This window comes from Celeribacter sp. (genome assembly GCF_048270365.1).
Taxonomy (GTDB): Bacteria; Pseudomonadota; Alphaproteobacteria; order Rhodobacterales; family Rhodobacteraceae; genus Celeribacter.
Genome location: NZ_JBLWTA010000005.1, coordinates 113,264 through 169,624, shown reverse-complemented (window position 1 = coordinate 169,624; position 56,361 = coordinate 113,264). Strand labels below are relative to the sequence as shown.

Sequence of the window (56,361 nt, the reverse complement as noted above, 5' to 3'; positions counted from 1 at the left end):
AAGAGAACGATCAAGTCGCCATGCGCGATATTCACGATCCGCATCACGCCAAACACCAGGCTCAGGCCCAGCGCGTAGAGCGCGAAAAGGCCGCCCAAAAGCGTGCCCTGCACAAGAGTATTTACCAGTTCCACGTCTATCTCCCAAAATAAGCTTGCGCGACACGCGTCTCATTCGCCTCATCGGAGGCGCCGGACAAAGACACATGACCTTCGAGCAGGCAGTAGTACCGGTCGGAAATTTCCAACGCTTTGCGCATGGCCTGTTCGACCACGAGGATCGCCAAACCTTCGGACGCAAGTTTGATCAACTGTTCGTAGAGGCGCCCGATGATGGTCGGGGCGAGGCCGAGGCTGATCTCGTCGCACAAAAGCACACGCGGGTTGGTCATCAACGCGCGCGCGATCGCGATCATCTGTTGCTGGCCACCCGAGAGCATCGTCCCGGAAATGTGGCGTTTGGGCACGAGGTCCGGGAAGAGTTCATAGATTCGCTCAAGCGTCCACGGGTCTTTGCCGTGGAGCTGTCCCAGTTGCCCGCCCAAAAGGATATTCTCTTCGACGCTCAGCGACGGAAAAATACGCCGCCCCTCCGGCACGAGACCAATCCCGGCATGAACGATGTCGGGGGGCGTCAGCCCCAAAAGCTCGCGCCCGTCCAGGGTGATGCTGCCTGTCGCCTCACCTTCGGTGCCACAAATGCCCCGGATCAGCGAACTTTTGCCCGCCCCGTTCGCCCCGATGACGGCGACGATTTCACCGGCATCGATGTCGATGTCCATGCCGTGCAAGGCGGCGAACTGACCGTAGTTCAGATGAAGATCCCGAATGCTCAACAACGCGCTCATACCTCTGCCTCCGCTCCGAAATAGAGGCGGCGCACTTCGGCGTTCTCCAAAACCTCATCAATCTGTCCCCGCACGACAATCTGCTTGTCGGCGAGCACTGCGACTTCGTCGACAAACCGCGTGAGCGCATGCACGACATGTTCGATCCAGATCACGGCCGTGTCGCGCCGCACGACCTTTTGCAAGATGTCGAGAAGGGTGTCGCATTCCGCCTCGGTCAACCCGCCCGCGATCTCATCAAGCAACAAAAGCTTGGGCTTCATCGCCGCCGCTTTTGCGAGTTCCAGACGTTTGAGGTCCAACAAGGCCAAAGACTTGGCCAACTTGTCCCGGTGATTCCCGAGCCCGGTCATCTCCAGAATGTCATGCGCGCGATCACGCGCCTCATGCAGGCCCAAGCCAGCGCCAGATGTGCATCCGACAATCACGTTTTCGGCGACCGTCATGTCGCCAAAGGGTTGCGGGATTTGAAAGGTGCGCCCGATGCCACGCCGACAGGCGTTCCAAGGCTTCATTTGACCCAGATTGTGACCTTCGTAGAGCATTTCACCGCCGGTTGGACGATGCAGGCCGGAGATCAGGTTGAACATCGTGCTCTTGCCCGCACCATTTGGGCCGAGAATGCCCAAACGGGCCCCCGGTTCGAGCGTGAGGCTGACATCATTGAAGACCTCGATGCCGCCAAAGGCTTTCGAGACCCCTCGAAGTTCGAGAAGTGGTTTCAAGATTTTCTCCATCGCGTTGGAAAGAGGCCCCTCAACCCGCCCTGCGGATTGAGGGAGAGACTCAATACGTCAAAGGCTGCACTTCGCCTTGAACGGGAACCTCTGGCGCAAACTCATTGTCGCAAATGACCAGATTCAGCGGGAACTTGTCCCCCTTGACCCATTGTCCCCCCGCCGTAGGTGTCATGCAGGTGTTCGGAAGCGGCCCCGTCTGGAAGTTGATCGGCCCCACGACGGACACCATATCGGTCTCGTTAAAGGCAGCCTGGATCGAGGCCGGATCGTCAAGGTCCTGCACCCGCTTGAGACCGTCGAAAATCACCTCGAACAGCGAGTGGCGATAGGCGAGCGGCATCGACCATTGGCGCCCGGAGGCCGCCTCATACTCATCCGCCAACTCCTGAGAACTCTGCCCTGTCATGGTCGAAGCATAGGGATAGCTCGGCGCCCACCACACCTCGGTGATCAGCCCTTCGGCACGCGCCCCAAAGGGTTCGATCGCGGCCGGGAATTGAACAGTCTTCCCGGCATAGACCAATTTCGGCTGGAATTTCTGCTGAGCGGCTTCGTTCCAGAAGGTCGTGAATTCGGGCGGCGGAATGACACCGTAGATCAGATCGACGCCGTCGGCTTTGAACTGCGAGACCGCTGCGGCATAGGAACTCAGCGGCATATCAAACCGGCCCGGGTCCGAGAGACCGTATCCGAGGCTGTCGAACAGCGGCGGATAGCTCTGCGCGAAGGCATTGCCGTCGCCGTCGTTGGGCCAGAGCGCGCCGACCATCTTGTCGGACGCAATCTGACCGAACATGTTGAGGTTCGTGCCCGCCGATTGCGTGCCGGAAAAGAAGAAATGGTTCGTCCATTCAAAGCCGGCGTCGGGATCACCGCCACGCGCCTGGAAATAGGGTTCAAGCGGCGTGTCGTTGGTCACACAGGGCACACCATTCAACTCGCACATATCCGAAACCGGCACGGTGGTTTCGGGGGTCGCGGCGGCGATCATCAGATCGACGCCCTCATCGAGGATCAGTTGGGCCGCGACTTCGGACGCCCTGTTCGGGTTCGACTGGCTGTCCCGCAAAAGAATTTCAAAAGGGATCTGGCGTCCGTCGATGGTCAGTTGCCCGCCTGTTGCCTTTTGCACCTGTTCGAGCACGAAATCGACGTGCTCAGAGAAAAAGGCCAAGGGCCCGGTCTGCGGCATGACCATGCCGATTTTGATGGTCCGCTCCGCTGCAAAGGCTGGGCTGTAAAGACCCACCGCTGCCGCAGAGGCCGCCCCTGCTTTCAGAAATCCTCTGCGATTTAGCTGAGCTATGTTGTGCGTTTTTTTATTCATAGTTTTCTCCTCTCTTGGTTTCCCGGTCTCCTCCGGCCGGGTATTGCGTCTTCAATCAAGCAACCGAGTAGCCTCCATCCACGGGGATACTGACGCCAGTGATGTATTTTGATGCGTCGGAGGCCAGAAAGACCGCCACCCCGGCAAGATCTTCGGGCTCTCCCCAACGGGCGGCTGGTGTGCGTGCCAACACCCGTTCGTTCAGACCCTCCATCTCACGACGCCCTTGCGCGCCGAGGCCCGTGTTGATCCACCCGGGCAAGATCGCATTGACTTGAATGTCTTGTTCGGCCCAGGCCACGGCGAGGCTCTTGGTCAGTTGCACCACGCCCCCTTTGCTGGCGGCATAGGCGGGGACTTCGCCCGCACCGAAAATGGAATACATGGAGCCGATATTGATGATCTTTCCACCGCCCTCGCGCAGGCTGTCATAGGCCAGTTTTGAGAGATGGAAGACGCTGCGAAGGTTCACGGCGACGTTGAGATCCCATTGTTCCATGGTCATCTCTTCGGGCCGACAGTGAATGCCGATGCCCGCGTTGTTCACCAGAATGTCCAGCCGCCCAAAGCGCTCAAGCGTCTTGGCCATCAGGGCCTCGGCCTGCTCGGTTGATGTCACATCGACAGCAAGCCCCATCGTTTCCGATGACGTTTCGGTCGCCAATCTCTGCGCCACGGCCTCTGCCTCGGTGCCGTTCAGGTCCGCGATGACCACATTTGCACCTGCGCGGGCCAGCGCAGTCGCGATCCCCAAACCGATGCCCGACGCACCGCCGGTGACCACCGCAACGCGTCCCGTCACGTCAAAAAGTGTGCTTTGCATAGTTCCTCCTGTTCGGTTTCAGCCGTTCGGCTGCACCAAAATCTTGATTTCTTCCGGTCGCCCCAAAAGCGCCTCGAAGCCGTCCTCCACGGCTCTGTCCAACGGCACCTTTCGGGTGACGATCTGCGCAGGCGCGAACCGGCCCGTCGCGATGTGTTCCATGAGGTCCGGGTAGCAGTCACGATACCCGAGCGTCGTCAACAGGCTCACTTCCCGATTGACCATGTCGAAGAGGTTCATCTGGGCCGTTTCAACGAAGAGGCCAGCGAGAATAACTTTGCCGCCTTTCCGCGTCGCCGTGAGTGCGGCATCCAGAGCCGATTGCACGCCCACCGCCTCGAACACCACGTCGAAGTGGTTGGGCGTAAGAGCGTCGTCGCGCGGTGAGAACGCCCTGTCCGCCCCCAATGCCAATGCCTTGGCACAACGGGCCTCGGACATGTCGGTTGCCACGATCTCGGACGCGCCGAACAGCTTTAGAAGCTGGACCAAAAGCAGACCAATCGGCCCTGCCCCAACCACAGCACAGCGTGCACCGTAAACTTCCCCTGCACGGTTGATCGCGTGGCGCGCGACCGCAGCCGGCTCTAAAAGTGCAGCGTCCTCGAAGGACACCCCGTCCGGCAATCTGTGCAACATATAGCCGGGAACGACGGCTTCTTGGGCCATGCCGCCATGCCCCATCAGCCCCGCAAAGCCCCAATCGTCGCACAGATGATAATCCCCGCGCACGCAGGCTGTGCAGACACCGCACCGATATTCCGGCTCGACCGCAACGCGATCACCGAGCGCGACAGACGGCACATCAGACCCGACCTCAATGACAGTTCCGCAAAACTCATGTCCGATCACAAGCGGCGCTTTCACGCCGGAGAGACGGTGCGGTGTGACCGTCGGGATGGCCTGCGGCCCCTGCGCATATTCATGCAGGTCGCTTCCGCAAATCCCGCAATAGGCCACGGACAAACGCACCTCATCCCGTGCAAGCGGAGGACGCTCACGCGCCTCCACCCGCAAATCCCGCCGCCCATGCCATTGAAGGGCGAGATGGCTCACCGGATGAGGCCATCGATGTAATCTGCGCCGATCCCGATTTTCTCGTAATGATCACGGCACATTTTCAGGTAGTCGTGGACATCCATATAGCCGTCAACTTCGCCGTCTTCGTCGAGCCAAAGCAACGGCCCCTTCACGATGAAAAACGCGCGCATCGGATCCGGGTGGTCATAGGCCACAAGCGTGTGCCCCTCGCCCGGAGACTCGTAGATGAAATCCCCTGCGGTCGCGGTCCAATCGTGTTCGAGATAGCCCCACTTGCCGCTGAGCGTATAGGCGAACACTTCGTGCGGGTGATAGTGACGGTTCACAAGCCCCGCCTCTTTCGCCATCAGGATATCGCACCATTTGTTTTGGCTCGGCGAAATCCAGAGCGGCCGGGAAAACACCGTGTCGGTGAAGGGCACGAAATATTTTTCGTCCGCGTCAGCCACATCGCTCATGTAGACATCGCGACCGGCGTCCGGTTTGAACACCTCTGCGATGGGTTTGATATCTTTCCAAAACTCGTTCACTGCAGCTTCAGGCATTTTTCCTCCAATTTAGCTTTTATTCTGCGGCGACCACGGAAATCCCGAGGCCCCCGATGAACTTGTGAAATGGCATCTGGCGGTATTCAGGCCCCAGCCCGAGCACCCCCTGCACATGTTCGATGCCGCGCAACGCTTTTTGGCTGTGCGTGCGCATCAGCAATTCCGCCGCCATTCCGTCCCCCGACAGCATCGCGGCCAAGACGCTCTGATGCTCCGCCAACCCGGATTGCACGGTCTGAATGGCAAAGTCGCGATCCGACGCGAAGACCACGCGGTTGATCTGGACGGGCATATAGGCCAGCGTCTCAATCGACCGAAAAAGGCTTTCATTTTTGGAGGCGGACACGATTGTTTCGTGAAAAACCCGGTTCGCGGCCGAATGGTTATTTAGGAAATCATCCGACAGTTCGACATGCCGCGCGAGCTGGCCATAGTCCTTCAGGCTTTGCTCAAGCGTGTCACGCACATCGCCGTCCACCCCCTCGCGCGCCACCATACCGGCGGCGGCCCCCTCGAGGACCGAGCGCACAACATTTGCGCCCCACACGTCTTCGACGGTGATACCGCGCACGGTGTACCCCCGATTGCTTTGACCAATGACCAGATTTTGAGACGCCAATTGCAACAGAGCGGCCCTGACCGGCGTCCGCGACACACCCAGTGCCTCGCAGACCTTCAGTTCAGTTAGCCTCTCCCCGGCGTCGAAGGCGCCATTCAGGATCATGCTGCGCAATTTGCTATAGACGGTTTTCTCTTGGCTCATATGTATACAATGATTTGATTCTTAGCGCCGATCAATGCTGTTTTTGAACATGTTCACCATTTTTTTAGTGAAAACAGGCTAGGCTTTGTATTGACCCAGGACATTTTGTATACATTCAGAGGTGGAAAAAGTGGCATTTTGGGAAGAATCCAAACACGCCCCTTAGCCCCCCCACGGCAGAACCGGGTGACGAAGGGGGCAAAGCGCGCCCTCAAGGGGCCGCAGTTCGATATAATTTCGGAGAGAATTGCCGAAAAGTCGGGGCTAGTCCCGACTGAACCGCGACGGCGGCGAAGGGCACGCCTTCACGCCCAAACCGACGAACAACCCGATTTCTTTCACAACCATCATGGTGGGCGGCGTTGCTGGCCTACGCCATCCTTTATTCCGGCATGAAGTCCAGACCGATATCCAGCACCGGCGCGCTGTGGGTGATCCAGCCCAGAGAGATCAAATCCACGCCAGAGGCCGCCACGGAGGCCGCCGTTTCCGGCGTGATGCCGCCCGAAGCTTCGGTGATCGCGCGCCCATCCACCATGGCCACGGCCTCGCGCAACATCTCGGGGGACATGTTGTCCAGCAACACGGCGTCCGCGCCGATCTCGAGCACTTGAGCCAACTGCTCCAGCGTGTCCACCTCGATCTCAATCTTCACAAGATGCCCCGCCACAGCCCGCACGCCTTCAAGCGCCGGGCGAATGCCACCGGCCAGCGCGATATGGTTGTCCTTGATCAGAACCGCGTCGGCGAGAGAGTAGCGGTGGTTCATCCCCCCGCCCGCGCGCACCGCATATTTCTCCAACGCCCGCAATCCGGGCGTGGTCTTGCGCGTACAGGTGATCGCCGCCGTCGTGCCCGCGACCGCGCGCACCAGCCCCGCCGTGACAGAGGCAATGCCGGACAGATGCCCCATGAAATTGAGCGCCGTGCGCTCGGCAGTCAGCAAACTCCGCGACGGGCCCTCAAACGTGGCGATATGGGTGCCGGGCGACACGGGCGCGCCATCTTCGACAAGGCGGGTGAATTTGATCTTCGGATCGACGAGATGACAGGCAATCTCAGCACAATCGAGGCCAGCAATGACCCCTTCCGTGCGGGACACGGCGGTGACGACCGAGCGATGCCCGGCGGGGATTGCCCCCATCGACGTGATGTCCCCGGCAAGGCCGAGATCCTCTTCAAGTGCGCGGCGCACGACGGGTTCAATCATCAGGTGAGGCAGAGGAGAAAGGGTCACGTCATATACTCCGAAACGAGGTGGGGCTTGGCCGGACCCAGATCAGCGGTCGCAGCCAGAATGTCATCAAGGGTCATCCGATGCCGGATGGCATGGCTCAGAAGGTTTGGTAAATCACGTCGCGCATGTCCGCCCCGCGTTTCCAGACGCAGCGCGGCAAAGCATGCGATCGAGAGCGCGACAAGGGCGGGATCAGACGCCGGGCCGTCGCCCAAGACCAGCGGGCGCAAACGGCGGATGGCTTCGTCAATCCCCGCCTTGTCACGGATCAGCCCGAGATGGTTTGAGACAATCGGACGAACAGCGCCCACGTCGGTGCGGGGCAAGGGCTGGGCCAGAGCTGTGCGCAGAGCCCCTTTGGTCGCGGAAGCCGGAGTTTCGCCTAAAGCCTTCGCCGCACGGCGCGCCATGACCACCGCCTCCAAGAGAGAGTTGCTGGCGAGCCGGTTCGCGCCGTGCAGCCCCGTTGCGGCGCATTCTCCAACCGCCCAGAGGCCCATAAGACTGCTGCGACCAAAGGCGTCCGCAGCCACCCCGCCCATGTGATAATGCGCCGCCGGGCGGACCGGGATCGGGTCTCGCGCGGGATCAATCCCCGCCTCACGGCACAGGCGGTCGATGGTGGGAAAGACCGTGGCAAAGCGCGCGCCCAACACGCGGGACGCATCGAGATACACGCGCTGCCCTTGCGCGATCTGAGCATGGATCGCACGGGCCACCACGTCACGCGGAGCAAGCTCGGCCCCTTCGGTGTCCAGCATAAACCGCGCGCCAGCCCCATTGAGCAGCCACGCCCCCTCGCCCCGAACCGCTTCGCTGACGAGGGCCAGCGGCATGCGCGGGACATCGAGCGCTGTGGGATGGAACTGCACAAACTCCATATCGGTCAGAAGCGCGCCAGCGCGGGCGGCCATCATGACGCCCTGCCCGACATTGCCGGAGGGGTTTGTCGTGGCATCGAAGAGACCGCCAAGACCGCCGGTCGCCAGCACCACCTGCGTCGTGGGCAGAATGCCCGCCTCTGTCTCCGTCTGAAGCAAAAGCCCGGAGACACGTCCCTCATCCGTGAGCACACGGCGCGCCTCCACCCCGGTCAACAGCGTGATCGAAGGCGTCCGGCGCACGGCTTCGGCCAAGGCCAATGTGATCGCGGCGCCCGATCCGTCGCCACCTGCATGAAGGATGCGGCGCCGCCCATGGGCCGCCTCGAGACCGAGGGAAAAGGTTCCATCGGGCTTGCGGTCGAACCGCACGCCGTAGTGTTCGAGGGTCGCGATTGCATCGCCCGCGTCCGAGAGAAGCCCTCGCGCCACGTCCTGATCGCAAAGCCCCGCCCCGGCCGCGAGCGTATCGGCAAGATGCAGGTCGGGATCGTCATCGGGCCCAAGGCTTGCGGCAATGCCACCCTGCGCCCAGAGACTTGAGCTTTCGCGACCAAGTTCGGCGCGGGTGACCAGCACCACGGGCCGAGGCGCCAATTCGAGCGCGGTGATCAGACCGGCAATGCCGCTCCCGACAATGGCGATCTGACCCGCCAGAGGATCAAGCGGCTGCATCACACTGCGAGCATACGTTCGACGGCGCGGCGCGCATCATCGGCGATGGCCGGGTCGATGGTCACCTCATGCAGCCCGGTCTCAAGCGTCTCGCGGATGTTGCGCAGGCTGATCCGTTTCATATGCGGACAGAGGTTACAGGGCCGCACGAACTCCACATCCGGGTGGTTCACCGCCACATTGTCGCTCATCGAACACTCGGTCAAAAGCAGCACGCGCGCGGGCTTCTCCTCCCCGACATAATTCGACATCACCGCCGTCGAGCCGGAGAAATCCGCCTCTGCGACGACCTCGGGCGGGCATTCGGGATGCGCCAGAATGGTCACGCCGGGATAGGCCTCGCGCATGCTGCGCACATCTTGCGGGGTGAACAGTTCGTGGACTTCGCAGTGGCCCTTCCACGCGATCAGTTCGACATCCGTGTCTCGCGCGACGTTTTGGGCCAAGTATTCGTCCGGCAGCATCAGAACCTTCGGCACACCGAGGGATTCGACGACCTGCTTTGCGTTGCCGGAGGTGCAGCAAATATCGGAGGCAGCTTTGACGGCGGCGGAGGTGTTCACATAGGTGACGACCGGCACATCCGGATGCGCGGCCCGCAAAAGCGCGATGTCTTCCGGCGTGATCGAATCCGCCAAAGAACATCCGGCGCGCATGTCCGGGATCAGCACGGTCTTTTCCGGGTTCAAGAGCTTGGCCGTTTCCGCCATGAAATGCACGCCTGCCAGCACGATGACATCCGCCTCGACATCCACGGCTTTACGAGCAAGCGCCAGACTGTCGCCCACAATGTCCGCCACCCCGTGAAAGATTTCGGGGGTCTGATAATTATGCGCGAGGATGACCGCGTTTTTCTGTTTTTTAAGCTCGAGAATGGCCGCGATGTCATCCTCAAACAGCATCCAATCCGGGTGCGGAATGATTTTGGAAACGCGGTCGTAAAGCTCCGGCAAGCGCATGGTTGTCATAGGATCCTCCTTGTACTCGATTTGAGTACATCCGAGGCATGACTTATTCTCCATCTGAGTTTATGTCAAGGCCATGACAGTCAGTGTCTTGAATTCAGTGTCGTGAATAAGGGAGGCGTGCGCCCGAAAGCGAGCTCGCTTCGACGACGGCGGGCCGGTAACGGAACAGCTTGGCAGGCCGCCCACCCGTCTCGCTCGACATCTCACCGGTTTCCTCGATCAGGTTCTGCTGATCTATCTGCCGACGGAAGTTCGATTTATGCAGCCTCACCCCCGCCAAGGCCTCGGTCATCCGCTGAAGATCCAAGAGCGTGAAGCTATCGGGCATCAACTCGAAGACCACGGGGTAATATTTGATCTTGGCCCTGAGCCGCGTGATCCCGGTGGCCAGAATGCGCCGATGATCGCTCGCCATTTGACGACCGAACCCCACCTCTTTCTCAAGCGCGGCCTCATAGATCAACTCATAGCGTTGCAACACCAGATCTTCGTTCCAGAGCTGACCATTGAGCCCGAAAAGAAAGTCGACCCTTTGCCTGCGAACCTCATGATCGCCCGCCCAGTCCAAAAACCGCTCAGAAAGAGCCACGAGCAGATCGGGGCGGCCCTCCCGGTGATCTTCCCACGGGAAATACTCATACCAGCTGTGCCACTCCGGGCGCCCGGCGCCGAGGGCCACCTGTTCGCGGACAAGCCCCAGATATCCAATCGAAATATGTCGCGTTTGCGCCGCACCGGCCCCGGCATCAAGCGCACGGTCACGATCCGCAAAGGTGTAGAGTTGTTCCAGATATCCGACGGGGTGCCCGGTCTGGCTTTCCACCCAGGCGCGCAGACCACTTTGCAGCGTGCGATGGCTCGTCTCGAACGGCCCTGACGGCAAGGCCTCCCCAGCATCAATCGTCATGACACGCGGTTCATTGTCCGTCACAGCGACGAGAACGGCGATCAGTTCGGCGTATGCGAGGCTCTCGGACACGAATATTTTCCTACGGCAATGAATGTCTTGTGTCTTTGCGGGACTGTCGGACTTTCATTTACCGCGTCAGGTCTGGTTCCGATAGCTCTAAGACGCGAAAATTGACCATTTAGTCTAGTCTCGCCGCCTGCTTCGGGAACCAGTGAAGCCTTTGAGGCCGGTCAAGCCAAAAGCCACGCCGATTGCCACCCCTTGAGCACCTCGGGGCAGGAAAGCAAAGCCAACTCTTCTGTTGCAGGTAGAGTGTCGGCATCTTTTGCCACGCAAAAGAGCCTAATGGCGGAGACGAAGGAGACGCCGAATTCACGATAAGCATATGTTAATTAACAGAAAACTTATGCGCCCCTTTCGGCCCTACCACCTTTTATACCACACTGCTGGACGCAGTGCCCAAGAACTTTAAGGCCACTGCTTATCGCGTTAGCCACGCGTTAGGATCTTCGTTGCGATCTCCATTCCAACGCGTGCAGATGTGTAGGCGCAGTATTCTTGAATGCCATCCGCCTTCTCCTCGTTTGCGAAATCTGAAACCCCCTTGCAGACAAAGAAGGAGGGGCGCGGCTCAAATGTCTCGCGCGCAGCCCAGCACACACCGAAGGCTTCCATATCGATCCCGACTACCTTTCGGTCCTGCCGTTCAATCGAACTAAAGAACTGACTATCAGCTTGCACAGCCGCACCACTCGCCATCGGGGCAAAGGTCACAGAGAGTCGCCGATCAGGACGGTTTCCTGGGAATTGGCTATGAAAGCTATCGAGCAAAGTTTGATCCGCCATTATCGCTTCAGTAGCGGTCTGCACGATCGGGTCTACAACAAGCTGATGGGGGCTTGCAGCAAATCGAGCCGAATCCGTGTCAGTCTCCCCATAGAACTTCCCACTTCCATAGTCCCAAGTTTTCGACGCAACCAAGCATGCACCAAGATCAATTTCGTCTTCCCGCCCTGCGCATATGCCAGTCATAGCCACGACTCGGGGTTTAAATTTCAATCCAGCCTTAGTCGCCAATGTCGCTGATGCGGCCATCCCCATACTTGGCGCGGAACAGCAGACAACGTTCAACCCTTGACCCTCTTTCGACGGCACAACCGTACGGAAGTAAGCTGTTGCATCTCCCGGAAGAGTGATTTCCTCCCACTCCGTACCAATTGCTTTCTTCAGCTGCGTCAGTTCAGGCTTTCTCAACGCGCAGATAAAGAGAACATCGCACTTTACCTGTGAGGGTGCGTCCTGTGCGGCGTTTCTCGCTAGAAGGTACCGAACTTTTTCGAGTATCGCCTCTTTCCATTCCGAGCTGTCACTCGAGGCCTTGGCGATAGACCAAAGCCCTTTATTGAACTCTGGTTCCGCATTAGCTTTTGCCTCATCGTGTGCGGTTAAACCAAGGATATGCTCTGGGCGTCGAAGCTCCTTCCGGCGACCAATCTCTTTCAAGAGATATGCACCCCCATCTATTCGCGGTTCTTCCGACAAGCGCATAGGGAGGTGAAGGTCGAGAATCATTAAGCCGTAGTCGTGGTCTTTCAGAAAGCGCGCTGCAGCCTGAGCGCTCGAGGCAACGTCAATGTCTTCATCCTCACTAAGTCCAGCAGAGATGAGTACGGCAAGTATATCTCGAACTTTATCGTTACTATCATCGACTATTAGTACTTTCATTGCGAAGAGCCTTCACACCTTTGTCTTGCATCACTTAGTTTCTTTTGCCACGCCGACATCGAGGCGTGATAGTATATTGCGCCTAGGTAGTGCTCAGGGAAAATACTCCTGAGTTGATGATCTAGACTTTCCAAGTCTACTACGTTTGGGGCGGCGCCGAATGTTTCAAACTGCGTTACCACAACAATCTTGCTGTTCAAGCGAAGCCGAGCTGCCTGCCGCAAAAACTCCCGACCGCCAAATGGCCGCATCGGGTTATAGCCGTTTGACCCATATTGTTCGTAGTTAGGAAGTGTCATGTCTAAGATAATGAAGTCAGGAGAAATCTCCTTCGCCTTCCGAAGACCGGGAACAAGAGCTGGCGCCCAAAATACCGTGTCTTGAGGGAAGGATGACTCGTAGAAAGATAGAATTCTTTGTTTCTTATTCTCGTCGTCTTCCACAAGAAGTACGCGGAGTGAATGGTCAACATCGCTCATCAACTGCCCCCTAGCGTAACATATGTGAATTCAAGGTTGACGTTGAAAGTTCTACTTTCCTCGTCGACAGCTACGAAGAAGGGTTGCGACGATGCTGATCCGCGCATGATCTTTGACAATTTAGCCAAGCCTGTGCCGCCTTCTGCTGTGAGGTCGGATGAGTAGTTTCCGTTCAAGAATTTTGAGTTTGCCCTTTCCGCTGCTGCAACTGCACGATCTACATCAACGCAGTCGCTAGAAAACTGAATTTTTATTACGTCCGCATCCGAGGTGTCCGATGAAATTATTATCCTTGGTGATATGACGCCAGAGTGTTTGGCGACGTTATCGAAAAGGACGCCAAAAACATCCGTAAAGGTGACGAGTCCGTAGTATATCGGGAGGGAGTCCTCTCCTTTAAATTCTACACTCGGCTTGAAATCCGGATTTAGCCTTTTGGCTATTTCAAGGCTGATGCGGCCAAGGTCCGGAATGCTAAATACGTCACTTTCTGAACTCTTCGAGGTGGAGAACCACTGCGATACTTCGTCTATTGACTGGTTCGTCATTGTCCTGGCGCGGACGATCGCATCTGAAATCGGCGGGAGGCTGGGAGCATTTGCATCATCTTTTACGCCCGCCTCTAAGTTGTCGAATAGCTCCATCATCTTTCTGCGGAAGTCAGTCTTTATGAACTCTCTGGCTTTGCTCAAGTTGACTTCAAGATTGCTCCAGAATAGATCGCTGAATGCATTTAGAAAATCGTCGATATTATCTAGTGCAATTGCATCGCCGAAGAAGCCAAACAACAGTTGTTCGGAGAAGGCAGTCGCAACTAAGCCGCCCGGCTTCTCTTCGGTCAGAATCTGGAGGTTATTATCGGAGAAATCGGAGATTATCGCATCGAGAGATTTCGAAAAATCGCCTAGCCGCTCTGCGACAACGGCAGCAACATCGATACGACCGGTTTCTCGAAGAATATCAAACCAATGCTGGTTCAAATCGTATCTGTCTCCATCGCTGTCCGCAGTCGTCAGGAGTCGCTCCTCTGCGCAGCCGCGTCGGAGTTGCCCTGCCACCGTACCATGGCGAACACGAAGACTTAGATAGCTGTTAAGACCGAAGTATGGGTCTAAACTGTAGGCTCGGGTTAACTCATTTACTATTTCTCGAAGAATGCTAGTGGCTTCGTTGCTAGGGATTTCAAATGTTTTTGAACCCAGATCTCCTTCCCTGACCGCAACTAGGAGCTCTTTCGAATTTTCCGCCGATGCTGGAAGAATGCCTGCGTCAACAAAAGCCCTGAAGCGTTCATACTTTGCAGAAAGCTTCTCCTTTGCCCAACTCCTAAGGCCTCCCTCGTCGCAATCTATCTTGCTCTCAGCAACAGTTGACATTGCTTTTGAGATTTCTTGCGATCGAATGATCTGCTCGGACTCATCCTCGCACTTGTCTCGAAATGCGGGTGAAGCGTTTGCGAGCAGGGCGAGGTGAATAATGCGCTCCTCCTGCATTTCTTCGGCATCAACGTAGCTCAGAGACAATGCCATGGTTTCTGGGGTGAAGCATGAAAATACGAACTCTTGGAGAGCGACGTCAGAGGATAGGATTTCTTCGGGTATCTCGGATGGTCTATCCCAGCCGAGATTGTTTAAGTGAAGCTCTGATGCGAAAATGAGTTGAGATCTTACTTGCTCACCCATTAGAGGCGCCAGTCTCGAGAGTAGTATTGAAAGCTCCGGGTCTTCTGAGTTGGATTCAATTACATTATCGGAAATCGCGCTAGATATGTCGGGATAGGGCACCCATTGAAGGCGCTCCCTATTTTCTAATGTGGCTGCATTCAGGCGCTTGGTCAGATATGGCCAGTCCTGATTTTCAAGCGCTAGAACCGTCTGGAGGCGCAGTAGTTCAGGGTCTTCTTGGACTCGGCGCTCTTCAACTTTGGACAGTATTGACTTCGCGTTCTGATAATTACCCGACCGCACGGAGTGTGCCAGGTCAAAATAGTCCCTGTCAGACACGCCCATTTGGAATTCTTCATTGTGCGGGTTGTCTTCGTATGCCTCTTGCACATATCCCGACAAATATGGCGACGGCCTCTTGTCGACTATAAATCGAATCCTATTAAGCAGGACAATTTCTTCGGAGCTTCGTGCAAACTTTAGATTGTACGTTGCTCTCAGAAAAATACACATGTCGCTCCATACATCGGAGTATGCGAGGCTTCCCAAAATTGTACGATTCTCGCGATCTGGGCGTGTCATATCAACTGACGCGCCGAGGGCTTGCCCATATGCGGCGGGTGCGCCGCTCAGTGTACTTTCCTCTCCTCGTCGGAGAGTATCAATAAACCGACTTGCAGACCAAGCTGTGTCGCAGTCTCGGATTTTGATTTCAGAGCCACCGCTTAGAAGTGACTTGACACCTTCATGCCGCCAATCCCCTATTTTCTCCATAAGCGGTACTAAGTGGCTAAGGTAATATTCGCAGCTATTTTGGCCTTTGGCGGCAGTATCGATTAGTTGTGAGACTAAGCCCTCGTACATATCTATAATGGATTGAGCTTGTAGCTGCTGCACGAGGCTAGCCTCCTCCTCAGGAGAAGCGGCTCGTGCCATCAATATATGTTGCAAGAATGCGTTATCTTCACTTGCATTGTAAAGATTGGGAACGGCTTGTACGATATGCGCTTCAAAGTCTTGTGGGTCAGCCTCTGGCTCCTGTCTCACTCCTAGCCAGTATCCAAAGAATGCAGCAGGAGAATTGGTCCGATCAAGGATGTTCTCAACGAGCCAGTTCTTTTGCGCCTCCAAGCCTTTTAGGTTCGAAACAAGGAAGAGCTTCAGCGCAAGGCCGCTATGTGACCAGCATACTTTGCTAGTGAGCTCGTCCAGCAAACGCTCTGCGTCAGAAAATTCACCGTGTGCTAGCTTGCCTTCGATTCTTTGTCTTGCCCTTATATATTCTCTCAATTTACTTGAATTGGATTGGAGTATCGCGACAGCCCAAATGATCTCGCGTTCGAGGGTCGTGGCGATACCCTTACTTATGCCGGGGATAGAACTTGGCTGCCGAGGTGTCGCATGTTTGCTGAATGCGCCGAGAGGAAACGCCTTTGAGAACCATACCGCCACGCCGGGCAGATGCATCCGGGACGACACCTCCTTGAGAACTGTCGCCGATGTCATTGAACCTCGCTGTCCGCGCGCAAAGTTCTTCATCTCAGAGCTTTGGGTCTTAACTTTTTTTTTCTTACGCGGCACGGCGCACCTATTACTGCTTCCACATTGACACCAAGCTTAGTGTGTGGACACAGAAAGCCATTAAGTCGTTTTGTAGATGGGGTTTATCCAAGACCAAAGGTCCGCCAGCATCGCCGACGAGACCATTCATGCCGAACAGCTTCGCCACAGTGTGCATGAGGCGCTGGTGAGTTCCACTCACCTTTGAGAGCGGGAAGTTTTGGTCTACTTCGCATGCCTCAGATGTTAGGATGAAAGCCCCTCCTTATCAATCGTTTCGGTTCAGTTCCACTAACTTCTCTTCAAGCGCAGTCACGATCCAAGTTTCGATGTCTCGGAGACGGAGGCCGTGCTCAAACGCAAGTTGCCGAACCAAGTGTTCGATGCGGCGGTCTTTAGGGCCGTACATTGCCCAATCGATAAGTTCATGCTGATCGGGGTGGTGCGGCGGCATCGCTGGCGTATTTTTCTTGTGCTCTCGCATATGTGGATCCAGTCCTATTCGATCGGACCTATCGCCCTAGGTGATTGTCATCTTCCAAGTTGATGCTCGTGAACGTTTGTAATGCACTTCGTGCTTACTTTTTGAGACGTTCACCTCTGTCAATCATGCGTTGCATCTTCGCTCCGGTGCCCGTGCCCGTGCCGGTAGACGATGGCGTGTTTTGCGCCGGGCTGGAGGGTTCCATTTGCTCGTGCTCCCGCAGGTTACGTGGGCGAGCAAGGTTGATCTGGCTACCTCGCTGGCTGGGACGGTTACGCATTAAGAGTAGGTTTTGAAAATTTCCTCTCAACGAAGTCGCTGGCCAGCCGGCCTGCAGATTGCCAGATATCATCGGCACGATCACAGGAATGGCGACAACCATGACAAGCGAAAGGATCACCACACCCAGAAAGGGCACCATCTTTCCGGCTTTGTCAGCAGTATCAACCGAGCCTAGGTCGCTGACCAGCAACGTCACCAAGCCGAACACCATGGAAAATACACCTGCGATAACAACTGGGTAGAGGGCGAAGCTTGCCAGCGAGGATACCCAGCGGTGGAAGTAGTCCTTGGTCACGTCGAACATCGAACAAAGGATCATTATCGGCGCCAGACCGATCAGGAGTGTGATCATCATCTTTGCGAGCACTAGTACCGCTCCGGCCAGGCCTCCAACCAAAGCGATCAACGCCATGAAAAAGACGCCCATCAGCGCCTTGCTGACCCTCGACATATGAGAGGCGGCTTCGTTCCCGTACTCTGCCAGGCGATCCATTTGAAGATCAAACCGCGCTGCAAAGTAGGCCGACCCGACAGCATCCTCGCCGGTCGCCGAGCCGATCAAGCTACCGGCGAGTTCATCTAGCCCGTCAATCATATGCTGACTTACGAAATTGAAGTTCGCCCAGTTGAGCGCGAACGCCTCGATTAGACTGATTTTGAAGAGCAGCACCAGCATTTCTCGACCATCCATGGGCCGGATTTGCCACGCCATGTTGATGAAGAGTGCGATAATCGCGAGGGTCGCGGCCCCCATGATGATCGTGCCGGAAATTTCTGCAACGGCGGCGAACTGCGAAGTTGCGACGGTATCTAGGCCCTTGTCGGCTGCCTCTACGATGAATGTAACTATCCCCATCAATCAGCCTCCTGACATTGTTCCCGCAGTGCTGCGCGAAGGTTCGAAATGACAGGGAAATACTCGGCGGCGGCCCAAGTGACATGAAGGCTGTCCGTTGCCTGCGGATCAGCGAAGCCAAGCGCCTCGAACTCCTCTTCGATGCTGGACCAGTCAGGCCAGAGTGCATCGCAGGCACATGCGCCCGCCTCTAGCGCTGTCTGGTGTCTTCGAAGAGAATAAAGGTCATCTGCGGCGGTATTGCGCCATGCATCGCGGAACCCACTGTAGGTCATTCCATCCGGGCGCTGCCTGACCGTGCAGCCGTAGCGATCTGTTCGGGCGGAGCTGGCGGAAAGTAAAGGCGTGGCCGTGTCTGCGTAGACGGGGCCAGCTGAGGCGATCAGGATTAGCGTGTTGAGCAATTTCATGTCGGTTTCCTCCGGTCAGTCGGCGCTTCGAGGTGATTGATCGATGTGCGTGAAGTCGCGGCTCGGCGCCGCACTGAGCCAGCCTTGGATGGCGGCTAGATTGCCGTGTTCGCTGAGCACGATTTCCAGGCCGTGGCGAAATCCCTTCGGGCACTGGTTGGCGTAGCGTCGGGCCTGAGCCCCCAGTTCAAAGGCATAGCTGTCGTCCCAACATGCCCCGCGACGGATCAGCACCCCGATACGCTCCAAGGCGTCGAACGCGCGATCGCTGCCAGGACGCCATGCCAGCCATGGGTTCACGGGAAAGCGCAGTTTAGTGTCGGAGTGCATGGGTATCCTCCCTGTCTTCGCTCAGCGCGTCTCGAGGTGCTTCTTCGCCCTCTGCGCCTGTTCCATGCTGTCGTTGAGTTGCGCGGAATCCGGCATCCAGGCGCTCAACGCTGCGGCTAAGGAGAGCTGTGATCTGAGCAACGCGATCACGGAGTTGCGTAACCCATCCAGCTCCGTGCGTGTGTCCTCGCCGTAGGTTGTTAACTCCTGTGCGGATGCCTTCGAGGCTTCCGTCAACCGCTCGACGCAGCTCAGCAATTCGCGCTCTAACGCTGTCAGACCATGCATCGCTCACTCCTTCGGCAGAACGAGACAGTCCACCGGCTCCCCCGCCAATTGGCAGCGGTCCAGCGTCGCCCGGCCATCGCGTGGGATCAGATATGTCGCCTCGGGACGGTCGATCACTCGCAGACCCATCGTGTTCAAGCTCGGCATCAGCCAGGTCATGACCGACCATGTCGAAATCCCAGTGCTGATCATCAGGCAGCAAGCTGCCAATGTCGGCCACATCAGGGCTTTCCACTCCGGCCGCGCTGCGTTCGCGCTCTGCGTCATGAGGTGTTTCCTCACGCGCAGCAGGTAGCCTTCCGTATCGGTCTTGATTGTAGCCAGAGCGTTTTCGGCAATGCCCTTCAAATCGGTCCTGAAGCTCTGCAACTGTGTGTCGATCGAGGCGGCGTTCTCGGCCCTGATCCGCTCCATGTCCGCGTTCAGCTTCTCGCTCAGCCGTTGCTTCGGCTCTCCAGTCTTCATGGAAAATCTCTCCTTTCAGGCGAAACCGTTCTTCGGTCTCGGGGTCTTTGATGGTCAGGTAATTCTTGCCCGCACGCGGCACCTCGAATCCCGCATCGGTGAGCGCGGCGACCATTCCCGCCCGATCCTCGATCAGCCCCATGGAAATCTGATCACCGATCCAGGCATGGAGCCCGTCGCGCCCGGCGGCGCGGTCCGGGGTTTCCGTGACCGGCTTGACCTCGGCCACACGCTCCACGTCCATGGGGTCGGCCCAGCCGTGGGTCTTGTTCATCAGATCGCGCAGACTGTCGTAGGCACGTTCATAACCAGGCGGGGCGATGTTGAGGCTACGTCCGCTGTGCAGCTCCATGCGTGGCGTGCAGAAATGTAGCTCGACGCGATCCTCATGGGTGTGGCGCACCCAAAGGCAGGCGTAGCGGTCGGCATCGAGCCCGGCGAAGGCGATCTCCTCGAAACGGTCGATCACCTCCTGCTGCTGGTTCTCGGTCGGGGCGTCCTCGCGGGCGAAGCTGACAACACCGGCGCGATAGGTCCATTTGTGAGGGCATGCGTCGATCAGGTCGATCATGCCCTGGGGATCGCCGCGCACGACCTCCGGCAGCGGCGCGCGCGTCACGGTCATGGGCTGGCCAGACGCATCGCGGATCAGATCGCGGTTGTCGTCATAGGCAAGCACGGTGCGGGCGGTCAGGTATTCGACCGGCCCCGCACCGCCGTCCTTGCCGTTGGGGAAGAACTTGATCAGCATCCGGGCGGCCTCCGGTGCTGGGCGATGATCTCCGCCAAACGCCGCTCGATGCCGACCAGCGCCGCCGCCACGCGCAGGGCCTCGACCTCGCTGGCCCGGCCCGCGCGGGTCGCCGTGTTCAGCCACCGCGCAATCTGGTTGAGGTTCCCGCCATAGCGGGACACGGCCAGAACGAGCGCGGGATCGACACGGGGCGCGGGCTTGCGCCGCTTCGGAGCCGCGCCGGTGGCGAGTTGCCGAAGCATGGCGGACATGGATAGCCCGCGATCCGCAGCCGCCTGCCGGATCAGCGCCTTTTCCTCGGAGGAGCAGTAGAAGAACACGGCTTCCTGCTTCTCCGAGGGGACCGCGCCCCGCGCGGTCCGGTTGGGGTTCGAAGGGGGGGCTTGCCGCCCCTCGCAAGGCCCCGGTTCGACGGTCGAAGACCTAGAACCGGGTCGCCTTGCTCTTTGCACTTCACCAGAACTCATGACCCCACCCGACATCAAGCCGAGGCGCGAAGTGCGCGAACCAACGGACTATTCAGGGTCGCAGCTAAAGGGCGAGCACTCTTCCCGGCCTGATTGCCGTCAATCTCGCCAGTGGCTGTGAAGTCATCCGCAAAGGCCATTTTATATTTTTTTGTATTTTTTGAATCTTCTCTTTTCTCTTGTGGCGGCAGGGTGTCCCCACCCTGATCGCACCCTGCCGCCACCCTGATGGCCTCCTGCATCTGAACTCTGTCAGCTGCTCGCTGCATCTTGGCTTCCGCTTCTACGAGGCCAAGCATCACATCTTCGAACTCGCGAGAAACCGACGCGCCGTATTCCCGAAACTCTTCCTCTAGAAACGGTCGCAGGTTCCGAAACACGACCCCCGCAGTCGCCAGGAATGCGCGAATTTCATCGACGATCTTCGGCCCGTGCTCGCTGCCTGCTTTGAAACGCTGCGCCCGAGCGAGGCACCCCAGGACGAACTCAGCGATAGAGCGGCGACAAATGTCAGTGGTCGGCAGTTCGCCGGACAGATAACCCTGCGCCAGGTTCTGGACGCGCGAGAGATTGTCAGGACAATTTATGGACCGAAACCAACCAGAGATTCTGAGCAGTTCGACCTCTGAATCATATTCGAGCAACTGCGCATCGTTCAGTCGCTGAACCGAGACTTGCAGCTGCTCCTCTGTAATCCCTGCCTCGGATGCAAAGAGAGAGCGTGGATATCTGAACAAGCCGGAATAATCGGCCTGAGAACTCAGATGTGCGGTGAAGTAAACGTTTCTGTCTGTGCAGCTTCGAAGGCCGCGAAAAGCAGCTGAGTTAAGCAGCGAGACATTGAGCATTGCAAATTTCTTGCGCGCCATAGGGCAAACCTTTCCCGTCAACCCAATTGCGGTTGGGCTGGCGATTGCCGGTGTTCGGCATCTGTCATGGGGTTGAAATCTGGGGCGCGTTTGTCCTAGAATTTTGGTGATCACGCGAATACGACAAGGCCCCGCCCCGTGCGGGGCTTTGTGTTTTAGAGCCTATGCCGCATCACTAGGAGAGACGCGGTTCTCTTCGACGTAAGCGTTCAGATCGCGCCCGAGGTATTTCACCCGCCGACCGAACTTGACCCATGCCGGGCCCACCCGCCGATGACGCCACTGCGCCCGTTTCGCGCGAGGGGCGATAAGATCAAGCTCTTTGTCACCATCATCGTAGACACGTTCGTTCTCAAAGATCTCCATTGTTCCGACATCGCCTTTCTTCGGTTGCGTTCGACTGCATCCATATTGGCCAGCCTGCCGCAAACGACCTAGCGCAATCGAAAAAGCAACATCTTTCTACTTGAAAACAATGACTTGCATTCTTTTCTGTTTGATTGGTTTGGTATGCGTTGCCATGTTCAGGAGATCTCGGAACAGATATGGGAACTGAACAATGTGCGAATGGTCGAAACCAGGGACACGCGCCGCGAGTCGTTGCGCTTGAGCGTAGTCTAAATACACATATGCCAGCACCGGCTCGTAGAGCGCCCATAGCTTCTGTAGTGATCGAGGACTTCGCCCTAGGTAGTTCCGTGCGACTTCGATCCCTTTCGTATCGAGCACGCTCTTATATTCTTGCTGGGCAAACCCCTGTGCGTCAGCATATGCCGTTCCCTTGGATGACCCATGAATGACGATCCGGCGCAGCACATCTCCTAGGCGCATGACGTCCTGGCACATTTCATCCTGACCCAAGGCGCATTGTTTCACTGCATATCGAACAGCGCCTTCAAGCAACAATGGATCAGAGCCAGGGGTTGGCCACAGTGCGTCCCGCCTACCGGTCTTCAGGTACTGATCCCGAGCTCGAATCTCCAGCAGCCCGGTATGCAGTTTCAAAAAGTCGGCTTTCGTCTTTGTCGCGATTAGAAGGGCTCGTATGGCGAGCCACGCGGCGTCAAATTCAGAAATGAACGTTAGGTGGGAAATCCTTGCCGCGACGTGTTCTATTTCAGCTACCACAGTTCAACCTCCACATTGCGAACAAGCAAAAAGGTTCCAATCGCGCATCAGTTCACGCCTTCTGGAAAGAAGATCAGATCGCGCATAGGCCCGCTCCACTTCCGAACCCACCTTGTGACCCAAGCTCAATTCCGCCACCTCGCGCGGATGGTTCCCTACCTCGGAAGCCCAATCCCGAAATGCTGATCTGAACCCGTGAACGGTCACACCCTCGATCTCCATGCGGCGCAACAGCATGAGCATCGACATGTTCGACAGCGGTGTGTGCCGACGCTGGCCTTCAAAGACACATTGGGAGCGAAGGGCTTTCAGTGGTTCGATAATCCCCAGCATCTGATCCGTAAGCGGAACACGGTGCACGGCCCCTGTTTTGGTGCGCTCTTCGGGGATCGTCCAAATCAGGTCATCGAAATCAAACTCCCCCCAGACAGCCCTCAGAACCTCGCTGGTTCGGCATCCAGTCAAGCATGTGAGCATCAGCGCCTTGGCCGCCATCCCGCTTTGCTGTGAGAGCTGCGCGTAGAACGCGGGCACGTCTTGCCAGCGCATCGCATTGTGGTGCTTCACCTTGGCCTTCACGCGCGGCAGCACGCGAGCGTCCATAACGACCGTCACAGGGTTTTCGCCCTCGCGGTAACCGCGCGACCGCGCCACATCGAGGACCGCCTTCATCCGCTGCGCTACCCTGCGCGCTGTTTCGTGTTTCTCGGTCCAGATTGGGGACAGCACCTGCAAGATTTCCGGCTGGTCGATATCCGAGACGGGCAAGCGGCCGATCTTGGGGAAGGCGTAGTCGGCGAGTGTGTTGATCCACTGCTGGCCGTGCTTTGGGTTCTTCCAGGTCGGTAGGCGTTCGATATGGACCTGGCGTGCGACCTCCTCGAAGCACGGCACTTCCTTGTCGCGGTGGTACTTCGGGTTCAGCCCCTGCTTGGCGAGGCGTCGGTATTCAAGCGCTCGCTCGCGGGCGACCGTCAGGGTGATGATGTCAGCGCCGCCTAGACCGAAGTCCGTTCGGTTGGGCTTGCCCTGGCGATTGCGCTGCCCCTTCACTGTGACGCGCACGATCCAGCGGCGGGCACCCGATGGGTCTACAACGAGGTAGAGGCCATTGCCGTCGCCGTGCCGCCCTGCGCCGAGGGTGCGGACGAGATTCTTCGTCAGTTTGCCGGAGGTGTAGGCCATCGGACGTACCACCTTTCATACCACGGAACGAATAGAACCGAGCGCAATCGAAGTGAAGCGAACGCAATCAACGAACGAGAATAAGCGCATAAGTCCATAGACTTATACGCTATCAAGCGCCCCAAGGCCATTCAATGAAAATGGTAAGTGGCGGAGACGAAGGGATTCGAACCCTCGAGACCCTTCCGGGCCTACTCCCTTAGCAGGGGAGCGCCTTCGACCACTCGGCCACGTCTCCGTCGACCCGTGTAATGGAGCCGTCACAGAGACACAAGGCAAAATCTCACGTCAAAACGTACTGAAAAGCGCCGGCGATCAGGCGTTGTAATATTGCCGATACCACCGCACGAAATTGGCCACGCCTTCGGGCACGGAGGTTTTCGGCGCGTAGCCAGTCAGGCGTTTGAGCAAAGAGGCGTCGGCCCAGGTCGCGGGCACATCGCCCGGCTGCATTTCCATCAGGTTGCGCTCGGCGGTCTGGCCGGTCGCGGCCTCGATGGCTTTGATGAAATCGGTGAGCTGCACGGCGTCCGAGTTGCCGATGTTCACCACACGGTAGGGCGCCACCGGAGAGAGGCTGTCGCCCTCTTCGACCACGCCGTCTTCGGGCCGCACGGGCACCGCGTCGATCAACAGGCGGATGGCGTGCACGAGGTCTTCGACATAGGTGAAATCGCGCTTCATATCGCCGTAGTTGTAGACGTCGATGGGCTTACCCTCGAGGATCGCCTTGGTGAATTTAAAGAGCGCCATGTCGGGCCGCCCCCAAGGGCCATAGACCGTGAAGAAGCGGAACATGGTGATCGGCAGGCCGAAAAGATGCGCGTAGCTGTGCGCCATGCTCTCGGTCGATTTTTTCGTGGCCGCATAAAACGACATCTGGTGGTCGGCTTTCACCACCTCCTGATAGGGCATCACGGTGTTGGCGCCATAGGCCGAAGAGGTCGAAGCCAAAAGCATGTGCTTCGGCGGATAGGCCCGCGCGGCCTCCAGCAATTCAAACGTGCCGATGATGTTGCTCTCAAGGTAAGACCGCGGGTTTTCGATCGAATAGCGCACCCCCGCCTGCGCCGCGAGGTGGATCACCACATCGGGCTTTTCCTCTGCGAACAAAGACATCAAGAGGCCGGGGGTTTCGACCTTGTCATGCACGGAGCGGTAGCCCTCATAGGCTGAAAGCGTCTCTTCGCGGCGTTCCTTCAAAGCCACATCGTAGTAATCCGACAGGCAGTCGAGGCCGATGACGCGCCAGCCCTCTTCCAAAAGAGTGCGACAGACGAAAGAGCCAATGAACCCGGCGGCGCCGGTGACGAGAGCGGTGGGCATAGGGGGCAGTCCTTAGTCGGCGTGGAACAGGTCGCGGGTAAAGATCTTGTCCGCAACATCTTCAACATCATCGGTCATACGGTTGGCGATGATGACATCGGCCTCCGATTTGAACGCATCCAGATCTCGCACCACGCGCGAGCCAAAGAAATCATCCTCCTCGAGCACCGGCTCATAGACGATCACCTCGATGCCCTTGGCCTTGATCCGCTTCATGATGCCTTGGATCGACGACTGGCGGAAATTGTCCGAGCCCGCTTTCATCACGAGGCGGTAGACGCCCACGACCTTCGGGCCTTTGGCGATGATCCGGTCGGCGAGGAAGTCCTTGCGTGTGCGGTTGGTCTCAACGATGGCCGCGATCAGGTTTTGCGGCACTTCGGAATAGTTGGCGAGCAACTGTTTGGTGTCTTTCGGAAGACAATAGCCGCCGTAGCCAAAGGACGGGTTGTTGTAATGGCTGCCGATGCGCGGGTCCAACCCGATGCCGTCGATGATCTGGCGCGTGTCCATGCCGCGCGCCATGGCGTAGCTGTCCAACTCGTTGAAGAACGCGACGCGCATGGCGAGGTAAGTGTTGGCAAAAAGCTTGATCGCTTCGGCCTCATCGGCGTCGGTGAAAAGCACGGACACGTCTTTGTCCACGGCGCCCTCGACCAAGAGATCGGCAAAGGTGCGGGCACGTTCGGATTGTTCGCCGACGATAATCCGCGACGGGTGCAGGTTGTCGTAGAGTGCGCGGCCTTCGCGCAGGAATTCCGGCGAAAAGACCACCTGATCGGTGGCCATCTCTGCCCGCACGCGGGTGACAAAGCCCACGGGGATGGTCGATTTCACCACGATGGTCGCCGTCGGGTTCACCGCGATGACCTGTGCGATCACGGCTTCCACAGAGGAGGTGTCGAAATAATTCGACTTCTCATCGTAATTCGTGGGCGTCGCCACGATGACGAAATCCGCGCCGGTGTAGGCCGAGGCCCCGTCCGTCGTGGCCGACAGGTTCAGCTCTTTGTGGGCGAGGAAATCCTCAAGCTCGGCATCGACAATCGGCGACTTGCTCGCGTTGACCATCTGAACACGGCTCTCGGAAATATCCACCGCGACAACCTCATGATGCTGCGCGAGCAAAACCGCGTTCGACATCCCCACATAGCCGATCCCGGCAACCGCAATCTTCATCCCTGAACCCTTGCACAACTCTCTTCAGGCTCATGCTAATGGATGCGGTTCCGGTAATCCAGAGATCAGTTGGAATGTGCTTTTATTTGCAGAGTTTTTAGGCAGCTTGACCATAAGGCGGCATACCGTTCCCCGTTGCGTCACAGCGTTTTCGCAGAGCTGTCACCTGTCTGAGACATTTTGTCCTTACCAGCGCATCAGAGCCATCTGTGTGTTGTTTGGGGGACCCGCGACATGACCGAGATTAGACCTTTCGCCTTTGTGCTGGGCTGTTTGTGGGAGCCATCGCGCAACGGGTTTCGCGCCACGTTACGCCGCGTCCTGAGCCGCAACGGCGTCTGAGCGCTCAGGCGGCCTTTTTCTTGCCCATCTTTTCTGGCTGAATGCCCGAAACGATGCGAGAGGCCGACATGACCGCCCACACCTCAGCCGAACCCACTGCCGAACTCACTGCGCTGTTCCACCGCCAAAAGACCGCCCAGCGCGGTCAGCCCGTTGTCGAGCGAGACGTGCGGCTGGACCGTTTGACGCGGCTGCAAGAGGCCCTGCTCTCGGCCGAACCCACACTGATCGCGGCGATGTCCGATGATTTTTCCCATCGCCCCGCGATGGAAAGCCGTCTCTACGACATCGACTTGGTTCTGGGCGAGATTCGCCAGGCCAAGCGGCATTTGAAACGCTGGATGCGGGTCCGTCGCGCGCCTGTGCCGCTGGTGTACAAACCCGCCCGCGCCGAAATTCGACCGCAACCGCTGGGCGTTGTCGGCCTCATCTCACCGTGGAATTTCCCCGTGCAGCTTGCGCTGGCGCCGATGGTCGCGGCCTTGGCGGCGGGCAATCGCGTGATGCTCAAACCCTCTGAATTGACGCCCCGCACCTCTGCAGCTTTGGCCGAAATGCTTGCCAGCGTCTTCGCCCCCGAAGAGGTCGCGACCGTCACCGGCGGGCCGCAGATCGCACAGGCGTTTTCCGCGCTCCCATTTGATCATCTGTTTTTCACCGGCTCCACATCCGTCGGGCGCAAAGTGGCCGAGGCGGCGGCGCGCAATCTGACGCCTGTCACTTTGGAATTGGGCGGCAAAAGCCCCGCCGTGATCATGCCCGGCGCCGATCTCGACCGCGCGGGACGACGGATTGCTTGGGGCAAGGCAATGAATGCCGGGCAGGTCTGTGTCGCGCCCGATTACGTTTTGGTGCCGCGCAAAAAGATGCTGCCGATGACGGATGCGATCATGGGTGGTTTCATGCATTTCTTTCCGGATGGGCCCGAAAGCGACGACTACGCCGCGATCATTTCCGAACGCCATCACGCCCGCCTGACCGCCATGCTGTCTGAGGCTGAGGCGCGAGGTGCGCAAATCCTGCGCCTCGAGGGGGCCACGGGAAATGCCCGCAAATTCGCCCCCACCGTGGTGCTCGACCCGCCGCAAGACATCGCCCTGATGCAGGAAGAAATCTTTGGCCCGATCCTGCCGCTTGTCCCCTATGACGATCCGCAAGAGGCATTGGATTTCGTCGCCGCCCGCGACCATCCGCTGGCGCTTTATGTCTTCTCGGACAACAAGAAAGAGCAGGAGTTGTGGCTCGACCACTCAACCTCCGGCGGCGTGACGGTGAACGATGTGGCGATCCATGTGGGTTTTGGCACGCTTCCCTTTGGCGGCGTCGGGGCCTCCGGTCAGGGCAGCTATCATGGCCGCGCAGGCTTTGAGACCTTCAGCCATCTGAAACCCGTGGTGCGTCAGGCCAAGCGCAACGGCATGGCCATCGCCGAGCCGCCCTTCAAAGGCTGGCGCAAACGCGCTTTGGGGATGATGCGCAAGCTGATGTAAAGCTGTCACGCAAGTTTTGTGGGATTTTGACCAAACGGTCGCAAATCCGTTGCGTTTCTTCGGTTCTTTGCGCGCATCGCTTTGGGCCGCACAGCGCCCGAGCGCAAAGAAACGCATCACACACAGGACAGTGACATGACCAAGACCGTTTACGGTGCAGCCCTTGCGACCCTCATGCTTGCCGGCGCAGCCCAAGCCCAAGAGGCCTTCCCCGCCACGCTCAAGGCGCAGGCCGAGCTTTCCGGCCATACCTTCGTCCCCGCCCCCGAAGGCGCCTCGGCCTATTACAACACCTCCGGCCGCTTCACCAATGGCGCGCGCAATGAGGCGCTTTACAGCAATTTCCAAGAGGCCACCGGCCTCGCGCTGCCGTTCCCCGGCCAGCCGCTTCAGGGGTTTTCCGGCATCCGGTCCATGGGCGACGACCGTTTCCTCGTGCTGACGGACAATGGCTTTGGCACGAAAGCCAATTCGTCGGACATCGTCCTGATGTTCAACATCGTCAAAGTCGATTGGGAGACCGGTCGCGTTGGCATCGAAAAAACGGTCCAACTGTCCGATCCGGACCACATCGTCCCCTTCCCGATCATGAACGAAGCCACCGAGGCCCGCACGCTCACGGGCGCGGATTTCGATCTGGAATCCATTCAGCCGGTGGGCGAGACTTTCTGGATCGGCGACGAATTCGGTCCGTGGATCATCGAAGTGAACGGCGCGGGCGAAGTGCTCCGCGTGCTGGCGACCGAGCCGGGCGGTGAGTTGATCCAATCGCCGGACAACTTCTTTGTCGCCACGCCGAACCCCGGCGGCGCCCTGCCGGACACGGTCGTCTCCTACCGCTCCGGCGGCTATGAGGGCATGGCCCTGTCCGAGGATATGAAAACCCTCTACCCGCTGTTGGAAAAGCCGGTCTATGACCCGGAAACCGGCGAAAAGAAACATGTCGGCGGCAAGCCGGTTCTGTCGATGTTCGAGCTGTCCACCGAAACCGGCGCATGGGGTGACACGGTGCGCTATTTCCCGCTTGAAGACGAAAACCACGCCATCGGCGATTTCAACCTGATCGAAGGCACCCGTGGCCTGATCATCGAGCGCGACAACTTCCAAGGCGACCCGCGCGAGGGCTGGTCCGAAAATCCCGCGATGTTCAAACGCATCTACCTGATCGATCTGGAGCGGATGGACGAGAACAATGTCTTGGAAAAAATCGCCTATATCGACCTGATGGACATTCAGGACCCCGTCGGCATCGCGCCGCGTGGCACGATGGATGGGGTCTACACCTTCCCCTATTTCACCATCGAGGATGTGGATCGCGTGGATGAGACCACCATCGTCGTCGCCAATGACAACAACTACCCCTTCTCGACGGGCCGCCAAGAAGGCCGTGTTGACGACAACGAGATGATCCTCTTGGACGTCGCCGAGTTTTTGAAGGCGGAATAATCTCTACCCCGGAGCGGTGCGCCTTTTCCTCATCGTGCTGCTCCGGGGTTTCCCCATCTGGCCTTCCCGCATCGCGCCCCATATGGTGCGCCCGAACCACGAGGAGGCGCAGATGTGGCTTGAACGCAGAGAGACATGGAGCGGGCATTCCGAGGACGCGCGCGGCGCGGGCGATGTCGATTATGCCCGCGTGATCCATTCCGCCTCCTTTCGGCGGCTTCAGGGCAAGACGCAGATCCTCAATCTCGGCGACAGCGATTTCTATCGCACCCGTCTGACGCATTCGCTGGAAGTGGCGCAGATCGCCGGAGGTCTGGCGCGGCAGTTGGAGCAAAGCTTTCCGACACATCCCGCCACCGCCCATCTGCCGGATCGCTCGATGATCCATGCCGTGGGCTGTTCGCATGATCTGGGCCATCCGCCCTTTGGTCATGGCGGCGAGGTGGCGCTGAATTATTGCATGCGCGAAGCGGGCGGGTTCGAGGGCAATGGCCAGAGCCTGCGTATCCTGTCCCGGCTGGAAAGCTTTTCCCAAAACTCGGGTGCAAACCTCACCCGGCGCAGCCTTTTGGGCCTGTTGAAATACCCGGTCTCCTACACGCAGGCCCGCAATTCCGCGCTCAGGCCCAAACTGAGCGACGGCCCCGACACGCTCAAACTCATCGACACAGAGGCCTCAACGCCGCCGAAATGTTACCTCGACAGCGAATTGGACGTGGTCGATTGGGTGCTCTCCCCGCTCTCCCCCGAAGACCGCACGGCGTTCTGCGCCATGGGCCCGGTGGAGGCCGGGAAGCATCGCAAAGCGCTGCATAAATCCTTTGATTGCAGCATCATGGATCTGGCCGATGACATCGCCTACGGGGTGCACGATCTGGAGGACGCGATTGCGCTCACGCTTTTGACGCGCGAGGACTTTGTGGCGCATGTGTCGGCGGATCAGATCGGCGATTTTCTCGACATGCTCAAAGGCAAATACCCGGATCAATTCGGCAATGACGTCTATGGACAGATGCTCGACGGGTTGTTCGGCGGGCGCGACACCCGCAAACGCTTCATTTCGCGGTTTGTAAATTATCTGATCACCGCCGTCGAATACACCGAAGTGCCTGAGTTCTCAGAACCGCTCCTGCGCTACCGCGCCAGCTTGCCTGCCGCACGGCGTGCGGTGTTGAAGGCGCTGAAAGATCTGGTGTTCAAAGTGGTGATCAAAAGCCCCAACGTGCAGCAGCTTGAATTCAAGGGCCAGCAGATGGTGGTCTCCGTCTTTGAGGCGCTCTGTTCCGATCCCGAGCGGCTTTTGCCCCGCGATCATCAGGAGCGCTACGCGGAGACTAAGGGCGATCTGCGGGTGATCTGCGACTATGTGGCGAGCATGACGGATGCAGCGCTTTTGAAGACCTATGAGCGGCTGTTTGCGCCAAGGATGGGGTCGGTGTTCGACCGGCTCTAAACGAGAAAGGCGGCCCGAAGACCGCCTTTCCAAATCTCGCTTCAACGCCGCTCAGGTGTTGAACAGGAAGTGCATCACATCGCCGTCCTGCACGATGTAGCCTTTGCCTTCCGCGCGCATCTTGCCCGCATCTTTGGCGCCCGCTTCGCCCTTGCAGGCGATGAAATCGTCATAGGCGATGGTTTCGGCACGGATAAAGCCACGCTCGAAATCGCCATGAATCACACCGGCGGCGGCCGGTGCAGCGGTGCCTTTGGTGATCGTCCAGGCGCGGGCCTCTTTCGGGCCGACGGTGAAATAGGTCTCGAGGTGCAACAGCTCGTAGCCCGCGCGAATGAGACGGTCGAGACCGGCCTCGTGCAGACCCAGTTCTTCGAGGAACATCTCGGCTTCGTCGCCTTCGAGCTGGGAGATTTCTTCCTCGATCTTGGCGGAGATCACCACCGTGCCTGCGCCCTGCTCCTCGGCCATTTTCGCGACCGCCTCCGAGAAAGCGTTGCCCTTGGCGGCATTCTCTTCCTCGACGTTGCAGACGTAAAGGATCGGCTTTTGCGTCAGAAGTTGCAGCATATTCCACTGCTTGCGCTCTTCGTCTGTGATCTCGACGGTGCGGGCCGGTTTGTCGGCCTCAAGTGCGGCCTGCGCACGGGCCAGCAACTCGTCCTGAAGCTTCGCCTCTTTGTCGTTGCCCTTGAGCTTGCGGACAAGGTTGGCGCGACGTTTCGCGATGCTTTCCAGATCGGCGAGCATGAGCTCCATCTCGATCACCTGCGCGTCGTCCACCGGATCGACGCGGCCCTCGACGTGGGTCACATCCCCGTCCTCGAAACAACGCACCACATGGGCGATGGCGTCGCACTCACGGATGTTCGCGAGGAACTGGTTGCCGAGGCCCTCACCTTTGGAGGCGCCTTTCACCAGACCCGCGATATCCACGAAGGACATGCGCGTCGGGATGATCTGTTTCGAGCCGGCAATCTCTGCCAGCTTGTCCAAACGCGGGTCCGGCACCGCCACGTCGCCCACGTTGGGCTCGATGGTACAGAACGGAAAGTTCGCCGCCTGCGCCGCGGCGGTTTTGGTCAGCGCATTGAAAAGCGTCGATTTGCCCACGTTCGGCAGACCGACGATGCCCATCTTGAAGCCCATTGCGGCCTCCTTTGTCCGAAATTCCTAGGCTGTCTAAGGCCCAACGCAGCCTCGCGCAAGCCGCGCTTTGCGGGAATCGTGCAACAGGCGTATCCTGACAGATGAAATGTCAGGAGAAATGATGGGGAGGCTGTCATGATCACACCGTATTTGCATTTCGAAAGCCATTGCGAAGAGGCCATGCGCAGCTATCAACAGGTGCTGGGCGGCGATCTCGATCTCATGCGCTACAAAGAGATGCCCGAGGCGCCCGAAGGCTACGCCCATTCCGAAGCCATCATGCATGCCGCGCTGATGTCGCCCTATGGCGATCTCATGGCCTCGGATGACCCGCCACATGTCGCGTCCAAACCGCAATCTTCGGTCTCCGTCACCGTCTCCACCGACACGGTCGCCGACGGGCGGCGCATTTTCGGCGCTTTGGTCGAGGGCGGCGTGCCAACGATGGAATATGGCCCCTCCTTCTTTTCGCCGGGCTTTGGCATGTGTGTGGATCGGTTCGGCACAAGCTGGATCATCATGACCACGCCCGCGAAACCGGCAGGTTAAGGCTGGCCTGACCCTCTGAGCCCTTTGAGGCCGCGATAAACGCGCTGCCCCCTTGCTCTTGCCCCGCATTTGTTGCACTCCCTTTTGCGCAAGCTAATGGAGTGCCGCCACATGACCCGTATCGACGCCAAATTCGCCGAATTGAAAGCCGCTGGGAAGAAAGCTTTCGTCGCTTATGTCATGGCGGGCGATCCGGATGAGGCGAAATCGCTCGAAATCGTCAAGGCGCTGCCCGAGGCCGGTGTCGACATCATCGAGCTGGGCCTGCCCTTCACCGATCCGATGGCCGACGGCCCGACCATTCAGCTGGCCGGTCAGCGTGCGCTGGATCAGGGCATGACACTCAACAAAACGCTCGGACTGGCGAAAGAATTCCGCAAGACGGATGATAAAACTCCGATTGTTTTGATGGGCTATTACAACCCGATCTATTCGCATGGCGTGGACCAGTTTTTGGTCGATGCGGTCGAGGCCGGGATCGACGGGCTGATCGTCGTGGATCTGCCGCCCGAAGAAGACGACGAGCTTTGCATTCCGGCGCAAAAAGCCGGTCTGAACTTCATCCGTCTGGCCACCCCCACGACCGATGACAAACGCCTGCCGACCGTGCTGCAAAACACCTCCGGGTTTGTCTATTACGTCTCCGTGACCGGCACCACGGGCGCCGCCGCCGCGTCGGGCGCCGATGTCGCCCCGGAAGTCGCGCGGATCAAGGCCAAGACCGACCTGCCGGTGATCGTGGGCTTTGGCGTGCGCACGCCGGAAAAAGCCGAAGAGATCGCCGCGGTCGCCGACGGCACCGTTGTGGGCTCCGCCATCGTCAGCGAGATCGCAGAGGGCAAATCGGTCGAAGAGGTCGCAGCCTATGTGAAATCTCTGGCGGATGGGGCACACCGCGCCTGAGACGCAATGTGCCTGAGCTTGCTCACTCGGTGAAGAATTCCAAAAGGCCCGCCAGCAATTCGGCGGGTTTTTCTTCGGCCGGGAAATGACCGCACTCGGGAATCATCAACCCGCGCACATCTTCGGCCAGCGTGCGCATCTCCGTTTCGACCATCATGTTGCAGGCCAGTTCCCCGGCAAAGGCCAGGAGCGGCATTTTCAACATCGTCTGTTTGTGCGCGTGGATTTGCGGAATCGTCTCATCGATGGCGCGGTAATAGTCAAAACTCGCCTTCAACGTACCCGGCATACGGCGCAGCATCTCGATGTAGAAGGTGCGGGCGTATTTCGGTACGGCCTCCGCATGGGCCGCCTTGGTCGCGAATTGATACTCAAAGAACAATTCCTCTCGCCCTTCGACCAGGCGTTCGTTGATGTCGTAGGCCCGGTTGAAATTGAAATGCCACAAGAAATCGCTCAAATGACGGCCATCGGGGATCAATTCCGGCGAGGGGGACGCGCCGACAATCGTGCCTTCTCCCAGCGCGAGACGACGGATGCGGTCCGGTTTCAACGCAGCCATGGCATAGCCGACCATGACACCGATATCGTGCCCGGCAAACATGAAGCTGTCATAGCCCAAGGCATCCATCACCCCGAACATATCTTCGGCCAGTGAATTGACGTCAAAGCCGTCCGCCGGGCGATCGCTCAACCCGAAGCCGCGCGGATCGACGGCGATCACGGTGAAATGTTCGGCCAGCGCCGGCATCAGATAGCGCCATGCGAACCAGCTTTGCGGCCAGCCCGAGTGCAACAACAGCGGCGCGCCCTGCCCGCCAATCACCGCATGGATATGCACTTTGCCTGCATCCACCCGATAGCTCTGAAAAACTTCGGAAAAGCCTTCCGGCAGGCGCGGCACATTGGAGACAGAGCCAAAGCCCGCCAAAGGCGTCACCCGATCCGATAGGGCGACGGTGTGTGTAACGGTCATGATGCGTCCTTTCGCATATTTATGTATCGATCAACACATAAATAGGGCGCAAGGCAGGATGACAAGTATTTTTGTATCGATTGATACAAATTAATTCAGGGGCAGCATTCCTGTGCAGAACATCTCCACCGAGCGATAGAGCGCATCGAGATCGGCGCCATCCACGGCCTCAATCGCCAGCCCGCTGAAAAACGCCAGAAGACATTCGGAGAGCCCCAGAAGATCGCTGTCATCCGGCAACTCTCCCACCGAGACGGCACGCGCCAGACGCGCCTCGATCCGGGCCCGGAAGTGCCGCCGCTGATCGCGAAGAAAGCCACGCACCGGATCGCTCCCGGCGTCCAAATGCCCGGCCCCCAACACCACCAGACATCCGCGCGGCGGCGTGTTGGCGACAAAGACATCAAGAGAGGCGCGCAGCATCAGACGGACCGCCTCGCGCAGCCCCTCCGTCTCGTCAAGAGCACGCCAGGCGACCTCTGCCTCCTGGCGCACGTATCGATCCACCGCCTCACGAAACAAGGCCTCTTTCGATCCGAAAGCCGCGTAGATACTCGGTGAATTGATGCTCATGCCAGCGGTCAGATGCTGCATCGAGGTGGCATCGTAGCCATGTGTCCAGAACACCTGCATCGCCCGTTCAAGAGCCTCATCGCGATCAAATTTCCGCGGACGACCGCGACGCGCGACATGACGGGGGGCATCGTCGGACATTTGCTTAGGCAGGCGCTCAGACATGGGGTTTCCTTGGGGCATTCAAGTCTTCAATATAGAGCCGAGTGTCGGGCGGGGCAAAGTCAAAGCCAATATCCGCGCAAACCTATGGTTTTTCTTGCCTCATCGGTTGAATCGCCCTAAGTGCAGCCCCCTAAAGCCGTTCCTTTTTGACCTTTGGGGGCCCGTTGGGGGAATGAGATGATCCAGACGCCGTATTACCTGATCGACAAAGCGCGTTTGCTTCCGAACATGGAAAAAATCGCCTGGCTGCGGGAAAACTCCGGGGCGAAGGCTTTGTTGGCGCTCAAGTGTTTCTCCACCTGGCCGGTGTTCGATTTCATGCGCGACTATATGGACGGGACCACGTCGTCCTCGCTCTATGAATTGCGTCTGGGCGCCGAGAAATTCGGCAAGGAAACCCATGCCTACTCCGTGGGTTGGGCGGACAATGAGATCGACGAGGCGGTGAGCTACGCCGACAAGATCATCTTCAACTCTCTCGGCCAGTTGGATCGCTTTGGTGAAAAGGCCAAGGGCATCGCCACCGGCCTGCGTCTCAATCCGCGGTTCTCGACCTCGGGCTTTGATCTTGCCGACCCGGCGCGGCCCTTTTCGCGTCTGGGCGAGTGGGATCTGGAGCGTCTGGAAACCGCGCAGGATCGCATCAACGGCGTGATGATCCATTACAACTGCGAAAACAATGACTTCGACCTGTTCTCCGAACAATTGTCGCGTATCGAACAAGAGTTTGGCACCTTCCTGAAGCGGCTCGATTGGGTCTCGCTCGGGGGCGGCATCCATTTCACCGGCGAAAACTACCCGCTCGACAAGCTGGCGGACCGGCTGAAATCTTTCTCTGACGCGATGGGCGTGCAGGTCTATCTGGAGCCCGGCGAGGCCTCGATCACCAAATCGACCACGCTCGAGGTTTCGGTGCTCGACATCATCGACAATGGAAAAAAAGTCGCCATCGTCGACAGCTCCATCGAAGCCCATATGCTTGATCTTCTGATCTATCGCGAGACCGCGAAACTGCCGCAAAACGGCACGCATGCGTATGAGATCGCGGGCAAGACCTGTCTGGCGGGCGACATCTTTGGCGATGCCAAATTCGACAAACCGCTCGAAATCGGGGATAAAATCTCCATCGAAGATGCCGCTGGTTACACAATGGTTAAAAAGAACTGGTTTAACGGGGTGAAGATGCCGGGGATCGCAGTGCGCGAACTCGACGGCACCGTCAAACTGGTGCGTGACTTCGGTTACGAGGATTTCGTCGCGGCGCTTGGCTAAGCCCGCTCCATTCACCACCCGAAACGATAAGGGGGTCTCTACCGTTGAAACAGAACGTACTCATCATCGGCGCCGGCGGCGTCGCTCAGGTCGTCGCGCATAAATGCGCCCAAAACAACGATGTGCTTGGCGAAATTCATATCGCAAGCCGGACGCTTTCGAAATGCGAAGCGATCCTTGAGTCGGTCCGTGAAAAGGCCGCGATGAAACAGGAGGGCGTTCTTGAGGCCCATCAGGTTGACGCGATGGACAGCAAAGCTGTTGCCGCCCTGATCGAGAAAATCGGCGCTCAGATCGTGATCAACGTGGGCTCCGCATTCGTCAACATGACCGTGCTCGACGCCTGTATCGAAACGGGCGCCGCCTATATCGACACGGCAATCCACGAGGATCCGACCAAGATCTGCGAGACCCCGCCTTGGTACGGCAACTACGAGTGGAAGAAACGCGATCTCTGCGCAGAAAAAGGTGTCACCGCCATCCTCGGTGCCGGGTTCGACCCGGGTGTGGTGAACGCCTACGCGCGCTTTGCCATCGACATGATGGATGAGGTGAAATCGATCGATATCGTGGACATCAATGCGGGGTCGCATGGCAAATATTTCGCCACGAACTTTGACCCCGAGATCAACTTCCGCGAATTCACCGGCGTCGTCTACTATTGGGAAGACGGCCAGTGGAAAGAGAAGAAGATGTTCGAGAGCGGGCATGATTGGGACCTGCCGGTCGTAGGCCAACAACGCGCCTATCAGTCGGGTCACGATGAGGTGCACAGCCTTGCGACCAACTATCCGCAGGCCGATGTGCGGTTCTGGATGGGCTTTGGCGAGCATTACATCAACGTCTTCACCGTGCTGCAAAACCTCGGCCTTCTGTCCGAGCAGCCAGTGAAAACCGCTGAAGGCCTCGAAGTTGTGCCGCTGAAAGTGGTCAAGGCCGTGCTGCCCGATCCCTCCTCTCTGGCGCCCAATTACGAGGGCAAGACCTGCATCGGCGATCTGGTGAAAGGCACCAAGGATGGCGAGGATTTCGAGGTCTTCGTCTACAACGTGGCGGACCACAAAGAGGCCTATAACGAGGTCGGCTCGCAGGGCATTTCCTACACCGCAGGCGTGCCGCCGGTCGCCGCCGCCATGCTCATCGCCACCGGCGACTGGGACGCGGGCACGATGAAAAACGTCGAGGAACTGGACCCGAAACCGTTCTTTACCCTGCTCGATCAGATGGGTCTCCCGACCCGCGTGCAGATCGGCGGGCTTGGCGGTGAAGACAAGGCCTGGGACGCCTGATCGCGTTTTAACATCACGTAAACTGACGAAAGCCCGCTTTTGGCGGGCTTTTTTCATACCCACAGCGCGACTTAATCCCATGGAAAGGAGAATCACGCAGTCTCTGGCCACCTAAAAGCAGAGAGTCTCATGTCCGCATTGCGTAAGTTCCTCCTTCTGATCCTGACCCTCGGACTGCTGCCGGTTTGCCTGATTGCGGCAGAACCCGACACAGAGGGCGCATCCGATGCCGCCGTTTATGAACGCCAAATTCAATTGATCGGACGTCAAACTGCGCTTGCGCATCGTCTCGTCCGCAGCATGTGTTTTGTGCAGGCCGGCATCGATGTACCACGAAATCGCACTCTGGTGTCCGACACGCGGCGCGAAGTCGCGGCCGCTTTTGTGGCGCTCAAAGAGGGCGATCCCGCGCGCGGTATTGCCCCAATCACCAATGGCAATATCCTGACCCAGCTCGGCTCCGCTGAAATGGTTTGGAACGGGCTCGACAAGAAAGCGGCGAGCTTTCTGTCAGAAGGGATGCAGAATGAGGAGGTGTTGAAACTCACCTTCAAATCCCAGTCGCTCGAAAAACTTTGGCGCAATGTGGCGCAGTCTTTGGAGCTGAAAACCTCAGTCGAACTGTCCCCCGACCATCTGATGCGCAGCCGCCTCATTGCCACCGCTGGCGATCAAAGTCGGCTGCTGCAACAAGCGGGAAAGGATGCATGCCTCATCTATCTCGATCAGGGGGCGGATACCAATGTCGCCCGTCGCGAGGACCTGTCAGCGGACCTGTCGACCTTCAATCAGAATATCTTCAATCTGACCTTCACGCGTCCAGCGCAATCAGATCAACCCGACACCCCATCGCTTGAGCAAGCCGCATTCAGCACCTGGCAAACCTGGGTCGGGCTTGAGCCTCTGTTCTATGCTCTGATCAGCCAAAGCAATCAGGCCGAACTCCCCGCCTTGCTGCCGGAACTGTCGTTCAGCATTGAGTATATGGACCTGCAATTGGTGGAAACACTCGAGATTTTCATGGCGCTCTGAGCGGAGCCCCTGAAGACAGAGCTCTGGCGCCCTTCGAATTGCGCCTTGGAGTGCCTCGCAATTTGTGCGAATTGGTTATGCAATCAAACCAATTTGGCAAAGAAGAGCGACATGACGGTCATCACCACCATCGACGATCTCAAACGGCTGCACAAACGGCGCACGCCGAAGATGTTCTACGACTATTGCGAAAGCGGCTCCTGGACCGAACAGACCTTTCGCGAGAACACCTCGGATTTCGACCAGATCCGTCTGCGCCAACGCGTCGCCGTCGATATGGAGGGCCGTTCCACCGCCACGAAAATGATCGGTCAGGATGTTGCCATGCCCGTCGCTTTGGCGCCCGTGGGGCTGACCGGCATGCAGCGCGCCGATGGTGAGATCAAGGCGGCGAAAGCGGCGGAGAAATTCGGCGTGCCCTTCACGCTCTCGACCATGTCGATCTGCTCCATCGAAGATGTGGCGGAACACACCACGAAACCCTTCTGGTTTCAGCTCTATGTGATGCGCGATCAGGACTTCCTGAAAAACATCATCCAGCGCGCCAAGGATGCCGGTGTCTCCGCCCTCGTTCTCACGCTCGATCTGCAAATCCTCGGCCAACGCCACAAGGATCTGAAAAACGGCCTCTCCGCCCCGCCGAAACTCACCCCCGCGGTGATCGCCGATCTGGCAACGAAATGGGGTTGGGGACTTGAGATGCTCCAAACCAAACGCCGCGGCTTTGGCAATATCATCGGCCACGCGAAAGACGTGGATGACCCGTCGTCGCTGTTCAAATGGACCGCCGAACAATTCGACCCACGTCTCGATTGGGGCAAGATCGAAGCCATCAAAGAGATGTGGGGCGGGCCGCTGATCCTAAAAGGCGTGATGGAACCCGAAGACGCCGTCATGGCCGCCAAGGTCGGCTGCGATGCCATCGTCGTTTCGAACCACGGCGGGCGGCAGTTGGACGGTGCGCTGTCGTCGATCCGCGCGCTGCCGCCGATTTTGGACGCCGTGGGCGATCAGGTCGAGGTGCATCTCGACAGCGGCATCCGCTCCGGTCAGGACGTGCTCAAGGCGATGGCGATGGGCGCCAAAGGCACCTATATCGGCCGCGCTTTCGTCCACGGCCTCGGCGCCATGGGCGAAGAAGGCGTGACCAAGGCGCTTGAGGTGATCCACAAGGAGATGGACATCTCCATGGCCCTTTGCGGGCGCAAACATATCGAAGATGTCGACCGCAACATCCTGCGTGTGCCGGAAGATTTCACCGGACGCTGGGCCTAACGCCAAATGACGAGGCGGCCTCTGTGCCGCCTCAGTCTTTGCGCGCTGGCAGGCTCAAGATCGCCGGGATGATCAGTCCAATGAGCCCCGCCACCACCAGAAACGCCGCGCGCAATCCGAAATGTTCGGAGAGATAGCCAATCGAGGTCGGTCCAACAAAGAAGCCGACAAAACCGATCATCCATGCGCGCGAAATGGCCATGTCGCGTTGCCTGCGATGGCTGAGCTTGCCCAAAAGCGAGGTCGCCGTCGGAACGATCACCGCCAGCCCGGTGGCCATGAGCGCGATCCCCAGCAAAGCCATGCCCTGTGTCGGCGCCTGAGACAGGGCCACCGCGCCACACATGCCGATGAGACCCGACCAAAAGATCACGCGGCGCTCGCCCAAACGTTCCGTCGTCAATTGCCCGGCCAGTCGAAACGCGGCCATGGTAAACCCCAGCATCGCAGGCCCGAATCCCCCCTGCCCCGGCGCGCCGCCCAATTCGCGTTCCAGAAACAGCGCCGACCAGGTCTCCACCGTGTTTTCACTCACAAAGGCGACAAACATCATCAAGGCAATCAACAGGATCGCCCGCCAAGGCAGCTTGTCTGGCGTCGGGCTCTGATCCTCGTCTTCCGCGACAAAGCCCCGACGTTCGATCGTCAAAATCCCCGCCGCAAAAATCACCACGCTCATCAGCGGCAGCACCTGTTCCAGAGCCATCCCGCGCGCGCGCATCGCCCCGACCGCCAGCGAGGCCATCCCGAAGCAGAGGGAAAACATCGCGTGATTGAGGTTCATAAGATGAAGGCCGTGCTGCTCCTCAAGGCTGGAAATCCGCAGATTGGCGTTCACGTCGAAACTCGCGACGACAATGCCCAAAGCCAGCATGACGGGAAACAGGCTCCAGGGGCTGGTCACCAAAACCGGCAATTGCAACGCGATGAGCGAGCACAGACCAAGGACCGGCAAGGCCAGCCGCCCTAGTTTTTTGTTGAGCGCCGGAGCAAGATACATGGCCAACATACCGCCCGCCGCCGAGCCCAAAAGCGCCAGCCCGAAGACGGCATCCGAGGCCTCGGCGCGCATTTTTACCACGGGCACCATGGCCGCAAATGTGCCCCACAGAAACCCTGTCGCACCCAGAGCCGCCAAAGGCGCTCGGGAGACGGTGATGGCCTTAAGGAGAGAGTGTGACATGGTTTGATCCTCTGCATCTGGCCCAATGGGTTTCTGAATGGGATTTTCAGTGGAATTTTCAAAGCGCTTTGAGAAGTTGTCTTACAGGTAAGAGGGATGGTCCCCTGGACACAACAGATTTTTCACGCCACCAAAGCCAAGCGCCCCAAGAGGCCCCTTTGCGGGAAACCATGCGGCCCTGGCAACAAAAGCCTTCCCATTTCGCCGATTCCCGTGTAAGGCCACGGCTTCACGCGGGACTACAGCCTTGGAGGAGTCCCGCCCTATTTATGGAGAATTCAAAATGGCTGGTGAGATTCCTGATCTTATTGCCTTGGAACGTATGGGGACAGGCAAGGGCGCCGCTCGTCAGGCACGTCGCGACGGTCTGGTTCCGGGGATCGTTTACGGTGATGACAAAGAACCGCTTCCGATCAACATCAAATTCAACGAGCTGCTGAAGCGCCTGAAACAAGGCCGTTTCCTGTCCACGCTCTTCAACCTCAAAGTTGAAGGCCAGGAAGACGTGCGCGTGATCTGCCGCGGCGTTCAGCGTGACGTTGTGAAAGACCTTCCGACCCACGTCGACTTCATGCGTCTGCACCGCAACTCCCGCATCAACCTCTTCATCCCCGTCGAAATCGTCGGCGAAGAGGCGGCTCCGGGCATCAAACGCGGTGGCGTTGTGACCCACGTCCGTACCGACGTCGAGTTGATCGTGACGGCTTCCGACATTCCGGAAAAAATCACCCTCGACATCACCGGCGGCAACATTGGCGATGTGTACCACATCTCCAACGTGACCCTGCCGAAAGGTGCGAAACCGGTCATCGAGCGTGACTTCGTGATCGCCAACATCGCAGCTCCGGCCGGTCTCGGCGGTGGGGCTTCCGATGAGGACGAAGCTGAAGAGGCCGCAGCAGAGGAATAATCCTCCGCAGCCTCTGGCGAGATTTGAAACGCGGGTCCTTTGGGGCCCGCGTTTTTCGTTGTGCGCGCCTCTCCTTTCACCTGTCTCAGGACTCGCAAATCCGGCGCAGAGGCTTTAGGTGTCATGTCCAAAGGAGACGCGCATGAAACTCTTCGTTGGCCTAGGCAACCCCGGCGCGAAATACGCGCACAACCGTCACAATATCGGCTTCATGGTGCTGGACCGGATCGCCGAAGATCACGGTTTTGGTCCGTGGCGGGCGAAGTTTCAGGCACAGGTCACCGAAGGGCGTCTGGGCGGCGACAAGGTCATTCTTCTGAAACCCGAAACCTTCATGAACCTCTCCGGCCAATCGGTCGGCGAAGCCATGCGGTTCTACAAACTCACCCCCGCCGATGTGGTGGTGTTCCACGACGAGCTGGATCTCGCGCCCGGCAAGGTGCGCGTCAAATCCGGCGGTGGGCATGCGGGGCACAACGGGCTGCGCTCGATCCATCAGCATATCGGTGCGGAGTATGACCGCGTGCGGCTCGGCATCGGGCATCCGGGGCATAAGGACCGTGTGGCACCCTATGTGTTGTCGGATTTCGCCAAGGCCGAACAAGACTGGCTCGACGATGTGATCCGCGGCTGCTCCGATGGTGCCGCCGCTCTGGCCGATGATCAGCCAGCAAAGTTTTCCAATGCGGTCGCGCTCAGAACCGCGCCGCCCCGCAGTTCGACCGGAACAAAACCGCAAAAAGCGCAACCGGCAAAGACACCGGAACCGCCCGCCGAGGACACACGCTCGCCGCTCCAAAAGCTCAAAGACAAATTCCAATGAGCTGGCGCGCGGCGTTCCAAGATCAGGCCCGCGCCTGCCGCGACCTTGGTTCGCCCTTCACCGCCACGCTGCTTGAGGGTTTTGCCAATCTCGGCCTGCCCGACGGCCCCATCGGCGCGCGCATCACGTCTTGGCCCGGCGATATGTCCAGCAATGGCGCCTCTGTCCCGCTGCGTCTGGCGGGCGCGTTGCATGGGCTTGTGCTTGAGGGGCAAGACTCGGAGTTGACCGCCTTTTACCCGCCACATGCCCCGACAGAGGCGGACCTGCACAAGGCCGCCTGTGCCGCCATCTCCCGGCATGAGAGCTATATAGATCAGCGCTTGAACGACGCGCCGCAAACCAACGAAGTCGCGCGCGCCACGGCGTTGATCCTTGCGGCCGACGCCCTATTCGAACGGTTTGACCTGCCCTTGGTGCTGTCGGAACTTGGGGCAAGTGCCGGGCTCAACCTGAATTTCGACCGTTTTCGCCTGTGCACGCCCGGCGGTGATTTCGGTCCCCCGGACAGCCCCGTGATCTTGACGCCCGACTGGCGCAGCCCGGCGCCAGAACCGCACGGGTTTACCGTCGCAGACCGGCAAGGCGTGGACCTCAGCCCGCGTGATCCGGTGGCGGAGCGGCTCAGGCTTTTGTCCTTCATCTGGCCCGACCAGACGGCGCGGTTCGCACGCATCTCTGCCGCGCTCGATCTGGCCACCGCGCATCCGCCGCGCGTGGACCAAGCCGACGCCATCGATTGGCTGGAGGGACGACTTTCGCAGCACTTGGACGGGCGATTGCATCTGGTTTATCATACCGTGGCTTGGCAATATTTCCCGCACCCCGTTCAGGATCGGGGGGAGGCCTTGTTGGCCGAGGCTGGCGCACGCGCCACCGAAGAGGCACCGCTTGCCCGTCTCTCTATGGAGGCCGATGGCCAAGGTCCCGGCGCGAAGCTTACACTCACGCTTTGGCCTGGCGGCACAGAGCACGACCTCGGGCGGTTCGATTTTCACGGGCGCTGGATCGACTGGATCGCGCCGAATCTGTGACGGAGAACGACATGAACAAAGCCCCTTCCCTCAATGTTCTGGGCGGCACGCTCGCCCCCTGCTCTACCGATCCTGTGACTGGATTTTTCCGCGATGGCGCCTGCAACACCTGCGCCGAGGATCATGGCAGCCACACGGTCTGCGCCGTGATGACGGAGGAGTTTCTGGCCTATTCGAAATATGTCGGCAACGACCTGTCGACCCCGCGCCCGGAGTATGGCTTTGCCGGTCTGAAACCGGGGGATCAGTGGTGTCTCTGTGCCGGGCGGTTCCTGCAAGCCCATGACGAAGGCTGTGCGCCGCAGGTGACACTGGCCGCCACGCATTTGCGTGCCTTGGAAATCGTGCCTTTGGACATTTTGCGACGGCACGCGGTCGATCTGTAAACGCTCAGGCCACGCGCTCGCTCGCCTCGACCGGCATGATCTGATCGTCCATCAGATCATCAATGAACAGGCTCAAAAGCTGCGATGAGCCGCCCACGCCCGCTTTGCGGTAGACCGCGTTGGTCTGCGCCTTGACGGTGCCTTCGGAGGTCTGCCGCAGCCGGGCGATCTCCGCGATGGGAAAGCCTTTGATCAGGAAAAGCGCCACCTCGCGCTCGGCGGGCGTCAGACCCCAGGTGGCAAAGCGATCTTCGAGCACATCGGCAAAGGCTGAGGCGGCGCGGCGCAATTTGCTTTCGGCCATGCTGCGCCGGATCATCGAGCGCCTCAGCGCCAGCCCGCCCATGATCACGCCGAGGATCAGGCCAAGAGCCGCCCCCAATTCGATCACCTCACGTATTTGCCAGGAAATCGGACGCGCGCGCAGGCCCAGCACCGAGGCCACAATGTCGAAGACGAAAAAAATGGCGCCGAACGACTGCACCGCAAGAATGATGGCAAGGACGACACTGTCTTTCACGGGCGCGGCACCTTAATCATCGTCGTCGTCATCATCGTCATCGCGCCCGTCACGATCATCGTCTTCGTCTGCGTTCTCCTCATCATCATCCCGATCACCGCGATCACGGTCAGACCGGTCGCGATCATCGTCGCCATGATCATCGTCCTCGACCTCCCAGTAATCGCGCAACACCTCGCCTGTTGCCGGGTTGATGATGATTTCACGGCGCATGTCGTCATTTTGCGCCACGATGCGTGTGCGGCCCAAAAAGGTCCGGCCCATGGTGATCTGAGTGTAGCCCTGCGCTTTGAGCTGAGCGATGACCTGATCGGCCACGCTCGCGGTTTGCGCAAGCGCGGGCATGCCGGTCAATATGGCACAGCCTAGTCCGGTTATGAAAAGCCTGCGGTGCATGATGTCCTTTCCTGTCCTGCCTCCCACTTTACAAGATTGCGCCCAGCCCCTCCAAGGGGCAGATGCGCGGTTCTCTCATCAGAGAGCCGGATCAATCGCCGTCGTGATCGTCATCATGATCATCGTCGTCGCGATCATCACGATCATCGTCCCGGTCGTCATCACGATCATCGTCGTCATAGCGGTCATCTTCCTCCTCGACCTCGACACCGTCCACATTGCGCGACCGATCATCGTCATAGGCCTCATCGCGCCATTCGCGTTCGCTCAGCACACGCTCGCGCTCCCGCAGCACTTCGCCCGTCGCATTGTCGAGCCGCAGATCGATCTCTTTGCCGTCGATATAGACCTCGACCTCAGTGTAGCGGAAACCACGCTCGATCTCGATCCGCGTCGCGCCCGGGTATTTGGCGACGATTTCTTCCGTCGTCGGCTGTGCCGAAACAGCCGTCCCCCCCAGACCGCAAACGAGCGCCGACATCATAAGAACCTTGTGCATTGGACTATCCTTTCATCCGTTTTCAAACAAATCGTTCAACGTGGGTCATCATGACCTCGCCCTGAGATGTGGTCGAAAATCGGCGGCGCGCCCATTGGCATGAGGTTTATCCGAGTTTACGGGCCTGTCTCTAAACCTTTGGTATTCAGTCATAAACTTTGGTTTAAAGCCGCCTCGCAAAAGAAAAGCCGCCCCAAGGGACGGCTTTTGCTAGAGAATTTCGGAGTGCAATCACTCCATATCGCGACCTTCTTCGCCCGCAAGGTCCGCGCCCAGGTGACGCGCCACGGTGAAGATGTCCTTGTCACCCCGCCCCGAAAGGTTGATGACGATGATGTGGTCCTTCGGCAGATCGCCCGCGATTTTCATCACATGTGCCACCGCATGGCTCGATTCGAGCGCCGGGATGATGCCCTCCGTGCGGCAACAGAATTGGAAAGCCTCAAGCGCTTCCTTATCCGTGATCGACACGTAAGTCGCGCGTTTGGTGTCATGAAGCCAGCTGTGCTCCGGCCCGATCCCCGGGTAATCCAGACCTGCAGAGATCGAATGGCCTTCGAGGATTTGCCCATCCTCATCCTGCAACAGATAGGTGCGGTTGCCGTGCAACACGCCCGGACGACCGCCCGTCAAAGAGGCACAATGCTCCATCCGGTCATCAACACCATGACCACCGGCCTCGACGCCGATGATGTTCACGCTCTCGTCGTCAAGGAACGGGTGGAACAGGCCCATGGCGTTCGAGCCGCCACCCACAGCCGCCACGAGGGTATCTGGAAGGCGACCTTCGCCCTCCTGCTCGGCCAGCTGCCAACGGGTTTCCTGACCGATGATGGCCTGATAATCGCGCACCATCGCCGGGTAAGGATGCGGCCCCGCCACCGTGCCGATGCAATAAAACGTGTCGCGCACATTGGTCACCCAATCGCGCAGCGCGTCGTTCATCGCGTCCTTGAGCGTGCCACGACCGGACTCCACCGGCACAACCTTGGCGCCCAAAAGCTGCATGCGGAAGACGTTCGGCTTTTGCCGCTCCACATCGGTGGCACCCATGTAGACGATGCACTCCAGACCGAATTTGGCGCAAACCGTCGCCGTCGCCACGCCATGCTGACCCGCGCCGGTTTCGGCAATAATGCGGGTCTTGCCCATGCGGCGCGCAAGCAGGATCTGCCCCAGCACGTTGTTGATCTTATGCGCACCGGTGTGATTGAGCTCTTCGCGCTTGAGATAAATCTTTGCGCCGCCCAGCTCGTCGGTCATCTTCTCCGCAAAATAAAGCGGCGAAGGACGGCCCACGTAATGTTTCCAGAGATCGCGCATCTCTTCCCAGAACGACGGATCGTCCTTGGCCTTGTTGTATTCCTCTTCCAAGGAGAGGATCAGCGGCATCAGTGTCTCCGACACGAACCGCCCGCCGTAGATACCAAAGCGGCCCTTCTCGTCCGGGCCACTCATGAAGCTGTTGAAAAGATCGTTCATCGCGATGCTCCTTTGCGGATCTCACAGGATGTAGCGCAGAGGCCCGGCACGGTAAAGCGCGCCCGTTTCCTTTGCTGCAAAAATACTCATGGATTGCCCGTCAGGCAGCGCGGATTGCCTCGACAAAGGCACGGATTTTCGCCGCATCCTTGACCCCCGGCGCGCTTTCCACGCCGGAGGAGACATCCACCTGCTTTGCACCCGTCATCTGGATCGCCAAGACGACATTCTCCGGCGTCAGCCCGCCCGCCAGCATCCAGGGCCGGTTCCAGGCGCGCTTGGAAATCAGCCGCCAGTCGAAAGCCAGACCATTGCCCCCCGGCAAGTCCGCGCCTTTCGGAGCTTTGGCATCGACCAAAAGCTGGTCGCAGACCATGCCATAGGCGTCGAGCGCGGGCACGTCTTCGGCGGTTGCCACGCCCACCGCCTTCATCACCGGCAAACCGTAGCGCGCGCGCACTTCCGCGACACGTTCGAGGCTTTCCGAGCCATGAAGCTGCAACATATCGAGCGGCACCTCTGAGGTGATGCGGTCGAGTTCCGCATCCGTCGGGTTTACCACAAGCGCCACCTTCGCGACACCCACAGGCACCTCCATCGCCAGATCGCGCGCGGTGGCGACCTCGACATGACGCGGGGACTTCGGAAAGAAGACAAAGCCCAAGTACTGCGCGCCTGCGTCCACGGCAGCGGCGACCGCCTCGGGCGTTTTCAGCCCGCAGATTTTTACGCGTGTGTCCATGGTCTTTTCGGGCTTAGCGTTCCAAGAGGGCCAAAACTTCATCGCCCTCTTTCTTCGCCTTGTCGGTTTTCAGCTTGCTCACTTCGCGGGCCAGCTGTTCTTTCTCGCGCTTGTGCGTCGAGGCGGCGGAGCGGTGTTTGTACTCGCGCATCCACTCCCAGACAAAGCCGATCAAAAGCCCCGCCACGATGGCGCCAAAGATCACCACGAAGAGCGGCAGGCTGATCGACATCGACACGCCGCTCAGCACCGCCAGATCCGCAGGCAAAAGATTGAGGGTCACCGTGCCCCGGTTCGCGATGGCAACGGTCACCAACACCACGGCAAGCGCCGCGAGAAAAGCGTAACGGATGTATCGCATGGGGAGGCCTCTATCGTCTTATTCGTCGTTCAAACGGTCGCGCAGCAGCTTACCGGTTTTGAAGAACGGCACATGTTTTTCCTCAACAGGCACGCTCTCCCCGGTGCGCGGGTTGCGCCCCATTCTGGCATCGCGCTTCTTGACGGAAAACGCGCCAAAACCGCGCAGCTCCACCCGGTCGCCACGCGCCATCGCTTCGATGATTTCCTCGAAAATCGTATTTACGATACGCTCCACATCTCGTTGATAAAGATGCGGGTTCTCGTCGGCGATCTTCTGGATCAGCTCGGACCGGATCATGAAAGTCCCCCCTACATATCAGGCGCTTTTTGCGTTCTCATCTCATGCAGCGACATCGTCGTCCACATGTGTTTTTCATAGACTGACTATAGGATGGGATCACGATCCGGGGAAGCGTCTCGTAGGGGACTGAGCAAGGTTTTTTTGCCCTAATGTGCTGAGTTTTAGCCTAAAAATCCAACTTGCCGATGCGAATCCGGGCTTTTCCCCGCACCATCCGATTTGCCGCAACGCGGCAAGAGCCAAAGCGATTCGGGCCTATGCGCCATGGCAAACCCCTTTTCCGCTCTGTTTCACTGCAAAATTCAGACGAAAACGTTTTTTATCACACCAAAGAGATCGCATGAAAAAGGCCCCGCAAAAGCGGGGCCTTTCCGTCATTCTCTCGTAGGAGATTACTCGTCGCCGGACTTCAGAGCCGCGCCGAGGATATCGCCCAGGGACGCGCCGGAGTCGGAGGAACCGTACTGTTCGACGGCTTCTTTCTCTTCCGCAATCTCACGTGCCTTGATGGACAGGCCCAAACGACGGGTTTTCTGATCCACGTTGGTCACGCGCACATCGATGTGGTCGCCGATCTGGAAGCGCTCGGGGCGCTGTTCCGCACGGTCACGGGACAGGTCGGAGCGGCGGATGAAGGATTTCGCGCCTTCATATTCCACTTCGATGCCGCCGTCTTCGATGGCGGTCACGGTCACGGTCACGATGGAGCCGCGTTTCACGCCCTCAACCGCACCGGAGAAGCTGTCGTCGAGTGCTTTGATGGAGAGAGAGATACGCTCTTTTTCCACGTCCACTTCGGTGACGACGGCTTTGACCATGTCGTTCTTGTGGTAGTTCTGGATGGCATCCTCGCCACGCTCTTCCCAAGACAGGTCGGAGAGGTGAACCATGCCGTCGATGTCGCCCGGCAGACCCACGAACAGACCGAATTCGGTGATGTTCTTGACTTCGCCTTCGACCACGGTGCCTTCCGGGTGAGTCTCGGCAAAGAGCTCCCACGGGTTGCGCATGGTTTGTTTGAGGCCGAGGGACACGCGACGCTTGGACGGGTCGATCTCGAGCACCATGACTTCCACTTCTTGCGAGGTGGAGACGATTTTGCCCGGGTGGACGTTTTTCTTGGTCCAGGACATCTCGGAGACGTGAACCAGACCTTCAACGCCAGCTTCCAGCTCAACGAATGCGCCGTAGTCGGTGATGTTGGTCACGCGGCCGGTGTGCACGGATTCGAGCGGGTATTTGGCTTCAACGGAATCCCACGGATCGTCCTGCAGCTGTTTCATGCCGAGGGAGATACGATGGGTGTCTTTGTTGATCTTGATCACCTGCACCTTGATCGTCTCGCCGATGGAGAGGATCTCGGACGGGTGGTTCACACGGCGCCATGCCATGTCGGTGACGTGCAGCAGGCCGTCGACACCGCCGAGGTCCACAAAGGCACCGTATTCGGTGATGTTCTTGACGACACCGTCAACGGTCTGACCTTCGGTGAGGTTGCCGATGACTTCAGCGCGCTGTTCTGCACGGGACTCTTCGAGGATCGCACGACGGGAGACAACGATGTTGCCACGACGACGGTCCATCTTGAGGATTTGGAACGGCTGCTTGAGACCCATGAGCGGGCCAGCGTCGCGCACCGGACGGACGTCGACTTGCGAGCCCGGAAGGAAGGCAACTGCGCCGCCCAGATCGACGGTGAAACCGCCTTTGACGCGGCCAAAGATGGCGCCTTCGACGCGCTCTTCGGAAGCGTAGGCTTTTTCGAGACGATCCCAGGCTTCTTCGCGACGGGCTTTGTCGCGGGAGATGACGGCTTCGCCACGGGCGTTTTCAACGCGGTCGAGGAACACTTCGACTTCGTCGCCAACGGCCACGGAGGGTGCTTCGCCCGGGTTGGAGAATTCTTTCAGATCAACGCGGCCTTCCATTTTGTAGCCGACGTCGATGATGGCCTGACCTGCTTCAATCGCGATCACTTTGCCTTTGACAACCGAGCCCTCGGCCGGGGTGTCAATTTCGAAGCTTTCATTCAGGAGGGCTTCGAAATCCTCCATAGATACGTTCTGAGCCATGTGGTCTCTAGATTCCTTTTCATACGTTTATGCGGGCCGGGCGGTTGTCTCCACCGGTCTTGATTTCAGATTGCCTATAAACCAACGCTCAGTAGGCACTGCGGGAAAAACACAAATCAGGGCCGAAGCTGTTCTTCGACCCTGCCCGGAGTGTCTTGATGACGTCTGATGGCCTCATAGACTAGCGCGCGTATAGGCGCGAATCCCGTGAAAAGCAAGGAAAATCGCTTTTACCCCGCCTCACACCAACCCGTCGAGCCGCTCCAGATAGGCCATGTCGTTTTCGCCCGACAGCCGCGCGTAGGGAAAGGCGGAGCCGTAAGTGGCGACGCTGGTGGCGGTTTTGGCGAAGAGCGCGATCAACTCGCGGGCGCGATCGGGGGAAATCGCCGGATAGGTGTCGTCCTCCTGAAGCCCGAGCTCCTGTTCGAAACCGAGGAGCGAGTCATAGGACATCGACCAATCTTTGAAGGGCGAGGTGTCCATGGCCTCTTCATGCAGCAGGATGTCCACATGCTGATGCCGGTCGTCCGCCGCGATGCGGGTCATGAGCGCGTCGATATTCTGCGCCGGACCGTGCAGCGCCTGAAAAAATTGCTCGTCGATGCGCAGCAGGATGCCGGTCACACCATGATCGGCATTGAATTTGATGGCGGTCCGCAGGATATCGAGATCCGACGGATGAAAATCTTCATGGCGGGCAACAGAACGATACAGAACTTGTACATAAGGGGTTACGCGGCGCTCCATATCGGGTCCTCCTCGCGCAAAAGGTCCAACTGCACATCCAGTGCAGTCGCGCGAAATTGCCCCGGCGCAAAGGAACAGGCAAGATAAATTCGCACAGCACTGTTCAAAAAAGAAAAGGTGGCCGCAAAATTTCGACCACCTCCATCAAAGTCACATATATTTTTGCACAACTGAGCCCCTCAGAGGATCAACTTTCTGCTCAATTCAAATCCGTGACCAGATCATAGGCTGGCGTGCGGACCTTTTTAAGCGGCAAAAGCCAATCACTCTCGGCCTGTCGCGTGCCAAGCGCAAGCGCCACGACCGATTTGAGGCCCTTGTCATTCAGCCCGAGAATGTCATCGAATTTCGCGTTATCGAAGCCCTCCATCGGCGTGCTATCGACCTCAAGCTCGGCGGCAGCAGCAAGCGCAAAGCCCAGTGCAATATAGGTCTGGCGCGCGGCGTGATCGAAATTCACATCATCCGGGCGCGGCAGGTAGGACGCCTTGAGATTGCCGTAATAGGTGTCGAGTGCGGCTTCGCTGCCCGGACGCTCGACCGCATGCCGGGCCACGACCGCATCGATCCGCGCCTCTGCGCTGCGTCGGACCAACCTCCCGGAACGCACAGCCCGCTGCACCCTTTCCGCAGAATCTTGTTTTTAAATGATAAAAACGCCCCGTTTAGCCGCGATGCAAATGCTACTGCGCAGAAACGATCTGGGTCTATGATCAAAAATGCGACAACCCAAGCCGGTCGGCATCAAATCCGATCTCGGCAAAACGACGCATGACCTGCGCCTCGAACTCCGGATCGTCCAGCCAAAGGCATTGCGAGAAATACCAGTAGAGAAATTTCGTATAGTCGCGCCTGCCCGCCAAAGCTTGTTCCAGCGCTGGGGCGAAGTCCTCGGGCTTGCGCACGATCCCCGCCACCTGATCGAAATCGGCGCGCGCAAACAAAAGCGTCGGCGTGCCGTGCAAGAAGCCTTCGAGAGAGGCCGCCGAATTGGCCGAGACCGTCACCGCCGCCTGGCGCAACAGGTCATGCACATTGGCGTTGGTCTTGATCGGTTTATAGCCCTGCTCTTTCAGGCTCTTAATCACCTGCACACCTTCGTCTTTGCGGATCGGATGTGGTTTGATGTAGACGGGACGTCGCCCCGCGCCTTCCAGCACCGTGCGCAGCATCTCGTCGAGCCCCATATAGGCATGCCCGCGACGATAGGGCGGCGGGCCTTGCAGAAAGACCACGATGGCTTCAGGGGCGATCTCCTCGACGACTTTCTTTTGGTGATAGCGCGAGTTGCGCTGGTCGGAAAACCGGGCCCTGAGCGCGCTCACATAAGCTTCCGCCTCCATCGAATCGACCGTCTCCGGATCGAAACCACGCGCAGCGATAGAACTGTCGGCCAGCACACCTTTGGGGTCCAGATGCCAGCAGCCCTCGAGATAGGCCAGCGCAGAAATCAGCACATCCGGGCGGGGTTTGCGCGCATTATCAACGACATGCAGGTTGCCGTCCGGCGCCGTCGGAGGAAAGCGCGGGGCGATCTCGACCGTGCCGCCGCGCTGTTCGATCATGCGTTTGAGACGTGGATAAAGCGACGCCATCTTGCCCGCCTCCAAGGCCGCCCTCTCGTGATCGGGCAGATGGAGGACGAGCTTGGCCGTCATCCGCGGCGGGCCTCGATCAGGGCGATCACCTGGGCCACCGCCTCATCGATGCTCATCTCGGTCGTGTCGATCACGGTGGCATCGTCGGCGGGTTTCAAAGGCGCCGAAGCCCGCGCCGCGTCGCGCTCGTCGCGCTCGCGCAGGTCTTCCAACACCGCCTCCAAAGTGATGTCCTCGCCCTTCGCGACCAACTCCTTATGCCGCCGTGTCGCGCGCACCTCGTCGGAGGCGATGACGTAAAGCTTCACCTCGGCATCCGGGCAAATCACCGTGCCGATGTCGCGCCCGTCCAAAACGGCACCGCCTTCGCGGCGGGCAAACGCCTGTTGAAAATCCACCAAAGCGGCGCGCACTTCGGGCACAGCCGCCACACGCGATGCGGCCTGTCCGGCGTCGCCCGAGCGCAGATCATCGCGCTCCAGATCCTTCGCCGTCAGGGACTGTGCCGCCTCAATCGGCGTCAGCCCCTCAAAGGTCTTCGCCCCTGTCGCACGGTACAAAAGCCCCGTGTCGAGATGGGCAAATCCGAAATGCTTGGCGACGGCTTTGGAAATCGTGCCTTTGCCGGCGGCGGCGGGACCATCGATGGCGATGCAGAAACTCATGTGAACCTCCAGTTCGGGAGACAAGTTCTGACTCAGCCGCGCGGGCGTGTCAATTTCCGCACTTCAGTTGTTCCGCGTCACATAGGCGCCGAGGTCTGTCATCAGCTTCTCGAAAACCGGGAAAGACGTGGCAATCGGGCTGCCGTCATCCACCGTCACCGGTTCTTTCGAGGCCATGCCCAGCACGAGAAACGACATCGCGATGCGGTGGTCGATATGGGTCGCACAGGTCGCGCCGCCCTTCACCCCGTCCGGGCCCTGACCATGCACGATCAAAGTGTCCTCGTCCTCTTCGATGGTCACCCCGCAGGCCTCAAGCCCGCGCGCCATGGCGTCGATGCGATCCGATTCCTTGACCCGCAACTCCTTGACGCCACGCATCACCGTGGTGCCCTCGGCATAGGCCGCAACCACCGACAGGATCGGGTATTCGTCAATCATCGAGGCGGCGCGTTCGGGCGGCACTTCGATGCCTTTAAGGCGCGAATATTTTACGCGCAGATCGGCCACCGGTTCGCCGCCCTCTTCGCGTTCATTTTCAAAGGCGATCTCGGCGCCCATTTCAACGAGCGTGGTATAAAGCCCGTTGCGCGTCAGGTTCTGGCTCACGCCCGGCACCAAAATCGCCGAGCCTTCGACGATCAACGCGGCACAGACCGGAAAGGCCGCCGAAGACGGATCGCGCGGCACGGCGACCTCTTGCGGGGTCAATTCGGGACGGCCTGTGAGCGTGATCTTGTTGTAGCCTTCGGGGGTTTTCTCGGTGACCACCTCCGCGCCAAAGCCCGTGAGCATGCGTTCGGTGTGGTCGCGCGTGGCCTCTTTCTCGATCACCACGGTTTTGCCCGGCGCGTTGAGCCCCGCGAGCAACACGGCGGATTTCACCTGCGCAGAGGGCACCGGCGTCTCATATTCCACCGGCACCGGATCGGCAGCACCCACCAAAGTCAGTGGCAAACGCCCGCCAGAGCGCCCGACAGACCGCGCCCCGAACAGCGCCAAAGGATCGGTCACCCGCGCCATAGGCCGTTTGCGCAAAGAGCCGTCGCCCGTAAAGGTCGTACAGAAATCATAACACGCCACGCAGCCCATGATCAGCCGCACGCCCGTGCCCGAGTTGCCGCAATCAATGATGTCTTCGGGCTCCATGAACCCGCCGACGCCCACACCATGCACGGTCCATTCTCCCGCACCCTCGCGCACGACATCGGCGCCCAAGGCCTGCATCGCCTTGGCGGTGTCGAGCACATCCTCGCCCTCCAACAGCCCGGTGATCTTGGTCTCGCCCACCGCCATGGCACCGAAAATCAGCGCACGGTGCGAGATGGATTTGTCTCCAGGCACCGCCGCCGTGCCTTTCAAAGGCCCGTTCTTGCGCGATGACATCGGGATCGGGGTGGCATGGCTGGACATGGGTCGCTCTCCTCACATTCTCAGATGACCTGATAACGCAGCCTCGCGCCCCGGTCTATCGGCCGTCTTCATTGCAGCCCAAATACTCATATGTTTCCGTCAGTTTTTACGAAAGGTCATGTAATGCGGGGTGCGTCCTTCGCGGATCGCCTTTTTCTCATAGCGGGTCGAGAACCAATCCGACCACGGCTTGCGCCAATCCTCGGCGCTCTCGCCCAGCCATTCAAACCCTGCGCGCGGCACCTCTTCCATGGTCTGGCGCACATAGTCCGGGATGTCCGTCGCCACGCGGAATTCCGCACCGGGTTTCAGCGCCCGGTAAAGCGGCTCAAGGTGCTCTGCGGTCACGAACCGGCGACGGTGGTGACGGGCTTTTGGCCAAGGATCGGGATAGTTCAGAAAGGCTTTGTCGAGACTTTCATCGGGCAACACATCGAACAGATCACGCGCATCGCCCGCATGAATCGCTACATTGTCGAGTCCGCCCACGCGGCGGATATGCCCGAGACAGGAAGCAACACCGTTGACATAGGGTTCACAGCCAATGATCGCCACATCGGGATAGCTCTGCGCCATATGGATCAGATGCTCACCGGCGCCAAAGCCGACCTCAAGCCAAACCGGTTTGCCACCGAAGCGCGCATTCAGGTCGAGCTTTTCGCGCTCCGGGTTTTCCTCCCAGGTCACCGGCCCCGGGGCAAGTTTGGGCAGGTCCTCTTCGAGGTAATCCTTTTGTGCCTGATTGAGCGTCTTGCCGTGAATACGGCCATAGAAATTGCGCCACGGAGCACCGGAAGTGTGACCACTTTCCTCTGCACCGGAGGTGTGACCACCTTCTTCGGCTCCCGATTGGTGCTGTTGATCGTCAGACATGGAAAACCCCGCGTGTTACGGCGGGGCTTTTGCCAAGAAACGGACTGGAAAGCAATGGAAAGCAATACTGACTGACCGGACCCGTCCTCAGGCCCGCTGAATCATGTAAAGCCCCGCCGCCATAGTCAGCATGCCAGCGGCGCGCATCGCCGAAATCGGCGCCCGCGCGGCCCCGAACAGGCCGAAGTGGTCGATAATGCCCGCGGAGAGAATTTGCCCCAACAAC

Annotated in this window: 58 protein-coding genes, 1 tRNA gene and 1 pseudogene (2 of these 60 only partly in view); 13 read left to right on the top strand and 47 right to left on the bottom strand. The window is 58.8% G+C overall.

Annotation, left to right across the window (positions count from 1 at the left end; all coding sequences use genetic code 11):
- The 28 genes from ACN0X0_RS09170 to ACN0X0_RS09035 form a co-directional block, all read right to left on the bottom strand.
- On the bottom strand, positions 1–134 hold the start of the coding sequence (locus ACN0X0_RS09170; protein WP_417278907.1) for a branched-chain amino acid ABC transporter permease. Its footprint begins 733 nt before the window's first position; the window shows 134 of its 867 coding nt (coding positions 1–134); it begins with the start codon at positions 132–134; its stop codon lies beyond the left edge, outside the window.
- 2 nt (positions 135–136) lie between these two features.
- Positions 137–847 (bottom strand): ABC transporter ATP-binding protein, encoded by a 711-nt coding sequence (locus ACN0X0_RS09165; RefSeq protein WP_417263264.1) that lies wholly within the window; start codon positions 845–847, stop codon positions 137–139.
- Positions 844–1,572: an ABC transporter ATP-binding protein gene (locus ACN0X0_RS09160; RefSeq protein WP_417278906.1), complete on the bottom strand. Its 729-nt coding sequence runs from the start codon at positions 1,570–1,572 to the stop codon at positions 844–846. The genes ACN0X0_RS09165 and ACN0X0_RS09160 overlap by 4 nt, the downstream gene beginning before the upstream one ends.
- A 61-nt stretch (positions 1,573–1,633) precedes the next feature.
- On the bottom strand, positions 1,634–2,914 hold the full coding sequence (locus tag ACN0X0_RS09155) for an ABC transporter substrate-binding protein (protein WP_417278905.1): 1,281 nt from the start codon (positions 2,912–2,914) through the stop codon (positions 1,634–1,636).
- A gap of 55 nt (positions 2,915–2,969) precedes the next feature.
- Positions 2,970–3,737, bottom strand: a complete 768-nt coding sequence (locus tag ACN0X0_RS09150) for an SDR family NAD(P)-dependent oxidoreductase (protein WP_226552813.1) — start codon at positions 3,735–3,737, stop codon at positions 2,970–2,972.
- An 18-nt stretch (positions 3,738–3,755) separates the two neighbouring features.
- Positions 3,756–4,793, bottom strand: coding sequence for a 2,3-butanediol dehydrogenase (locus tag ACN0X0_RS09145; RefSeq protein ID WP_417278904.1), 1,038 nt, complete (start codon positions 4,791–4,793; stop codon positions 3,756–3,758).
- Entirely contained in the window at positions 4,790–5,323 is a 534-nt protein-coding gene (locus tag ACN0X0_RS09140; protein ID WP_417278903.1) for a 2,4'-dihydroxyacetophenone dioxygenase family protein, read from the bottom strand. The genes ACN0X0_RS09145 and ACN0X0_RS09140 overlap by 4 nt, the downstream gene beginning before the upstream one ends.
- A gap of 19 nt (positions 5,324–5,342) precedes the next feature.
- Complete coding sequence (locus tag ACN0X0_RS09135; protein ID WP_226552807.1) at positions 5,343–6,089, bottom strand: GntR family transcriptional regulator; 747 nt, start codon at positions 6,087–6,089, stop codon at positions 5,343–5,345.
- Between the two features lie 382 nt (positions 6,090–6,471).
- Positions 6,472–7,326, bottom strand: a complete 855-nt coding sequence (gene nadC / locus ACN0X0_RS09130; protein ID WP_417278902.1) for a carboxylating nicotinate-nucleotide diphosphorylase — start codon at positions 7,324–7,326, stop codon at positions 6,472–6,474.
- Entirely contained in the window at positions 7,323–8,882 is a 1,560-nt protein-coding gene (locus tag ACN0X0_RS09125) for an L-aspartate oxidase (protein WP_417278901.1), read from the bottom strand. The genes nadC and ACN0X0_RS09125 overlap by 4 nt, the downstream gene beginning before the upstream one ends.
- Complete coding sequence (gene nadA, locus ACN0X0_RS09120) at positions 8,882–9,850, bottom strand: quinolinate synthase NadA (protein WP_417278900.1); 969 nt, start codon at positions 9,848–9,850, stop codon at positions 8,882–8,884. Before nadA ends, ACN0X0_RS09125 begins: the two co-directional genes overlap by 1 nt.
- Before the next feature lie 94 nt (positions 9,851–9,944).
- A complete protein-coding gene (locus ACN0X0_RS09115) occupies positions 9,945–10,829 on the bottom strand; it encodes an NUDIX hydrolase (RefSeq protein WP_417278899.1) in 885 nt (294 codons plus the stop codon).
- Positions 10,830–11,249: 420 nt separating this feature from the next.
- A complete protein-coding gene (locus ACN0X0_RS09110; RefSeq protein ID WP_417278898.1) occupies positions 11,250–12,485 on the bottom strand; it encodes a hypothetical protein in 1,236 nt (411 codons plus the stop codon).
- A complete protein-coding gene (locus ACN0X0_RS09105) occupies positions 12,482–12,964 on the bottom strand; it encodes a hypothetical protein (RefSeq protein ID WP_417278897.1) in 483 nt (160 codons plus the stop codon). The genes ACN0X0_RS09110 and ACN0X0_RS09105 overlap by 4 nt, the downstream gene beginning before the upstream one ends.
- Complete coding sequence (locus ACN0X0_RS09100; protein ID WP_417278896.1) at positions 12,964–16,134, bottom strand: hypothetical protein; 3,171 nt, start codon at positions 16,132–16,134, stop codon at positions 12,964–12,966. The genes ACN0X0_RS09105 and ACN0X0_RS09100 overlap by 1 nt, the downstream gene beginning before the upstream one ends.
- A gap of 322 nt (positions 16,135–16,456) precedes the next feature.
- Positions 16,457–16,672, bottom strand: coding sequence for a hypothetical protein (locus ACN0X0_RS09095; RefSeq protein ID WP_417278895.1), 216 nt, complete (start codon positions 16,670–16,672; stop codon positions 16,457–16,459).
- Positions 16,673–16,766: 94 nt separating this feature from the next.
- Positions 16,767–17,810: a type IV secretion system protein gene (locus tag ACN0X0_RS09090; RefSeq protein ID WP_417278894.1), complete on the bottom strand. Its 1,044-nt coding sequence runs from the start codon at positions 17,808–17,810 to the stop codon at positions 16,767–16,769.
- Complete coding sequence (locus ACN0X0_RS09085) at positions 17,810–18,220, bottom strand: hypothetical protein (RefSeq protein ID WP_417278893.1); 411 nt, start codon at positions 18,218–18,220, stop codon at positions 17,810–17,812. The genes ACN0X0_RS09090 and ACN0X0_RS09085 overlap by 1 nt, the downstream gene beginning before the upstream one ends.
- Positions 18,221–18,235: 15 nt before the next feature.
- A complete protein-coding gene (locus tag ACN0X0_RS09080; protein WP_417278892.1) occupies positions 18,236–18,550 on the bottom strand; it encodes a hypothetical protein in 315 nt (104 codons plus the stop codon).
- Complete coding sequence (locus ACN0X0_RS09075; RefSeq protein WP_417278891.1) at positions 18,534–20,054, bottom strand: mobilization relaxase; 1,521 nt, start codon at positions 20,052–20,054, stop codon at positions 18,534–18,536. Before ACN0X0_RS09075 ends, ACN0X0_RS09080 begins: the two co-directional genes overlap by 17 nt.
- Positions 20,048–20,377, bottom strand: a complete 330-nt coding sequence (locus tag ACN0X0_RS09070) for a plasmid mobilization protein (protein ID WP_066009869.1) — start codon at positions 20,375–20,377, stop codon at positions 20,048–20,050. The genes ACN0X0_RS09075 and ACN0X0_RS09070 overlap by 7 nt, the downstream gene beginning before the upstream one ends.
- 161 nt (positions 20,378–20,538) lie before the next feature.
- The gene (locus ACN0X0_RS09065; RefSeq protein WP_417278890.1) at positions 20,539–21,393 is read right to left on the bottom strand and encodes a hypothetical protein; all 855 of its coding nucleotides are present in this window, start codon (positions 21,391–21,393) and stop codon (positions 20,539–20,541) included.
- A gap of 162 nt (positions 21,394–21,555) precedes the next feature.
- The gene (locus ACN0X0_RS09060) at positions 21,556–21,759 is read right to left on the bottom strand and encodes a MerR family transcriptional regulator (protein ID WP_417278889.1); all 204 of its coding nucleotides are present in this window, start codon (positions 21,757–21,759) and stop codon (positions 21,556–21,558) included.
- Positions 21,760–21,855: 96 nt separating this feature from the next.
- On the bottom strand, positions 21,856–22,521 hold the full coding sequence (locus ACN0X0_RS09055) for a hypothetical protein (RefSeq protein ID WP_347168221.1): 666 nt from the start codon (positions 22,519–22,521) through the stop codon (positions 21,856–21,858).
- A 3-nt stretch (positions 22,522–22,524) separates the two neighbouring features.
- Complete coding sequence (locus ACN0X0_RS09050; protein ID WP_417278888.1) at positions 22,525–23,706, bottom strand: tyrosine-type recombinase/integrase; 1,182 nt, start codon at positions 23,704–23,706, stop codon at positions 22,525–22,527.
- Positions 23,707–23,854: 148 nt separating this feature from the next.
- Positions 23,855–23,944 (bottom strand) — tRNA-Ser (locus tag ACN0X0_RS09045).
- 77 nt (positions 23,945–24,021) lie between these two features.
- Positions 24,022–25,032, bottom strand: a complete 1,011-nt coding sequence (locus ACN0X0_RS09040; RefSeq protein ID WP_417278887.1) for an NAD-dependent epimerase/dehydratase family protein — start codon at positions 25,030–25,032, stop codon at positions 24,022–24,024.
- A 12-nt stretch (positions 25,033–25,044) separates the two neighbouring features.
- A complete protein-coding gene (locus ACN0X0_RS09035) occupies positions 25,045–26,211 on the bottom strand; it encodes a nucleotide sugar dehydrogenase (RefSeq protein ID WP_417278886.1) in 1,167 nt (388 codons plus the stop codon).
- A gap of 410 nt (positions 26,212–26,621) precedes the next feature.
- Between ACN0X0_RS09035 and ACN0X0_RS09030 the strand changes: the two genes are divergently transcribed.
- The 3 genes from ACN0X0_RS09030 (at position 26,622) to ACN0X0_RS09020 (ending at position 30,942) form a co-directional block, all read left to right on the top strand.
- Entirely contained in the window at positions 26,622–28,043 is a 1,422-nt protein-coding gene (locus tag ACN0X0_RS09030; protein WP_417278885.1) for a coniferyl aldehyde dehydrogenase, read from the top strand.
- 135 nt (positions 28,044–28,178) lie between these two features.
- On the top strand, positions 28,179–29,489 hold the full coding sequence (locus tag ACN0X0_RS09025; protein ID WP_417278884.1) for an esterase-like activity of phytase family protein: 1,311 nt from the start codon (positions 28,179–28,181) through the stop codon (positions 29,487–29,489).
- Positions 29,490–29,601: 112 nt separating this feature from the next.
- On the top strand, positions 29,602–30,942 hold the full coding sequence (locus ACN0X0_RS09020) for an anti-phage deoxyguanosine triphosphatase (protein ID WP_417278883.1): 1,341 nt from the start codon (positions 29,602–29,604) through the stop codon (positions 30,940–30,942).
- Positions 30,943–30,993: 51 nt separating this feature from the next.
- Here ACN0X0_RS09020 and ychF read toward each other — a convergent pair whose 3' ends face one another.
- The gene (gene ychF, locus ACN0X0_RS09015; RefSeq protein WP_417278882.1) at positions 30,994–32,091 is read right to left on the bottom strand and encodes a redox-regulated ATPase YchF; all 1,098 of its coding nucleotides are present in this window, start codon (positions 32,089–32,091) and stop codon (positions 30,994–30,996) included.
- A gap of 135 nt (positions 32,092–32,226) precedes the next feature.
- Here ychF and ACN0X0_RS09010 point away from each other — a divergent pair, with 135 nt between their 5' ends.
- Together ACN0X0_RS09010 and trpA are read left to right on the top strand one after the other, a co-directional pair.
- Positions 32,227–32,640: a VOC family protein gene (locus ACN0X0_RS09010; protein WP_417278881.1), complete on the top strand. Its 414-nt coding sequence runs from the start codon at positions 32,227–32,229 to the stop codon at positions 32,638–32,640.
- A 111-nt stretch (positions 32,641–32,751) separates the two neighbouring features.
- Entirely contained in the window at positions 32,752–33,543 is a 792-nt protein-coding gene (gene trpA / locus ACN0X0_RS09005; RefSeq protein WP_417278880.1) for a tryptophan synthase subunit alpha, read from the top strand.
- A gap of 22 nt (positions 33,544–33,565) precedes the next feature.
- Here trpA and ACN0X0_RS09000 read toward each other — a convergent pair whose 3' ends face one another.
- Both ACN0X0_RS09000 and ACN0X0_RS08995 read right to left on the bottom strand, forming a co-directional pair.
- Positions 33,566–34,519, bottom strand: a complete 954-nt coding sequence (locus ACN0X0_RS09000) for an alpha/beta fold hydrolase (RefSeq protein ID WP_417278879.1) — start codon at positions 34,517–34,519, stop codon at positions 33,566–33,568.
- 90 nt (positions 34,520–34,609) lie between these two features.
- Positions 34,610–35,257, bottom strand: a complete 648-nt coding sequence (locus ACN0X0_RS08995; protein ID WP_417278878.1) for a TetR/AcrR family transcriptional regulator — start codon at positions 35,255–35,257, stop codon at positions 34,610–34,612.
- Positions 35,258–35,434: 177 nt separating this feature from the next.
- Between ACN0X0_RS08995 and nspC the strand changes: the two genes are divergently transcribed.
- From nspC to ACN0X0_RS08975, 4 genes are all read left to right on the top strand, one after another.
- The gene (gene nspC / locus ACN0X0_RS08990) at positions 35,435–36,529 is read left to right on the top strand and encodes a carboxynorspermidine decarboxylase (protein WP_417278877.1); all 1,095 of its coding nucleotides are present in this window, start codon (positions 35,435–35,437) and stop codon (positions 36,527–36,529) included.
- A gap of 44 nt (positions 36,530–36,573) precedes the next feature.
- On the top strand, positions 36,574–37,818 hold the full coding sequence (locus tag ACN0X0_RS08985) for a saccharopine dehydrogenase family protein (RefSeq protein WP_417278876.1): 1,245 nt from the start codon (positions 36,574–36,576) through the stop codon (positions 37,816–37,818).
- A 129-nt stretch (positions 37,819–37,947) separates the two neighbouring features.
- Positions 37,948–38,850 (top strand): hypothetical protein, encoded by a 903-nt coding sequence (locus tag ACN0X0_RS08980; RefSeq protein WP_417278875.1) that lies wholly within the window; start codon positions 37,948–37,950, stop codon positions 38,848–38,850.
- A 111-nt stretch (positions 38,851–38,961) separates the two neighbouring features.
- Entirely contained in the window at positions 38,962–40,125 is a 1,164-nt protein-coding gene (locus ACN0X0_RS08975) for an alpha-hydroxy acid oxidase (protein WP_417278874.1), read from the top strand.
- Between the two features lie 31 nt (positions 40,126–40,156).
- Here ACN0X0_RS08975 and ACN0X0_RS08970 read toward each other — a convergent pair whose 3' ends face one another.
- Positions 40,157–41,308, bottom strand: coding sequence for an MFS transporter (locus ACN0X0_RS08970; protein WP_417278873.1), 1,152 nt, complete (start codon positions 41,306–41,308; stop codon positions 40,157–40,159).
- Positions 41,309–41,591: 283 nt separating this feature from the next.
- Between ACN0X0_RS08970 and ACN0X0_RS08965 the strand changes: the two genes are divergently transcribed.
- From ACN0X0_RS08965 to ACN0X0_RS08950, 4 genes are all read left to right on the top strand, one after another.
- Positions 41,592–42,218 carry a 50S ribosomal protein L25/general stress protein Ctc gene (locus tag ACN0X0_RS08965; RefSeq protein ID WP_417278872.1) on the top strand — a complete coding sequence of 209 codons (627 nt, stop codon included), beginning with the start codon at positions 41,592–41,594 and terminating at the stop codon, positions 42,216–42,218.
- Between the two features lie 142 nt (positions 42,219–42,360).
- On the top strand, positions 42,361–43,041 hold the full coding sequence (gene pth, locus ACN0X0_RS08960; RefSeq protein WP_417263289.1) for an aminoacyl-tRNA hydrolase: 681 nt from the start codon (positions 42,361–42,363) through the stop codon (positions 43,039–43,041).
- Positions 43,038–44,075 carry a DUF2332 domain-containing protein gene (locus ACN0X0_RS08955; RefSeq protein ID WP_417278871.1) on the top strand — a complete coding sequence of 346 codons (1,038 nt, stop codon included), beginning with the start codon at positions 43,038–43,040 and terminating at the stop codon, positions 44,073–44,075. Before pth ends, ACN0X0_RS08955 begins: the two co-directional genes overlap by 4 nt.
- Positions 44,076–44,086: 11 nt before the next feature.
- Positions 44,087–44,461 (top strand): DUF2237 family protein, encoded by a 375-nt coding sequence (locus ACN0X0_RS08950; RefSeq protein WP_417278870.1) that lies wholly within the window; start codon positions 44,087–44,089, stop codon positions 44,459–44,461.
- Positions 44,462–44,465: 4 nt separating this feature from the next.
- Here the strand turns inward: ACN0X0_RS08950 and ACN0X0_RS08945 are convergent, their stop codons facing one another.
- The 15 genes and pseudogenes from ACN0X0_RS08945 to ACN0X0_RS08875 form a co-directional block, all read right to left on the bottom strand.
- Entirely contained in the window at positions 44,466–44,981 is a 516-nt protein-coding gene (locus ACN0X0_RS08945) for a helix-turn-helix transcriptional regulator (RefSeq protein ID WP_417278869.1), read from the bottom strand.
- Positions 44,982–44,993: 12 nt separating this feature from the next.
- On the bottom strand, positions 44,994–45,377 hold the full coding sequence (locus ACN0X0_RS08940; protein ID WP_417278868.1) for a hypothetical protein: 384 nt from the start codon (positions 45,375–45,377) through the stop codon (positions 44,994–44,996).
- 91 nt (positions 45,378–45,468) lie between these two features.
- A complete protein-coding gene (locus ACN0X0_RS08935; protein ID WP_417278867.1) occupies positions 45,469–45,876 on the bottom strand; it encodes a hypothetical protein in 408 nt (135 codons plus the stop codon).
- A 231-nt stretch (positions 45,877–46,107) separates the two neighbouring features.
- Positions 46,108–47,358 (bottom strand): tryptophan synthase subunit beta, encoded by a 1,251-nt coding sequence (trpB, locus tag ACN0X0_RS08930; RefSeq protein ID WP_417278866.1) that lies wholly within the window; start codon positions 47,356–47,358, stop codon positions 46,108–46,110.
- A gap of 100 nt (positions 47,359–47,458) precedes the next feature.
- Positions 47,459–48,100 (bottom strand): phosphoribosylanthranilate isomerase, encoded by a 642-nt coding sequence (locus ACN0X0_RS08925; RefSeq protein WP_417278865.1) that lies wholly within the window; start codon positions 48,098–48,100, stop codon positions 47,459–47,461.
- Positions 48,101–48,113: 13 nt separating this feature from the next.
- Positions 48,114–48,461 carry a LapA family protein gene (locus ACN0X0_RS08920; protein ID WP_226552723.1) on the bottom strand — a complete coding sequence of 116 codons (348 nt, stop codon included), beginning with the start codon at positions 48,459–48,461 and terminating at the stop codon, positions 48,114–48,116.
- Positions 48,462–48,479: 18 nt separating this feature from the next.
- Entirely contained in the window at positions 48,480–48,761 is a 282-nt protein-coding gene (gene ihfB, locus ACN0X0_RS08915) for an integration host factor subunit beta (protein ID WP_167601791.1), read from the bottom strand.
- A gap of 395 nt (positions 48,762–49,156) precedes the next feature.
- A complete protein-coding gene (gene rpsA / locus ACN0X0_RS08910) occupies positions 49,157–50,836 on the bottom strand; it encodes a 30S ribosomal protein S1 (RefSeq protein WP_226552721.1) in 1,680 nt (559 codons plus the stop codon).
- Between the two features lie 240 nt (positions 50,837–51,076).
- Positions 51,077–51,586 carry a BLUF domain-containing protein gene (locus ACN0X0_RS08905; RefSeq protein WP_417263294.1) on the bottom strand — a complete coding sequence of 170 codons (510 nt, stop codon included), beginning with the start codon at positions 51,584–51,586 and terminating at the stop codon, positions 51,077–51,079.
- 199 nt (positions 51,587–51,785) lie between these two features.
- Positions 51,786–52,163: pseudogene (locus tag ACN0X0_RS08900) on the bottom strand (nitroreductase family protein); the annotation flags it as partial.
- Between the two features lie 136 nt (positions 52,164–52,299).
- Positions 52,300–53,244: a hypothetical protein gene (locus ACN0X0_RS08895; RefSeq protein ID WP_417278864.1), complete on the bottom strand. Its 945-nt coding sequence runs from the start codon at positions 53,242–53,244 to the stop codon at positions 52,300–52,302.
- The gene (locus ACN0X0_RS08890; RefSeq protein ID WP_417278863.1) at positions 53,241–53,849 is read right to left on the bottom strand and encodes a (d)CMP kinase; all 609 of its coding nucleotides are present in this window, start codon (positions 53,847–53,849) and stop codon (positions 53,241–53,243) included. The genes ACN0X0_RS08895 and ACN0X0_RS08890 overlap by 4 nt, the downstream gene beginning before the upstream one ends.
- Positions 53,850–53,912: 63 nt before the next feature.
- Positions 53,913–55,262 carry a 3-phosphoshikimate 1-carboxyvinyltransferase gene (gene aroA, locus ACN0X0_RS08885; RefSeq protein ID WP_417278862.1) on the bottom strand — a complete coding sequence of 450 codons (1,350 nt, stop codon included), beginning with the start codon at positions 55,260–55,262 and terminating at the stop codon, positions 53,913–53,915.
- A 99-nt stretch (positions 55,263–55,361) separates the two neighbouring features.
- Positions 55,362–56,135: a tRNA (guanine(46)-N(7))-methyltransferase TrmB gene (trmB, locus tag ACN0X0_RS08880; RefSeq protein ID WP_417278861.1), complete on the bottom strand. Its 774-nt coding sequence runs from the start codon at positions 56,133–56,135 to the stop codon at positions 55,362–55,364.
- 87 nt (positions 56,136–56,222) lie between these two features.
- Positions 56,223–56,361, bottom strand: partial view of a DMT family transporter gene (locus tag ACN0X0_RS08875; RefSeq protein ID WP_417263299.1) — the final stretch only. It continues 308 nt past the right edge of the window; 139 of the gene's 447 nt are visible here — the last part of the coding sequence; its start codon lies beyond the right edge, outside the window — the gene reads right to left on this strand; the stop codon is at positions 56,223–56,225.

Coding starts and splice junctions, on each gene's coding strand:
- ychF (WP_417278882.1), bottom strand. CDS start 32,091: ATGGGCTTCAAGATGGGCATCGTCGGTCTGCCGAACGTGGGCAAATCG.
- ACN0X0_RS09050 (WP_417278888.1), bottom strand. CDS start 23,706: ATGGCCTACACCTCCGGCAAACTGACGAAGAATCTCGTCCGCACCCTC.
- ACN0X0_RS08950 (WP_417278870.1), top strand. CDS start 44,087: ATGAACAAAGCCCCTTCCCTCAATGTTCTGGGCGGCACGCTCGCCCCC.
- ACN0X0_RS09085 (WP_417278893.1), bottom strand. CDS start 18,220: ATGAAATTGCTCAACACGCTAATCCTGATCGCCTCAGCTGGCCCCGTC.
- ACN0X0_RS08925 (WP_417278865.1), bottom strand. CDS start 48,100: ATGGACACACGCGTAAAAATCTGCGGGCTGAAAACGCCCGAGGCGGTC.
- nadA (WP_417278900.1), bottom strand. CDS start 9,850: ATGACAACCATGCGCTTGCCGGAGCTTTACGACCGCGTTTCCAAAATC.
- ACN0X0_RS09155 (WP_417278905.1), bottom strand. CDS start 2,914: ATGAATAAAAAAACGCACAACATAGCTCAGCTAAATCGCAGAGGATTT.
- ACN0X0_RS09000 (WP_417278879.1), bottom strand. CDS start 34,519: ATGACCGTTACACACACCGTCGCCCTATCGGATCGGGTGACGCCTTTG.
- ACN0X0_RS08970 (WP_417278873.1), bottom strand. CDS start 41,308: ATGTCACACTCTCTCCTTAAGGCCATCACCGTCTCCCGAGCGCCTTTG.
- ACN0X0_RS09105 (WP_417278897.1), bottom strand. CDS start 12,964: ATGAGCGATGTTGACCATTCACTCCGCGTACTTCTTGTGGAAGACGAC.
- ACN0X0_RS09110 (WP_417278898.1), bottom strand. CDS start 12,485: ATGAAAGTACTAATAGTCGATGATAGTAACGATAAAGTTCGAGATATA.
- aroA (WP_417278862.1), bottom strand. CDS start 55,262: ATGTCCAGCCATGCCACCCCGATCCCGATGTCATCGCGCAAGAACGGG.
- rpsA (WP_226552721.1), bottom strand. CDS start 50,836: ATGGCTCAGAACGTATCTATGGAGGATTTCGAAGCCCTCCTGAATGAA.
- ACN0X0_RS08980 (WP_417278875.1), top strand. CDS start 37,948: ATGTCCGCATTGCGTAAGTTCCTCCTTCTGATCCTGACCCTCGGACTG.
- ACN0X0_RS09035 (WP_417278886.1), bottom strand. CDS start 26,211: ATGAAGATTGCGGTTGCCGGGATCGGCTATGTGGGGATGTCGAACGCG.
- ACN0X0_RS09020 (WP_417278883.1), top strand. CDS start 29,602: ATGTGGCTTGAACGCAGAGAGACATGGAGCGGGCATTCCGAGGACGCG.
- ihfB (WP_167601791.1), bottom strand. CDS start 48,761: ATGATCCGGTCCGAGCTGATCCAGAAGATCGCCGACGAGAACCCGCAT.
- trpA (WP_417278880.1), top strand. CDS start 32,752: ATGACCCGTATCGACGCCAAATTCGCCGAATTGAAAGCCGCTGGGAAG.
- ACN0X0_RS08975 (WP_417278874.1), top strand. CDS start 38,962: ATGACGGTCATCACCACCATCGACGATCTCAAACGGCTGCACAAACGG.
- ACN0X0_RS08965 (WP_417278872.1), top strand. CDS start 41,592: ATGGCTGGTGAGATTCCTGATCTTATTGCCTTGGAACGTATGGGGACA.
- pth (WP_417263289.1), top strand. CDS start 42,361: ATGAAACTCTTCGTTGGCCTAGGCAACCCCGGCGCGAAATACGCGCAC.
- ACN0X0_RS08905 (WP_417263294.1), bottom strand. CDS start 51,586: ATGGAGCGCCGCGTAACCCCTTATGTACAAGTTCTGTATCGTTCTGTT.
- ACN0X0_RS08895 (WP_417278864.1), bottom strand. CDS start 53,244: ATGACGGCCAAGCTCGTCCTCCATCTGCCCGATCACGAGAGGGCGGCC.
- ACN0X0_RS09100 (WP_417278896.1), bottom strand. CDS start 16,134: ATGACATCGGCGACAGTTCTCAAGGAGGTGTCGTCCCGGATGCATCTG.
- ACN0X0_RS09135 (WP_226552807.1), bottom strand. CDS start 6,089: ATGAGCCAAGAGAAAACCGTCTATAGCAAATTGCGCAGCATGATCCTG.
- ACN0X0_RS08940 (WP_417278868.1), bottom strand. CDS start 45,377: ATGCACCGCAGGCTTTTCATAACCGGACTAGGCTGTGCCATATTGACC.
- ACN0X0_RS09165 (WP_417263264.1), bottom strand. CDS start 847: ATGAGCGCGTTGTTGAGCATTCGGGATCTTCATCTGAACTACGGTCAG.
- ACN0X0_RS08890 (WP_417278863.1), bottom strand. CDS start 53,849: ATGAGTTTCTGCATCGCCATCGATGGTCCCGCCGCCGCCGGCAAAGGC.
- ACN0X0_RS09040 (WP_417278887.1), bottom strand. CDS start 25,032: ATGCCCACCGCTCTCGTCACCGGCGCCGCCGGGTTCATTGGCTCTTTC.
- ACN0X0_RS09125 (WP_417278901.1), bottom strand. CDS start 8,882: ATGCAGCCGCTTGATCCTCTGGCGGGTCAGATCGCCATTGTCGGGAGC.
- ACN0X0_RS08955 (WP_417278871.1), top strand. CDS start 43,038: ATGAGCTGGCGCGCGGCGTTCCAAGATCAGGCCCGCGCCTGCCGCGAC.
- ACN0X0_RS08995 (WP_417278878.1), bottom strand. CDS start 35,257: ATGTCTGAGCGCCTGCCTAAGCAAATGTCCGACGATGCCCCCCGTCAT.
- ACN0X0_RS09080 (WP_417278892.1), bottom strand. CDS start 18,550: ATGCACTCCGACACTAAACTGCGCTTTCCCGTGAACCCATGGCTGGCA.
- ACN0X0_RS08920 (WP_226552723.1), bottom strand. CDS start 48,461: ATGCGATACATCCGTTACGCTTTTCTCGCGGCGCTTGCCGTGGTGTTG.
- ACN0X0_RS09060 (WP_417278889.1), bottom strand. CDS start 21,759: ATGGAGATCTTTGAGAACGAACGTGTCTACGATGATGGTGACAAAGAG.
- ACN0X0_RS09150 (WP_226552813.1), bottom strand. CDS start 3,737: ATGCAAAGCACACTTTTTGACGTGACGGGACGCGTTGCGGTGGTCACC.
- ACN0X0_RS09010 (WP_417278881.1), top strand. CDS start 32,227: ATGATCACACCGTATTTGCATTTCGAAAGCCATTGCGAAGAGGCCATG.
- ACN0X0_RS09090 (WP_417278894.1), bottom strand. CDS start 17,810: ATGGGGATAGTTACATTCATCGTAGAGGCAGCCGACAAGGGCCTAGAT.
- ACN0X0_RS09075 (WP_417278891.1), bottom strand. CDS start 20,054: ATGCTGATCAAGTTCTTCCCCAACGGCAAGGACGGCGGTGCGGGGCCG.
- trpB (WP_417278866.1), bottom strand. CDS start 47,358: ATGAACGATCTTTTCAACAGCTTCATGAGTGGCCCGGACGAGAAGGGC.
- ACN0X0_RS09095 (WP_417278895.1), bottom strand. CDS start 16,672: ATGCGAGAGCACAAGAAAAATACGCCAGCGATGCCGCCGCACCACCCC.
- ACN0X0_RS09025 (WP_417278884.1), top strand. CDS start 28,179: ATGACCAAGACCGTTTACGGTGCAGCCCTTGCGACCCTCATGCTTGCC.
- ACN0X0_RS09140 (WP_417278903.1), bottom strand. CDS start 5,323: ATGCCTGAAGCTGCAGTGAACGAGTTTTGGAAAGATATCAAACCCATC.
- ACN0X0_RS09065 (WP_417278890.1), bottom strand. CDS start 21,393: ATGGCGCGCAAGAAATTTGCAATGCTCAATGTCTCGCTGCTTAACTCA.
- nspC (WP_417278877.1), top strand. CDS start 35,435: ATGATCCAGACGCCGTATTACCTGATCGACAAAGCGCGTTTGCTTCCG.
- ACN0X0_RS09030 (WP_417278885.1), top strand. CDS start 26,622: ATGACCGCCCACACCTCAGCCGAACCCACTGCCGAACTCACTGCGCTG.
- ACN0X0_RS08935 (WP_417278867.1), bottom strand. CDS start 45,876: ATGCACAAGGTTCTTATGATGTCGGCGCTCGTTTGCGGTCTGGGGGGG.
- trmB (WP_417278861.1), bottom strand. CDS start 56,135: ATGTCTGACGATCAACAGCACCAATCGGGAGCCGAAGAAGGTGGTCAC.